Genomic DNA, 57,671 nt, shown 5'->3' with positions numbered 1-57,671 from the left:
CCGTTGTCATGCCGAAAGATTAGTGGTCCCCGGCGCGTTGTCCCGATCTCTGCACAGGCCCTCCCGATCGGTGATGTCCGCGTGTCCGTCCACATGTCCGTCCGCGTGCCGGCGGGACGATGACGGCCGGTCAGCCCGCGTGCCGACGCGCGTACTTCCGGGCCGCCGCCAGCGTCTCCGGGTGCAGCGCCGTACCCGCCGCGAGCAGCCGGGGCAGCAGCGGGCGCTCGGTCGTCATGGCCCGGAACTCCAGGCCCACGGTCACATCGTGGTCCGGACGGTGCACGATCTCGACGGGGTCGCCCGCCCGGATCTCACCGGCTTCGAGCACCCGCAGATACGCGCCCGGCGCCGCCCTGCGCGTGAACCGCTTCACCCACCCCTTCTCACCCAGATGGCCCTGGAAGGTCCGGCAGGGAATCCGTCCGCTGGTGATCTCCAGGAGCACCGAAGGACCGAGCGGCGAGCCGATGCGCCAGCGCTCGCCGATCCGCGCGCCGGTGATGTCCAGGCCGAGCGTGGTGAGGTTCTCGCCGAAGGAGCCGTTGGCCAGCGTCCGGCCCAGCTCGCGCTCCCATTCGTCGAGGTCCTCGCGCGCCACCGCGTACACCGCCTGGTCGTCGCCGCCGTGGTGCCGCGTGTCGCACACCGCGTCCCCGGCCAGCCCGCTCGCGCCGACCCCCTTCGGCCCGGGCGCCGCCACCTCGACCGGCCCGTCCACCGGCCGCTTGCCGATGCCGGTCACGCCTTCCGGCTGGTCGGTGTACGGCACGGCCTCCGGGCGGCCCAGGTTCACTGACAGAAGCTTCATGCGGGCACGGTAGGCGAGGGGTGGTCAAAGTGTCGACGCGATAATCCGCCGCTCGCCCAAGTTTCACTTATGCTCGGTGGTGTGATCGAGGCTCGTCATCTCCGTGTGCTGCGCGCCGTGGCCACCACCGGCTCCTTCTCCGCGGCGGGGCGCGAACTGGGCTGCACCCAGCCCGCCGTCAGCCAGCAGATGAAGGCCCTCGAGGCGGCCGTCGGCACCCCGCTGCTGATCCGGGCCGGCCGCGAGATGCGCCTGACCCAGGCCGGCGAGGCGCTCGTCCGGCACGCCACCGGCATCCTCGCCGGGCTCACCGCGGCCGAGGAGGAGATCGCCGCCATCGCCGGGCTGCGGGCCGGGCGGGTACGGCTCGTCTCCTTCCCCAGCGGAAGTTCCACGCTCGTGCCCACCGCGCTCGCCGCGCTGCGCGCCGCGCACCCCGGCACCCGCGTGTCCCTGGAGGAGGCCGAGCCGCCGAGGTCCGTCGAACTGCTGCGCCAGGGCGACTGCGACGTGGCGCTCGCCTTCCGCTACGAGGGGGCCGCGGGTGCGGGAGAGGGCGCCGGGGAGTGGGAGGACCTGGTCGTACGGCCGCTGCTGACCGACCGGCTCGTGGGGCTGGTGCCCGAGCGGCACCGGCTGGCCCGCGCGGGATCCGTCGCCATCGGCGAACTCGCGGGCGATCCGTGGATCGCGGGCTGCCCGCGCTGCCGCGGCCAGCTGGTCCAGGTGTGCGAGGGCGCCGGCTTCACGCCCCGTATCGACTTCGCGACCGACGACTACCCGGCGGTGGTCGGCCTGGTGGGCGCGGGACTGGGGGTCGCGGTCCTGCCCCAGCTCGCGGTCGAGTCGGTACGGCCGAGGGGCGCGCGCACCGTGGAGCTGGAACCGGCGGTGCGGCGGGAGATCGTCGCCCTCACCCTGCCCGACCTGGCACAGGTACCGGCGGTGGCGGCGACGCTGGAGGAACTGGTGCGGGCCGGGGCCCGCTGACACAAGCTGGCACAAGGGGATTCGGAGATCGCGAGGGCACGCGTGGCGCGTGCCCTGCTGCGGCTCAACGCGACCGGATAAGAAAAAACGTTCCTTCAGTTGTCCGAGGCGGTGTCCCCGCTGGTCGACGACGCCGACACCAGCCGGTTCCGTGCCCGCCCCATGAGCTCTTCGCGCTCGTCCTCGGTCAGGCCTCCCCACACTCCGTACGGCTCGCGCACCGCCAGGGCGTGTGCCGCGCACTCCGCACGGACCGGGCACCTCATGCAGACCTCCTTGGCCGAGTTCTCTCGAGCACTCCGAGCCGCCCCGCGCTCACCCTCGGGATGGAAGAAGAGCGAGCTGTCGACCCCGCGGCAGGCAGCCAGCAACTGCCAGTCCCACAGGTCCGCGTTCGGTCCGGGAAGGCGGGAGAAATCTGCCATTACGTGACCCCTTGTAGCCGTTCGTGGCGGATACGGTGCCAACGACCGTACATCTCCGATCTAAGGAGATGAAAATATGACTCATTGCGAATCTAGCTCCAGACACCTAGAAACGGGAAGAAAAGGGGCTAAATGGGGCATAGCTTGTGATGAAAAGTTGAGGGTCCGACGTTCATGTCTGCTCTGTGTCCGTTCCCTCACGTAGAGTGCCGAAGACGGCGTACAGCCCCGTAACTCTTTCGAGTGACCGTCGTTGAGAGTGCGGAGGCGGTTGAGAACACAAGCGCTCGGGCGGGCGTCCGAGACGGTCGACCGCACAGGTGACGATTCCGTACCAGCCTGGAGGCTCAAGGTGACGCGCATCAGCTGCGGAGGACGGCCATGACATCCGTCCTCGTCTGCGACGACTCCCCGCTTGCTCGAGAGGCGCTGCGCCGCGCGGTCGCGACCGTGCCCGGCGTCGAGCGCGTGACGACGGCGGCCAACGGCGAGGAAGTCCTCCGCCGCTGGGGCGCCGACCGCTCCGACCTCATTCTCATGGACGTGCGCATGCCCGGACTGGGCGGCGTCGAGACCGTCCGCCGCCTGCTGTCCGCGGACCCCGGCGCGCGCATCATCATGCTCACCGTCGCCGAGGACCTCGACGGCGTGGCGCTCGCCGTGGCCGCCGGGGCGCGCGGGTACCTGCACAAGGACGCCTCCCGCGCGGAGCTGCGGGCCACGGTGACGCAGGCTCTCGCCGACCCCACCTGGCGGCTCGCGCCGCGTCGGCTGCGCTCGGCCGAGATGGGCGCCGCGCCCACGCTCACCGCGCGGGAGATCCAGGTCCTGGAGGGCATGAGCCACGGCCGCTCCAACGCGGAGATCGGCCGCGAGCTGTTCCTCTCCGAGGACACGGTCAAGACCCACGCCCGCCGGCTGTTCAAGAAGCTGGGCGCCTCGGACCGCGCGCACGCGGTGGCCCTCGGCTTCCGCTGGGGCCTGGTCCGCTAGGACCCGTGCGGATCCCGGCCGGATCGCCCCGATCCGGCGTACCGGCACGCGACGCCACCCCCACGCACGGCAACGAGCGTGGGGGGCGCCCGGTCTGCCGGTCGTGCGGCCGTGCCGCTCGTACGTCTCCGCACGGGCTCGGCTCCCCGGGCTCCCCGGTTCCGGGCGGCCGGGAGGAGCCCGGCGGCCGTCGCGGTCCGGTGAGATCGTGGGCCCGGATCGCGGATGACGTGCCATACCGCACCGCGGACGCCGGTGGCAAAGCGCCCCGCCGGGCGCCTGCTGCTCGTTTCGCCGCGGATGGCGCATCCTTGAGGGTGTGGAGTTCCTCGGGGACGAGTTGGTCGAGCGGAAGGGGAGGGCGCAGGGGATGAGCTTCGGCGCACCTGCTCATAACGCTTCGGTGCACAACCACGAAGGCGGTGCCACGGATCGAACGACGTCAAGGCACCATGGACCGATGCGCGACGACCAGGCGGCACTTGCCCAAGGGGCGATCGGTGCGCTCGTCCACCGCGCCGTCGACGGCGACGAGCAGGCCACACACGATCTGCTCGCCCGGGTGCATCCGCTGGCGCTGCGCTACTGCCGCACCCGGCTGTCCCGGCTCCCGGGCGACGCCCGGCACTTCGTCGAGGACCTCGCCCAGGAGGTCTGCGTCGCGGTCCTGCTGGCCCTGCCGCGCTACAAGGACACCGGGCGCCCCTTCGAGGCCTTCGTCTTCGCCATCGCCGCCCACAAGGTCGCCGACCTCCAGCGCGCAGCCATGCGGCACCCGGGCTCGACGGCCGTGCCCTCGGACGAGATGCCCGAGCGTCCGGACGACTCCCTCGGTCCTGAGGAGCGCGCCCTGCTCAGCAGCGACGCCGAGTGGGCCAAGAAGCTGCTGGCCAGCCTCCCGGAGAACCAGCGCGAGCTGCTGCTGCTGCGCATCGCGGTGGGGTTGACCGCAGAGGAAACGGGACAGATGTTGGGAATGTCACCAGGCGCGGTCCGGGTGGCCCAGCACAGGGCGCTCAGCCGGCTGCGCGCCCTGGCCGAACAGTAGGCGGCGGCCCCGCCCTTCACGCACGTCTCCGGATGAACGCGCACCCGGGCGGTTCCGTACGAACATACGAACAGCGGAGCCTCCCAGAACCGTGGAATGAGAGAGCCGCGCTTCCCGTTAGCATGGACATCCGCACCGATCAAGGCCATTTGGGGAAGGTGTCATGACTGCCAACGTCGACGGAGTGCCCGAGAAATTCGCGACACTCGGGCTGACCTACGACGACGTGCTGCTGCTGCCGGGCGCGTCGGACATGGCGCCCGACGATATCGACACCGCCTCGTACGTCTCCAGGAACGTGCGGGTCAACATCCCGCTGCTGTCCGCCGCCATGGACAAGGTGACCGAATCGCGCATGGCGATCGCGATGGCCCGCCAGGGCGGCGTCGGCGTGCTGCACCGCAACCTGTCCATCGAGGACCAGGCCAACCAGGTCGACCTCGTCAAGCGCTCCGAGTCCGGCATGGTGGCCAACCCCATCACCATCCACCCGGAGGCCACGCTCGCCGAGGCCGACGCGCTGTGCGCCAAGTTCCGCATCAGCGGCGTCCCCGTCACCGACCCCGCCGGGAAGCTGCTCGGCATCGTCACCAACCGTGACATGGCCTTCGAGCCGGACCGCTCGCGCCGGGTCAGCGAGGTCATGACGCCGATGCCGCTGGTCACCGGCAAGGTGGGCATCTCCCGCGCGGACGCCATGGAGCTGCTGCGCCGCCACAAGATCGAGAAGCTGCCGCTGGTCGACGACACGGGCATCCTCAAGGGCCTGATCACGGTCAAGGACTTCGTCAAGGCGGAGCAGTACCCCAACGCGGCCAAGGACGCCAAGGGACGGCTGCTGGTCGGCGCGGCGGTCGGCGTGGCCGGTGACTCCTTCGAGCGCGCCCAGGCCCTGATCGAGGCGGGCGTCGACTTCATCGTCGTGGACACCGCGCACGGCCACTCCCGGCTGGTCGGCGACATGATCTCCAAGATCAAGTCGAACTCGTCCGGTGTCGACGTCATCGGTGGCAACATCGCCACCCGCGACGGCGCCCAGTCCCTCGTCGACGCGGGCGCCGACGGCATCAAGGTCGGTGTGGGCCCGGGCTCCATCTGCACCACTCGCGTGGTCGCCGGCATCGGCGTCCCGCAGGTCACCGCCATCTACGAGGCCTCGCTGGCGGCCCGGGAGGCCGGCATCCCGGTCATCGGCGACGGCGGCCTCCAGTACTCCGGCGACATCGCCAAGGCCCTGGTCGCGGGCGCCGACACGGTGATGCTGGGCTCGCTGCTGGCCGGCTGCGAGGAGTCCCCGGGCGAGCTGCTGTTCATCAACGGCAAGCAGTTCAAGTCGTATCGCGGCATGGGCTCGCTGGGCGCCATGCAGTCGCGCGGCGACCGCAAGTCCTTCTCCAAGGACCGCTACTTCCAGGAGGGCGTCGCCTCCGACGAGCAGCTGATCCCCGAGGGCATCGAGGGCCAGGTGCCCTACCGCGGCCCGCTGTCCTCCGTCGTCCACCAGCTGGTCGGCGGCCTGCGCCAGTCGATGTTCTACGTCGGTGGCAGGACCGTCCCCGAGCTCCAGGCGAACGGCCGGTTCGTGCGGATCACCTCGGCGGGTCTGAAGGAGTCCCACCCGCACGACATCCAGATGACGGTCGAGGCTCCGAACTACAGCAACAAGAAGTAGCGGCGAGCAGTGACGCACGCGCACGCGTGAGGCGTGTGCAGGGCGGCCCCGGAGCCTCCGGGGCCGCCCTTGTCGTGGGTGTCGGCGATACTGGAAGACGCTGCAACGCATCAGGGAAAGGCCACAGACGTGACTGAGATCGAGATCGGGCGCGGCAAGCGCGGCCGCCGGGCGTACGCCTTCGACGACATCGCCGTCGTCCCCAGCCGCCGTACGCGGGACCCGAAGGAGGTCTCGATCGCCTGGCAGATCGACGCCTACCGCTTCGAGCTGCCCTTCCTGGCCGCCCCCATGGACTCGGTCGTCTCCCCGGCCACGGCCATCCACATCGGCGAGCTGGGCGGCCTGGGGGTGCTCAACCTCGAGGGCCTGTGGACGCGGTACGAGGACCCGCAGCCGCTGCTCGACGAGATCGCCGAGCTGCCCGCCGGGGCCGCGACCCGCCGCCTTCAGGAGATCTACGCCGCTCCCATCAAGGAGGAGCTGATCGGCGCGCGGATCAAGCAGGTGCGTGACTCGGGCGTGGTCACCGCCGCCGCCCTCTCCCCGCAGCGCACCGCCCAGTTCTCCAAGGCCGTCGTCGACGCGGGCGTGGACATCTTCGTCATCCGCGGCACGACGGTCTCGGCGGAGCACGTGTCGTCCTCGCACGAGCCGCTGAACCTCAAGCAGTTCATCTACGAGCTCGACGTCCCGGTGATCGTCGGCGGCTGCGCCACCTACACCGCGGCCCTGCACCTGATGCGCACCGGCGCGGCCGGTGTCCTGGTCGGCTTCGGCGGTGGCGCCGCGCACACCACGCGCAACGTGCTCGGCATCCAGGTCCCGATGGCCACCGCGGTCGCCGACGTGGCCGCCGCCCGCCGCGACTACATGGACGAGTCCGGCGGTCGGTACGTGCACGTGATCGCGGACGGCGGCGTCGGCTGGTCCGGCGACCTGCCCAAGGCGATCGCCTGCGGCGCCGACTCCGTGATGATGGGCTCCCCGCTGGCCCGCGCCACCGACGCGCCCGGCAAGGGCCACCACTGGGGCATGGAGGCCGTCAACGAGGAGCTGCCGCGCGGCAAGAAAGTCGACCTGGGCACGGTGGGCACGATCGAGGAGGTCCTCACGGGCCCCTCGCACACCCCTGACGGCTCCATGAACTTCTTCGGCGCCCTGCGGCGGGCCATGGCCACGACCGGGTACAGCGAGCTGAAGGAGTTCCAGCGGGTCGAGGTGACGGTGGGGGACTCGCAGCACAAGCGGTAGCTCCACCGCGTCCACGGCCCACGCCAGGGGCCCGGTCACCTGCTCCCGCGGGCGCCCGGGCCCCTTCGCACGTGCCGGGCGTCCGCGCAGGTGGGGGCGCGTAGTGCGGGACGGGGGCGCACGGTTGCCTTCGGGCCGAATACGCGGGGAACGGGCCGTGTCGGACCGGTCATGTCCGTGACCGGCGACCCGGTTCTCTGGAGCGCCCCTTCCAAGAACACGGTCCGGACCCCGCCCTCGGGGCCCGGCCCGATTCCGACGGACCGCCTCACCGGGCCAATGGGCGGCATCGCGGAAGGGGGCGCGCCCATGGGCCGTCACCGCAAGCCCACCCGCTGGACCGCATCCGGCTTCGGCTGGTGAAGTTCGGGAGGAGATGGATCTTGCGGATTCACGGCCGCTGAGCGGCCACCCCTACAGAGACTGGGGGTGGACACTCCGCTTGGCGGTCAGGGGCCTGCCGCAGTGGCCTCTGCGGTGGGCTCCACCAGTTTCGTACGGACCGGCGGAAGGCACCGCACGCTACCAGCCGCAGAGGCCCGAAGCGTCCGCGCGCGCCCCTTTCACAACCGATGCGCCGCCCCCGTGGGCGCGGCCCCCCGTGTGTCCAGCAGCAGCTGCGCCTTCACCGACAGGCCCTGGAGGTCGTACGTGCGGTGCTGCTGGAGCAGGATCGTCAGGTCGGCGTCGGCCACCGCCTCGTACAGGCAGTCCGCGCGGGGGACGGGCCGGTCACGGACGCTCCACGCGGGCACGTACGGGTCGTGGTAGCTGACCGAGGCGCCGAGGCCCGTCAGCCGGACGGCGATCTCCTCGGCGGGCGTGCCCTGGAGGTCGGCGAGGTCGGCCTTGTACGTGACGCCGAGCAGCAGGACCCGGGCGCCCCGCGCCGACTTGCCGTGCTCGTTCAGCAGGGCGGCGGCGCGCTGGACGACGTAGCGCGGCATGCGGCCGTTGACCTGCTCGGCGAGTTCCACCATGCGCAGCCCGCAGCCCGCATGGCCCGACAGGTCCTGCGCGAGGCCGTGGCCGCCGACGCCGGGGCCGGGGCGGAAGGCCTGGAAGCCGTACGGCTTGGTCTCCGCGCAGCGCACGACGTCCCACAGATCGACGCCCAGGTCGTGGCAGAGCACGGCCATCTCGTTGACCAGGGCGATGTTGACGTGCCGGTAGTTGGTCTCCAGGAGCTGGACCGTCTCCGCTTCCCTCAACCCTCGTGCGCGCACCACCTTGTCGGTCAGCCGCCCGTAGAAGGCCGCGGCCGACTCGGTGCAGGCCGGGGTGAGGCCGCCGATCACCTTGGGCGTGTTGGCCGGGGTGATCCCGCGGTTGCCGGGGTCGACGCGGCTGGGCGAGTAGGCGAGGTGGAAGTCGCGGCCCGCCCGCAGCCCCGAGCCCTTCTCCAGCAGCGGGAGCAGGAACTCCTCCGTCGTCCCGGGGTGCGCGGGCGACTCCAGGATCACGGTGGTGTGCGGGCGCATCTGCCCGGCGAGCGCGCGGGCGCCGGCATCCACCTGGCTCAGGTCGATCCCGCCGTCCGCGCCCCGCGGGGTCGGCGCGCAGATCACCGCGGTGCGCACCCGGCCCAGTTCGGCCGGGTTGGTGGCGGGCCGGAAGCCCTCCGCGAGCATCCGGCGCAGTTCGGCGGGGCTGAGGGAGCCGGACTCGTTCCCGGTGCGGTACCCGAGGGTGGGGATGCCGGCGGAGACGGCGGCCTGGGCCAGGGGCAGTCCGAGCGGGCCGAGTCCGATGACGGCGAGATCTGCGGGCATGGCGTGGGCGGTCCTTCCCGATAACCGAGGCGTGGCGGGCACGCAAGTCCTGTGGACAAGACGAGCGAGCGCAATGTCAGACTAGGAGTAAATATGACCGTTATGTGGGATTGACCAGCGTGTTTCTCGGTACGCCCGCGGAGTTGTCCACAGGCTGGGGGTGACTGGTGGCTGAAGGCGGGCAACCCGGTCAGAATTTGGGCATGGGCAGGAGGTGGGGGGACACGCTAGAGGCATGGGGGATGGGAACGGGCTTCGCCCGACGGGTGCGGCCGGCGCGACCGACAGCGGGAGGCAGCGGTGAGGACAGCGACACTGGGGCCGGCGCAGCGCGCCGAGGCACTCGCGGGAATGGCCGAGCGGGAGCTGGACATCCTCGTCGTGGGCGGAGGCGTGGTCGGTGCCGGCACCGCTCTGGACGCCGTCACCCGCGGCCTGGCCACCGGCATAGTGGAGGCGCGTGACTGGGCGTCGGGCACGTCGAGCCGCTCCAGCAAGCTGATACACGGCGGACTGCGCTATCTGGAGATGCTCGACTTCGCACTGGTCCGGGAGGCGCTGAAGGAGCGCGGCCTGCTGCTCGAACGCCTCGCCCCCCACCTGGTCCGCCCGGTGCCGTTCCTCTACCCGCTCCAGCACCAGGGCTGGGAGCGCCTGTACGCCGGGTCCGGCGTCGCCCTGTACGACGCCATGTCGATGGCCCGCGGCCACGGCCGGGGACTGCCGCTGCACCGTCACCTGACCCGCCGTCACGCCCTGCGGGTGGCTCCCTGCCTGCGCAAGGACGCCCTGGTCGGCGCCCTTCAGTACTACGACGCCCAGATGGACGACGCCCGCTTCGTCGCCACCCTGGTGCGCACGGCGGTGTCGTACGGCGCGAAGGCCGCCAACCGCGCCCGCGTCACCGGATTCCTGCGCGAGGGCGAGCGGGTCGTCGGCGCGCGGGTACGGGACGTGGAGGGCGGCGGAGAGTACGAGATCCGCGCCAAGCAGATCGTCAACGCCACCGGGGTGTGGACCGACGACACCCAGGCGATGGTGGGGGAGCGCGGTCAGTTCCACGTCCGGGCCTCCAAGGGCATCCACCTCGTCGTGCCCAAGGACCGCATCAACTCCACCACCGGGCTGATCCTGCGCACCGAGAAGTCCGTGCTCTTCGTGATCCCCTGGGGCCGGCACTGGATCGTGGGCACCACCGACACCGACTGGGACCTCGACAAGGCGCATCCGGCCGCCTCCAGCGCCGACATCGACTATCTCCTGGAGCACGTCAACTCGGTGCTCGCGGTGCCGCTCGGCCGCGACGACGTGCAGGGCGTCTACGCGGGTCTCAGGCCGCTGCTGGCCGGTGAGTCCGACGCCACCAGCAAGTTGTCGCGCGAGCACACCGTGGTCCATCCGGTGCCCGGCCTCGTCGTGATCGCGGGCGGCAAGTACACGACCTACCGGGTGATGGCCAAGGACGCCGTCGACGAGGCGGTGCGCGGCCTCGACCTGCGCGTCGCCGACTGCGTCACCGAGGAGATCCCGCTGCTCGGCGCCGAGGGCTACCCGGCCCTGTGGAACGCGCGGGCGCGCATAGCCGCCGAGACCGGCCTCCATGTGGTGCGCGTGGAGCACCTGTTGAGGAGGTTCGGGTCGGCGGCGCGGGAGGTGCTCGCCCTTGTCGCCGAGGACCCGACGCTGGGCGCTCCTCTCAAGGCAGCCGACGACTATCTGCGCGCCGAGATCGTCTACGCCGCCTCCCACGAGGGCGCCCGGCACCTGGACGACGTACTGACCCGGCGTACGCGCATATCCATCGAGACCTTCGACCGGGGCACGCGCAGCGCCCGGGAGGCCGCCGAGCTGATGGCGCCGGTGCTGGGCTGGGACAAGGACCAGATCGAACGCGAGGTCGAGCACTACGAGAAGCGGGTGGAGGCCGAGCGGGAGTCGCAGCGCCAGCCCGACGACCTGACCGCCGACGCGGCCCGGCTGGGAGCACCGGACATCGTGCCGTTGTGAACCGGCCGGGGCCCGGCCGGCCGTCCCGCGCGAGACGCACGACACGTGCCGCGAGGGTCCGGCGCAGATTATGGCCGGAATGGTCCGAAGGGTCGGCACCCATGGCTGCCTTGTTGTCACGGCCCGTCATTCCCGCGCGTACCACGGGCGGTTCGGCCCCGCCCCCGGGGTGTCTTCAGGGGCCCCCTGGGCATCGCGTGCTTGTCGGGTGAGAGACAATGGAGGCTCTGTCAGGGCGGGTTGCATGAGGGGACGCATGTCGGACGCGGAGCGGGCGGGCACACCCCGTCAGGACACTCGTCAGGACTCTCTGCAGGACAGGAGCGAGCGTCTTCTCGCCGGGCGCTACCGGCTGGGGAAGGTGCTCGGCCGTGGCGGCATGGGCACGGTGTGGCGGGCCGAGGACGAGACCCTGGGCCGGACCGTGGCCGTCAAGGAGCTGCGGTTCCCGTCGAACATCGACGAGGACGAGAAGCGGCGGCTGATCACGCGTACGCTGCGCGAGGCCAAGGCGATCGCGCGCATCCGCGACACCAGCGCCGTGACCGTCTTCGACGTGGTCGACGAGGACGACCGCCCGTGGATCGTCATGGAGCTCGTCGAGGGCAAGTCCCTCGCCGAAGTCATCCGCGAGGACGGGCTGCTGGAGCCGCGGCGGGCGGCCGAGGTCGGGCTCGCGGTCCTCGACGTGCTGCGCTCCGCCCACGGCCAGGGCATCCTGCACCGCGACGTGAAGCCGTCCAACGTGCTCATCGCCGACGACGGCCGGGTCGTCCTCACCGACTTCGGCATCGCGCAGGTCGAGGGCGACCCGTCCATCACCTCCACCGGCATGCTCGTCGGCGCCCCCTCCTACATCTCCCCGGAGCGGGCCCGCGGGCACAAGCCCGGACCGGCGGCCGACCTGTGGTCGCTCGGCGGCCTGCTCTACGCGGCGGTGGAGGGCACGCCGCCGTACGACAAGGGCTCGGCGATCGCCACCCTGACCGCGGTGATGACCGAACCGCTGGAGGAGCCCAGGAACGCCGGCCCGCTCAGGGACGTGATCCACGGGCTGCTCAACAAGGATCCGGTCGAGCGGCTCGACGACGCGGGCGCCCGGGCCATGCTCAACGCCGTCGTCAACGCGCCCGAGCAGAAGGACACCGAGCCGGAGCCGCCCGCGGACGCGACCAAGGTCGTCCCGCTGCCCCCGCAGCCGGACGGGCGTTCCCGCAAAGGCGGTTCGGGACGTTCCGGTTCCGGTTCGGGTTCCGGGAGCAAGCGGGGCGAGGAGGCGGGCGATCGGCTGCGCGGGGCGTTGCGCTCGGTGCGCAAGACCGCCGTGGCGGCGGGGCCGAACCCCTCGGCGGCAGCCGGGGCCGGTTCCGACTCGGCATCCGGCGGCACGGGTCCGGCGGGCTCCGGCTCCGCGGGCGGGGCCGGCGCGGAGCCGGCGGAGGCCGGGACGCAGGCCGCGTCCGCCTCGGGCAGTGGTGCCGGTGGTGCGCAGGCGGGGCGGCCCGGTTCGGGGTGGCCCGTGATGACCCCGCCGGACCTGGACCTGCCGCCGCGCCCGGCGCCCAGGGCGTCGCTCACCGACGTGGTGCCGCGGCGGACGCTGGTGATCGTCGCAGTGGTCGTGGTGCTCGCGGTGATCGGCACGGTGCTCGCCTTCATGCTCGGCGGTGACGACAAGGGCGGCGACGACAAGAACGCGGCCGACCGCACGGCCGCCACCGCCGGTTCGTCCGCGGGCGCCTCCACCAGGAAGGACGCGAGCGGCGAGGCCGCCACGGGCGGGGACCGGTCCGGCTCCGGGACGGAGGCCGACGGCTCCGGCGGCACACCGGCCACGGACACCGACGCCGGGAAGTCGGGCGAGGGCTCCGGTGCGGATTCCGGTTCTGGTTCCGATTCCGGTTCCGGTTCCGATTCGGGTTCCGGTTCCGGCGGGGACAGGTCCGGGGACGACGACGGTGCCGCCGTGGCGTCGACGTACAGGGGTGCTCAGGGCTTCTCCATCGGGCTGCCCGAGGGCTGGAAGTACGCGAGCACCGACTCCGCGGGGGTCCGCTTCACCGGCCCCGACGGGCAGCGGCTGCTCGTCGCCTGGACGACCACGCCCAAGGGCGACCCGGTGGCCGACTGGACCAACCAGGAGAAGTACATGGTGCGCTCCCAGTACAAGCGGGTGCGCATAGAGAAGGTGGAGTACCGCGGCTGGAACACCGCCGACTGGGAGTTCACCTACGCCGACGGCGGGACCAAGTACCGGACCATAGACCGCGGGTTCGTGGTGAACGACCACCTCGGGCACGCGCTGATGTACAGCGCGAAGGCCGCGACGTGGAACAGCGACCTGCGCGAGAGCACCTTGAAGACGCTGACGGGGACCTTCCAGCCCAAGAAGTAGTGAGCGGATCGGTCCCGCCGTCCGTCCCCGGGGCTCCCGGTTCGGCGTGCGAGATCTGGCATCCCGACTTTGCGGGTTGCCTCCGGCACGTATCGTGAGTGGTTGCGGACCGTAAGCATCGGGAACGGGACGCGTGGCGAACGGAATTGACCGACCGTGCGGCCGGGGGAGGCAACGTGGACGACTATGCGGGCCGGGTTCTCGCCGACCGCTACCGCCTGCCGCTGCCTCCGTCCGACGAGTACGAACTGACCGAGACCCGGGCCTTCGACACCTACAGCGGGCAGGAAGTCCTCCTCCGGCAGGTGCCGTTGCCGGAGGTGGTCGAGGCGGAGGTGCTCGACGCGGACGGGCTGCCCGACGGTTTCACCGCGCGCGACGGAGCCTCCCGGCGCGGGCCGGCCCGTACCGGGCGTACGGCGGGCGAGGCCCGTGGCGCGCGTGGGGCGACGCGGCGGCCCACCGATCCGGCGGTGCGGCGGGCGGTCGAGGCCGCGCAGGCCGCGGCGCGGATCCCCGACCATCCTCGGCTCGACCAGGTCTTCGACGTGTTCGCGGAGGGGGGCTCGCTGTGGGTCGTCAGTGAACTGGTCGCCGCGCGGCCGCTGGCCGCACTGCTCGCCGAGAAGCCGCTGACGCCGTACCGGGCGGCCGAGGTCGCCTCCGACATCCTCACGGCGCTGCGTGTGCTGCACGCCCACGGCTGGGTGCACCGCAACATCACCGCCCGCACGGTCCTCGTCTGCGACGACGGCCGCGTGATGCTGACCGGCCTCGCGGTCGGCGCGGCGGAGGAGGCCCTGTGCGGGTACGACCCGGTCCCGGTCCAGGACACCGGGGACACCGGGGACGAGGACGATCCTGACGGCCTGTCCGGCACCCCGGGCGGCTCCACGGCCCTCGGGGCCTCGGCCGGGGCGGCGGGCTTCGGCGGATTCACCGAGGTCACGGGCGGCTTCGGCGGTCTCGGGGGCGGCGCGGGTGGTTTCGGGGGCGGCGCCGGCACTCCGTCGGCGGATCCCGAGGCCGCGCGGCGGGCCGCGATCGAGGCGCGGGCGGCCGGGCCGCTGCCGCTGCCGGGACCGGACGCCGGGTCCGGTGCGCCGGGCACGCCCGCCCGACGGACGCCTCAGACCGGCGGGGACATCAGGGCGGCGCGGGCCGGGGCGATCGCTGCCTACCGCGCCGGCGCGCGGGCGGCCGCCCGGGTACAGGAGGCACAGCAGAGCGCACGCGCCGAACTCCCCGGCGCCCGCACCCCCGTCGAGGGCGAGCCCCGAACCGCCGGAACCGCCACCCCTCCGGGCCAGATCGCCGACCCCTACGGCGTCCGGGCCCCCACCCGGAACGGCACCGCCCCGCACCCCGGAGCAAGCACGGCGCTCCCACCCGCGAGCCCCGGCCACCCCACCGACGACGAGCCCGGCCCGCACCCGGCCCGCACCACAGGACCGGGAGCCGCGACCGCCCTCGGACCCGGAACCACCCCCGGCTCGGCACCGGACCACGGCATCGCCGGCTCGGGCCAGGTCGCCGGTCACGGCACTTCGGGCGCCGGGTACGTGGTGCCCGCACAAGGCCGGACCGAGCCCGGCCCGGGCGCGGCGGATGATGCCGGGCGCGTACCGGCCCGTTGGGGCGATCTCGCCGCCGCCGGTCCCGTGCGGAGGGGGCCCGCCACCGCGCTGGCCGCCGAGCGGGCGCGGCAGGCGCGGATGGCCGTGGTGGGCCCGGTGACCGAGCGATGGGCACCGGAGCAGGCCGGGCCCGTGCACGAGAACTGGCAGCTGGCCGCGCCCATCGGCCCGGCGACCGACCTGTGGGCGCTGGGGGCACTGCTCTTCAGAGCCGTGCAGGGCCACGCGCCCTACCCGGAGGAGTCGACCGCCGAGCTGGTGCAGATGGTGTGCGCCGAGCCGCCCGCGTACGCGGAGGAGTGCGGACCGCTGCGCCCGGTCGTGGAGTCGCTGCTGCGTCAGGACCCCACCGAGCGAATCGACTTCGAGGAGCTGCGCGGCTGGCTGCGCTCGCTGGTGCGCTCCGCGCCCGAGCCGGAGGCCGGCGCGCACGTCATCGCCGCCCCGCCCGCCGATCCCAGCAGGCTGCCTGTCGTACGACGCCGCGGCGAGCTGGTGCGCAGGCGGCGCGCCGGGCTGCCCGCCCCGCACGGACGGCACAAGCGGCACACGGGTTCGCCGCGGCGCCTGGGCCGCACGCTGCTCCTGCTCGTCCTGCTTCTGATGGCCGCCGCCGTCGCCTACGCGATGCTGTTCATGCCGAAGGCAGACCGCGACGGCGCGGCGGGCGGCGACCGCACCGGAACCGTCGGCGAGGCGAGCCCCGCCCCGGCGCACTCGGGCGGCGACGGCGGGAGCGGCGCCCCGCAACCCGGCCAGAGTTCCTCCGCGGCGGACAACAGCCCTTCGAATACGGCAGGTTCGGCCGAGGCGCAGACGACCGCGCCGGACGTCGCCGACGGCTTCACGCTGCGCAAGGATCCGGCCGGTTTCCAGGTCGCCGTAGCCAAGGACTGGACCCGTACGCCCGGCAACGGGCTGGGCCAAGTGATCTATTCCCAGGACGCGTTCGAGCTGATCGTGGTGCCCGGACGGGACACCGCGGCCGAGTTCGGCAGCGACCCGATGGCGTACCAGCGGGAGAAGGAGGGCGAGTTGCGGGCCTACCGGGACTCCAGCTGGGCCACCTCCTCGGGCCTGCGGACCACCCAGGTCGGCGGACGGACCATGGCCGAGGGGCAGTTCACCTGGACGGACGCGAGCGGGCGGCAGCTGTACGTGCGCAACCTGGCCACCCTGATCGACGGCAAGTACCACGTGGTGCAGATACGGGGGCCCGAGGCCCAGCGGGACCGGGTGACCGCGCTGTACGAGCAGGCTTCGGCGACGTACCGGTACACCGGCTGAACCGCCGGAACCACCCGAACCGCCTGAACCACACACTCCGGGGAGCGACAACCGTCACAGTGAGGCTCTCCTGGGACCCCGCCGGTTCCCAGCAGGCGTGCTGGTCCATACCCTGAGCCTGTCAAGACCACTGCGGGGAAACGTGAATCAGATGCAGGGCCTGCTCCTCTCGGGCCGCTACCGGCTCGCCGACGCCATCGGCAGCGGAGGCATGGGCCGGGTGTGGCGCGCGCACGACGAGGTGCTGCACCGGGCAGTCGCCATCAAGGAGTTGACCGCCGCGCTCTACGTCGCCGAGAGCGACCAGGAGGTCCTGCTGGCGCGCACCCGGGCGGAGGCGCGCGCGGCGGCACGGATCAACCACTCCGCCGTCGTGACCGTGCACGACGTACTGGAGCACGACGGCCGCCCGTGGATCGTGATGGAGCTGGTCGAGGGCCGCTCGCTGGCGGACGCGCTCAAGGAGCGGGACCGCATGGACCCGGTGGAGGCCGCCCGGATCGGCCTGTGGGTGCTGCGCGCCCTGCGCGCCGCGCACGCCGCCGGAGTGCTGCACCGCGACATCAAGCCCGGCAACGTCCTGCTCGGCCAGGACGGCCGCGTCCTGCTCACCGACTTCGGCATAGCCCAGATAGAGGGCGACACCACCATCACCCGCACCGGCGAGGTCGTCGGCTCGGTCGACTACCTGGCCCCCGAGCGCGTCCGCGGCCACGACCCGGGGCCGGCCTCCGACCTGTGGGCGCTGGGTGCCACGCTCTACACGGCGGTGGAGGGCCTGTCGCCGTTCCGCCGCACCTCGCCGCTGAGCACCATGCAGGCGGTCGTCGACGAGGAGCCGCGCGAGCCGCGGCACGCCGGCCCGCTCGCCCCGGTCATCACCGCCCTGCTGCGCAAGGACCCGGCCGAACGGCCGCAGGCGGCGCAGGCGGAGGAGATGCTCGCCGAGGCCGCCGAGGGCCGCAGGCCGCGCAGCGCGCAGGCGTACGTGCCCACGCAGTCCGCGGCCTTCCCCGCGGAGACCGCCTCGCATCCCGCCGCGGGGTCGTGGCCGCCGGCCACCACTCCGTACCCGGTGCCCCCGCAGGCGGCTGCCGGACCCGTGCAGCAGCACCACCCGGCCCCGGTACCCAGACGCCGCCTGCGCACCCTGATCCTGGTCGTGGCGCTCGCCGCGCTCGTCGGCGGCGGCACCGCCCTGATGCTGCAGAAGTGGGACCAGGACCGGCGGCAGGTCTCCGGCACCTCCCAGTCGACCCCGCCGCCGGAGACCACCACGCTCTCTCCGACCACCGACGGCTCCGGCGGTCTCCCGGACGGCTGGGTGCGCGTCCGCGACCCCTACGGGTTCAGCATCGCCGTGCCCGACAAGAGCTGGCAGCGGCAGGAGTTCGACGAGGCGACCCACCAGGTCGACTACACGCCCGACGGCGGCAAGCACTTCATCCGCGTCGCCGTGGACGACACGCCGGACTTCTCCACCGGCCACGAGCACCAACTCGACCTGGAGGAGCAGCTCCAGAGGCTGGTCGACTATCGCCGGCTGAGTCTGGAGCCGAACACCTACCGCGACCGCCCGGGCTCCCTGTGGGAGTACAGCTGGACGGCCCTGGCGAAGGACACGCCGTTCCCCGGCCCGCGCCACGCCATCGAGGAGACGTACTTCTCCCGCGAGGGCGTCGAGTACGCGATCTACATGTCCGCGCCGGAGGAGGACTGGACGCGGACGCGGAAGCAGTTCCAGACCGTGCTCCAGAGCTGGCAGCCGACCGCCGGCTGATCCCGGCCGGAGGCCGCGTCGTTGGCCGGTCGACGTCCAGGAGGGCGTCCGGACGATGCGGCATGATGGGGCGTATGGGGATCGAGGGGGACGACTTCCGTGTCATCGCGGGCCGTTACCGCCTGGAGGCGAGGCTCGGACGCGGGGGCATGGGCATCGTCTGGCGGGCGACCGACCAACTCCTCGAACGTCGGGTCGCGGTCAAGGAACTCGCGTTCGACGAGGCCCTGTCCGCCGAGGAGGCCGCGCTCCAGCGGGAGCGCACCCTGCGTGAGGCCCGCGCGGTCGCCCAGTTGCGGCACCCGCACATCGTCGTCGTGCACGACGTCGTCGTGGAGGGCGAACGCCCGTACATCGTCATGGAGTTGATCGACGGGGGCTCGCTGGCCGACCGGATCGCCGCACACGGCCCGGTGGACGCCGCCGAGGGCGCACGCATCGGCGTCGCCCTGCTGAGCGCGCTGCGTACGGCGCACGCCGCCGGTGTTCTGCACCGGGACATCAAGCCGGCCAACGTCCTGGTGGAGCCGGGCACCGACCGGATCGTGCTCACCGACTTCGGCATCGCGCGGATGGCCGGCGCGACCACGCTCACCGAGACCGGGTCCTTCGTCGGCTCGCCGGAGTACACCGCGCCGGAGCGGATGTCCGGGGCCAGGACCGGACCGGAGTCCGACCTGTGGTCGCTCGGCGCGCTGCTGTGCACCGCCCTGAGCGGCGAGTCGCCGTTCCGGCGCGATTCGCTGGGCGGCATCCTGCACGCGGTCGTCTTCGACGAGATCCGGCCGCCCGCGCAGGCCGCGCCGATCCTGCCCGTCGTGCGCGGGCTGCTGGAGCGCGATCCGGACCGGCGGCTGGCGGCGGCCGAGGCGGAGCGGATGCTGCGCGCCTTCCTGGAGTCGGGCCGCACACCGGAGCCGGCGGTCCCCGGCACGCCGACGCGGCGCGGCGTGCCCGTCGCGCCCCACGTGCCCGGGCCGGCGCCGACGGCCCTCGCCTCCCCGGCCCCCGCTCGGTACCCCACCCGGAACGTGCTGATCGCCGCGCTGCTGGTGGCCGCTACGGCAGGGGCGGGCGTGTCCGCCGCGGCGCTGCTGACGCAGGGCGGCGGCAACGGCGGCGGTACGCCGACGAGTTCGGCTCCGAACACCTCCGTGGACACCCCGTCCGGCACCGCCTCCCGGTCGACCACGCCGTCAGCGCCGCCCAGCTCGCCGTCCGGTTCGCTCCCCGTTCCGGTCTCCACGGTCACCGTCACCCGTGCCGCCCCGCCCGCCGTCGACGGCACCACCGCGCCCTCGGGTTACCACCTCGTCCACGACGCGGCCGGCTTCTCCGTCGCCGTACCGGACGGCTTCACCCGCAAGCCGCAGGGTGAGCGGATCTTCTACATGTCGCCCGGGGAGGCCTTACGCCTCGGCATCAAGGCCACCGAACCGGGAAGCGGAGGCCCGCTCGCGGCGATGCGCCGCGCGGACGCCGCGGGACCGGACACCAACCCCGGCTACCACGACGGCCGGGTCACCGCCACCACCCACCGCGGACACCCGGCCGCCCTGTGGGAGTTCACCTGGGACGGCTTCAGCGCGGCGGAGGGCCCGCGGCACACCTACGACCTGTGCTGGGAGCAGGACGGGCGGATGTACGACGTATGGGTGTCGGCACCGGTCGGCAGGGTGGGCGAGGCCAAGGAGCAGTTCGACGTCGCGGTCGGCAGTTTCCACGCCCGGTAGGTCACGGGTCGGTGACCGGATACGCCGCCTGCTGGAGTCGGCGGAGGCGGTCGCGATATGGATGGACCCATGAACAACCACGGGGGTGCCCAGCACGGGGCCGACGATCCGACGACTTTCGCCTTGCAACCGCCGGACACACAGGGACGGGTGCCCCATCCGCACAACCGGTACGCCGCGCCCGGAGCGGGCGGCGGGGAAGGGCAGCCGCAGGGCACCGCACCCGGGCAGCCGCACGGCACCGCACCCGGGCAGCCGCACGGCACCGCATCCGCGCAGCCGCAGGATCCCGGCGCCGGTCGGCTGATCGGCGGGCGCTACCGGCTGCTCGCCAAGCTTGGGCACGGCGGCATGGGGACCGTGTGGCGGGCCAAGGACGAGACGATGGACCGCGAGGTCGCCGTCAAGGAGCCCAGCGTCCCCGACCACCTTCCCGAACGGGAACGTGCCAACACCTTCGAGCGCATGCGTCGCGAGGCCCGCGCCGCCGCCCGGCTCGACCACCCCGCGGTCGTCAACGTCCACGACGTGGCCGTCGTCGACGGGCAGCCGTGGATCGTGATGGAGCTGGTGCAGGGCCGCTCGCTCGGCGCCGCGCTCCAGGAAGGCACCCTGGACGCCCGCGAGGCGGCCCGGATGGGTCTGGAGGTGCTCGGCGCGCTCGAGGCCGCGCACGCCGCGGGCATCCTGCACCGGGACGTCAAACCGGACAACATCCTGCTCGGACGGCACGAGAGGATCGTCCTCACCGACTTCGGCATCGCCCAGATCGAGGGCGAGACCAGCCTGACCGACACTGGCGGCTTCGTCGGCTCACCCGAGTACATCGCGCCGGAACGCGTGCTGGGGCAGCGCCCCGGCCCGGCCTCCGACCTGTGGTCGCTCGGCGTGGTCCTGTACGCGGCCACCGAGGGCGTCTCCCCGTTCCGCCGCAGCAACACCCCGGCCACCCTCCAGTCGGTCCTCAACGCCACGCCCGCCCCGCCGGCCGCCGCGCGGGGCCCGCTCGCCGAGGCCGTCACCGGTCTGCTCCACAAGGACCCGGCACACCGGCCGCCCGCCTTCCGGGTCCGTGCCCTGCTGGAGGCGGCCGCCGCGCCGTCCGCCCCGGCAGCCACGCAGGTGGTGCGGTACGCCGAGGGCGCTCCCGGCGGGCCGCGCGGCCTCCGGCTCGGGCGCGGAGCGTGGCTCGGGCTCGGCGCGGCGGTCGTCGCGGCCGCGGTGACGGCGTACGTCCTGATCGCCCACCCGTTCGCGGGCCCGCTGCCCGAGGACTGGGCGACCCACCAGGAGAAGGACGTCGCCGCGACGATCGCCGTGCCGAAGGACTATCAGAGGCAGGTACCGGACCGGAAGAACGACAAGAAGCACTGGGTGACCTACAGCGACTGGAGCGGCAGCATCACGGTCGGGTTGCGCCTGCTGAGGAAGTCCGAGGAACCGGAACGCTCCATCAAGGACTCCGCGGCCGCCCAGATGTACGACGACAACGGCACCTACAAACAGTCCGGCAACTACGAACTCGGCATGCCCGAGAACCCGACGACCCACCCGAAGGATTCGACGTACCAGGACAGGAAGGCCGCCGAGAACACGATCGTCTACACCACCAACGACAGCACGCACCCGATGCCGCGCGAGCTGCGGATGTTCTACTACACGACCGCCGAGGGCGACCTGTACAAGCTCACCGTCGGCTACCCGGGCAAAGGCGACTTCACCGAACGCGGGCGTGAGGTGGCGCGCGCGGCGATCGCCAACCTGGACCTCGATCTCCTGTGACAACGTCCTGATCAGCGCATTCGTTGCCAGTGATCACTGGCGCGCTGTGAGCACTCGGTGAATCCCGTGAATCCCTATTACTGACGGGTACACAAAGCAGCCCGACCGGCATACCCTGCGCGTCATGACGGACGCGCAGGCCCCGGCGAAGACCGGCACCAATCCCCAGGCCCCCGCCCCCGAGGGGGCCCGTACCGCCGCCGACGTGGTGACCCCCGAGCTGGTCGCCCGGCTCACCAAGGGCGTCGCCGGGTCCGACCGGACCGCCAACCACACGCCGTTCACCGGCGACAAGCTCGCCGACCTGCCCGAGTCCACCCCCGAGGACGTGGCCGGCGCCTACGAACGGGCCCGCGCCGCACAGGCGGTGTGGGCACGGGTCCCGGTACGGCAGCGCGCGGCCGTCCTGCTCCGCTTCCACGACCTGGTGCTCGCCCGCCAGGCCGAGGTCCTTGACCTGATCCAGCTGGAGACCGGCAAGGCCCGCCTGCACGCGCACGAGGAGGTCCAGGCCGTCGCCGTCGCCGCCCGGCACTACGGCCGCCGCGCCGCCGCCTACCTGAGGCCCAAGCGGCACACGGGCGCCATCCCCACCCTCACGCGCGTCACCGAACTGCGCCACCCGCGCGGGGTGGTGGGCCAGATCGCCCCGTGGAACTACCCCCTGGAGCTGTCCGTCGGCGACGCGCTGCCCGCCTTCGTCGCGGGCAACGCGGTGGTGATGAAGCCCGACACCGAGACCTGCCTGACCGCGCTGTGGGCCCGCGACCTGCTCGTCGAGGCAGGGCTGCCCGCCGAGGTGTTCCAGGTCGTCATCGGCGAGGGCCCGGTCGTCGGCCCCGAGGTCGTCAAGCACGCCGACTACGTCTCCTTCACCGGCTCCACCCGCACCGGACGCGAGGTCGCCCGGAGCGCCGCCGCCCGCCTGGTCGGCGTCTCCCTCGAACTCGGCGGCAAGAACGCCATGCTGGTGCTCCAGGACGCCGACATCGAGAAGGCGGCGGCCGGAGCGGTCCGCGCCTGCTTCTCCTCCGCCGGCCAACTGTGCATCTCCATCGAGCGGTTGTACGTCCACGAGGCGGTCGCGGACCCGTTCCTCGAGCGGTTCGCGGCCCGTACGCGGGCGATGCGGCTCGGCACGTCCCTGGCGTACGGCGCCGACATGGGCTCGCTGGTCGGGGAGCGGCAACTGGAGACCGTCACCCGGCATGTGGAGGAGGCCGTCGCCAAGGGCGCCAAGGTGGTGGCCGGGGGCGTCGCCCGCCCGGACATCGGCCCGTACTTCTTCGAGCCCACCATCCTCGACGGCGTCGAGGCCCCGATGGCCGTGTGCACGGAGGAGACCTTCGGCCCGGTCGTCGCCGTCTACCGCTTCACGAGCGACGACGAGGCGATCGAGCGCGCCAACTCCACGCCGTACGGCCTGAACTCGTCCGTCTGGACGAAGGACGCCCGCCGCGGCCGCGAGGTCGCCGCGCGGCTGCGTACCGGCACGGTCAACATCAACGAGGGCTACGCCCCCGCCTACGGCAGCGTCCAGTCGCCGATGGGCGGCATGAAGGACTCGGGGCTCGGCCGCCGGCACGGCTCCGAGGGCATCCTCAAGTACACCGAGGCCCAGACCCTGGCCCACCAGCGGCTGCTGCCCATGGCCCCGTCGCTCGGCATGGACGACGAGAGGTACGCGGCGTTCATGAGTCGCAGCCTGAGGCTGATGAAGGCGTGCCGTTTCCGCTAGTGCCTGTCGGGGCACTGGCCAACACCCCGTTCCCGACAAGGAGAGCACGTGTCTCAAGACGGTTACGACTACGACGTCATCGTCGTGGGGTCGGGGTTCGGCGGATCGGTCTCCGCGCTCCGCCTGACCGAGAAGGGCTACCGCGTCGGCGTCCTGGAGGCGGGCCGCCGCTTCACCCGCGAGACCCTGCCCAAGAACTCCTGGGACCTGAAGAACTACCTGTGGGCCCCGAAGCTCGGCATGTACGGGATCCAGCGCATCCACCTGCTCGGCAACGTCATGGTGCTGGCCGGCGCGGGCGTCGGCGGCGGCTCCCTGAACTACGCCAACACCCTCTACATACCGCCGAAACCCTTCTTCGACGACCCCCAGTGGCGGGACATCACCGACTGGCACGACGAGTTGACGCCGTACTACGACCAGGCGCGGCGCATGCTCGGCGTGCGGCTCAACCCGACGACGACCCCCTCCGACGTCCATCTGAAGGCGGCCGCACAGCGGATGGGCGTCGGCGACACCTTCCACATGGCGCCGGTCGGAGTGTTCTTCGGCGACGGCGAGGACGCCGACGGCACGACGACGGCGAAGGCGGGCGAGCGGGTCGCGGACCCCTACTTCGGCGGGGCCGGACCGGACCGCAGGGCCTGCACCGAGTGCGGCGAGTGCATGACGGGCTGCCGGCACGGCGCCAAGAACACCCTGAACGAGAACTACCTGTACCTCGCCGAGAAGGCGGGCGCGGTGGTCCACCCCATGACGACGGTCGTGTCGGTCACGGACGACTCGCGCGGCGGCTACGCGGTCGCCACGCTCCCCACCGACGACAGGAAGAAGGGCGCGGGCCGCCTGTTCACGGCACGCAGGGTGGTCCTGGCGGCCGGCACCTACGGCACCCAGACGCTGCTGCACCGCATGAGGGAGAGCGGTCGGCTGCCCTTCCTCTCGCCCCGGCTGGGCGAGCTGACCCGCACCAACTCCGAGGCTCTGGTGGGCGCCCAGACCGACGACCGGCGCTACCGGAAGGCGACCGGGGAGCCGAAGGCGGACTTCACCCGCGGAGTCGCCATCACGTCCTCCATCCACCCGGACGAGAACACCCACATCGAGCCGGTCCGCTACGGCAAGGGCTCCAATTCGATGGGCGGCCTGTCGATCCTCCAGGTCCCGTATGCCGAGGGCTCGTCCAGAGCGGCGGCCTGGCTGGCCAACGCCGCCCGCCACCCCCTGCTGGTCCTGCGCTCCCTGTCCAACCGCCGCTGGTCGGAGCGGACCATCATCGGCCTGGTGATGCAGTCCCTGGACAACTCCCTGACCACGTACCTGAAACCGGACGGCGTGGGCAAGGGACTGCTCACGGCCCGCCAGGGGCACGGCGCGCCCAACCCCAAGCAGATCAGGGCCGCCACGGAGGGCGCCACCGCGCTCGCCGCCGAGATCAACGGCTTCGCCGGGTCCAACGTGGGCGAGCTGATGGGCACCCCGCTCACCGCGCACTTCCTCGGCGGCTGCCCGATCGGCGCCTCGCGCGAGACCGGCGTCATCGACCCGTACCACCGCCTCTACGGTCACCCCGGCATCTCGGTCGTCGACGGCGCCGCGGTCTCGGCGAACCTGGGGGTGAACCCTTCGCTGACCATCACCGCCCAGGCCGAGCGGGCGATGTCGTACTGGCCCAACAAGGGCGAGACCGACCCACGCCCGCCGCAGAGTGCGGCCTACGAGCGTCTGCGGGCGGTGGAGCCACAGCATCCGGCGGTCCCGGCGGACGCCTTCGGCGCGCTGCGGCTGCCGTTCCTGGGGATGCCGTCGGTGCCGCCGAGGAAGCAGGAACGGCGCCGGTGAAACGGGCCTGGAAAGAGAGAGGACCTGCACCCCCCTCCTGGCACAGGTCCTCCTCCGTCTGCTGATGTGACCCGGGGGGACTGTGAAAGGTTGCGCCCTGGTCGGCAGGATTCTCGTGTGTCCTGCGTCACATTCCCGGAGGTTCGTGTCCGCGAGCGCGCACGCGAAGGGCCCCGCGGCCTTGGGCCACGGGGCCCTTCTCTCGTCAGCACCGACGTCAGGGCAGTACCGGTGCCTGGGGGAGCGGCGCCGGGGGATTGCGCCGCCTGCCGCTGCCGTGTGCCCTCCGCGCATCGTGATGCGTCGTCGTGCGCCCCGGCGCACGGGGAGCGCGCACCTGGTCTCGACCTCTGGCGGTCGGGTGGCGCACCACGGCGCTGCCGTCCGCGCGGGAGTTCGGAGCCGGGAGCTGTGTGGGCGTCGTGCTGGACGAACCTGGCGTCCGCAACCCTTTGGTCCGGCCTTGTGTGTTTTTGGTTCCGCCGGCCGGCCCCGGGCGTCCCCGGAGCCGGCCGTTTATCTGGGTGACCGGGCTGCTGTCCCCTGCCGTCCGGTCACTTCCCTGGAGCGAGGTCCCACGACGCGCGGCACGATCCGCACGCCTCATCGCTCCGGAGATCCACGCGTGGTTCTTTCGGGCCCGCCCCTGGCTGGCGCGGACACCGGGACAACGAGGCGGGCCGCGCGGCGGTCACGCGCCGTACGGGTGAGAGCGGTGGGACGCGGGGGCGAGGGCGGCGGTGAGGGGGTCAGATCCTGCCCCGGCACAGCTCCAGCAAGGTCATCGCCAGGGTCGTGCCCGGCTTGCCCAGGGCGTCCCTGTAATGGCCCAGGATCTCCATCTCGCGGGAGAGGTTCACCCGCCGGCCCCCGGAGGCGATCCGGGTCTCCTGGATCACGGCGGAGACGGCCATCCGTTCCTGGATCAGGCCGATGATCCGGTCGTCCAGGGCGTCGATGCGGTCCCGGGCACCGGTGATCACGTTCGCGGCCTCGTCGGTACGGGCGCCGCTCGCGGCGGTGGCTGCCGGGGTCTGGGGCTGTGCTGCGGTGGCGGTCATGGCGGGGGCTCCTCGCTGGTCGGGTGCGGTGCCCCGGATGACAAGGACCACAACGCCAGGCGCCCCGGACCTTGTCGGCCCGGGGCGCCTGGGAAGTCGCTTGTCAGTTGCTCAAGCAGCACGACCATGGCAGCCGGTGGGCCGGGTGCCATAGGTAAACACGAAGGTCGTCTGCGCGAGCATGAGGCCAGTATGCCTCGCCTGCCCGCGACGTCCAACACGGTTCACCTGATGAGACGGACGGTTGGACGGGCCCTGGACGGGACGCCCCGGGCGGTAGTCGCCGAGGCGGCGGGGGGGAGGCACCCGCGACCACGTCGGTAGAATCGACAAACACAAGGACCCCCCGACCGCCGGAAGGCACCCCGTGTCATCAGCGACCCCCGCTGCCGCCGCCCCCGACACCGTCCTGGTCGTCGACTTCGGCGCGCAGTACGCCCAGCTCATCGCCCGTCGCGTCCGCGAGGCGCGGGTCTACAGCGAGATCGTGCCGAGTTCCATGCCGGTTCAGGAGATGCTCGCCAAGAACCCGGCGGCGATCATCCTCTCCGGCGGCCCCTCCTCGGTGTACGAAGAGGGCGCCCCGCGCCTCGACCGCGAGATCTTCGAGTCCGGCGTCCCCGTCTTCGGCATGTGCTACGGCTTCCAGCTGATGGCGCAGGTCCTCGGCGGCACCGTGGACAACTCCGGAGCCCGTGAGTACGGCCGTACCGGACTGTCCGTCTCGAAGCCCTCCTCCACCCTCTTCGAGGGCACCCCGGCCGACCAGGACGTGTGGATGTCGCACGGCGACGCCTGCTCCGCCGCCCCCGAGGGTTTCTCGGTCACGGCCTCCACGGACGTCGTCCCGGTCGCCGCGTTCGAGAACGACGAGAAGAAGCTGTACGGGGTCCAGTACCACCCGGAGGTCATGCACTCCACGCACGGCCAGCAGGTCCTGGAGCACTTCCTCTACCGCGGTGCCGGCCTCAAGCCGAACTGGACCACCGGCAACGTGATCGACGAGCAGGTCGCCGCCATCCGCGAGCTGGTCGGCGACAAGCGGGCGATCTGCGGACTGTCCGGGGGCGTGGACTCCGCGGTCGCCGCCGCACTCGTGCAGAAGGCCATCGGCTCCCAGCTGACCTGCGTCTACGTCGACCACGGCCTGATGCGCAAGGGCGAGACCGAGCAGGTCGAGAAGGACTTCGTGGCCGCGACCGGCGTGCAGCTGAAGGTCGTGGACGCCGAGGAGCGCTTCCTCACCGCCCTCAAGGGGGTCAACGACCCCGAGGAGAAGCGGAAGATCATCGGCCGCGAGTTCATCCGCGTCTTCGAGCAGGCCCAGGCGGAGATCATCGCGGACGAGGGCCCGGCGGTGGAGTTCCTCGTACAGGGCACCCTCTACCCGGACGTCGTCGAGTCCGGCGGCGGCACCGGCACCGCGAACATCAAGTCGCACCACAACGTCGGCGGCCTGCCCGAGGACCTCGAGTTCAAGCTGATCGAGCCGCTGCGCCAGCTGTTCAAGGACGAGGTCCGCATGGTCGGCCAGGAGCTCGGCCTGCCGGACGAGATCGTCCAGCGCCAGCCCTTCCCGGGCCCCGGCCTCGGCATCCGGATCGTCGGCGAGGTCACCAAGGAGCGCCTGGACCTGCTGCGCGAGGCCGACGCCATCGCCCGCGAGGAGCTGACGGCGGCCGGCCTCGACCGTGACATCTGGCAGTGCCCGGTGGTCCTGCTCGCGGATGTCCGCAGCGTCGGAGTCCAGGGCGACGGCCGCACCTACGGCCACCCGATCGTGCTGCGCCCGGTCTCCAGCGAGGACGCCATGACCGCCGACTGGTCGCGGCTGCCCTACGACGTCCTGTCGAAGATCTCGACCCGCATCACCAACGAGGTCCGGGACGTCAACCGCGTGGTCCTCGACGTGACCTCGAAGCCGCCGGGCACCATCGAGTGGGAGTGACCCGGCGCTGGGCCGTCTTTCGTTCGGATCAGCCCGGCATGATCCAAACGAGAGGCCCTAGGTCCGCCTGAGAGTCCGCACCGGCTCTCCGGGCTTCCAGACCTGGACGACCAGGAACGTGTCGTCCTCGACGAAGGTCCGTACGACCTCCGTCAACTCGGTGCGGAAGAGGTGGAACGGCTGCGGCGGTTCCACCTCTTTCACGTACGCGCCCTTCACCTCGGGATCCACCACCTCGACCGCCCGCCCGGCGATCCGCGCGTCACCGCCGGCCATCGCGGTGTCCGGCCCCGGGTTCGCCTGAAGCGCGAACCTCGGATCCCGGCGCAGATCGAGCGCCTTGAGCGAGCCCGGCATCATGCCGAGCCACAGCTCGCCGTTCAGGAAGCGCACCTCCAGTCCCGTGGTGCGCGGGGAGCCGTCCCCGCGCAGGGTCACCAGGACGTGGTGCGGGAACGCTCTGAACCGCTGCTCGACGGTCGTGGCCAGGTCGGGTTCCGCCGCGGCAAAGGCCGCCCAGTTGGTCGCCATGCCCCGAGTGTGGCGGCGATACCCGACATCCTCTGTCGGGATTCGGAGACCCTCAGCGGCGTTCGGCGGCATTCGGCGGCGGAGCCGGTGTGCTGCCGGGCATCTTCACCTCACCGCGCTCGTATCCTGACCCGTTCGGCGGTAGCTTCCGGCCCGTACGTCGTCGATCCAGCGACGGAGGTCCCATGCACGGCCCCACCCCCACTCCGCCACCGCCCCTGCCCACCGAGAAGCTGCTGTTCGCGATGCCACCGATGCACGAGTCGGTGGACGACGAACGCCGGTACCGCAAGGAGCGGCTCGCGGGCGCCCTGCGGATCTTCGGCCGGTCCGGTCTCGAGGACGGCGTCTCCGGCCACATCACCGCGCGCGACCCGGAGTTCAGCGACTGCTTCTGGGTCAATCCCTTCGGGATGCCGTTCAAGCACGTCACCGTGAGCGACCTGGTGCTCGCCAACCAGGACGGGCAGGTGCTCGAGGGCCGCCACCACGTCAACCAGGCCGCGTTCACCGTGCACGCCCAGGTCCACGCCGCCCGCCCGGACGTCGTCGCCGTCGCCCATTGCCACTCGGTGCACGGCCGCGCCCTGGCGGCGCTCGGTGACCTCCTGGACCCGATCACCCAGGAGAGCTGCGCCTTCTACGAGGACCACGCCGTCTACGGCTCCTACACCGGTGTCGCCGTCGACGCGGAGGAGGGCCGCCGGATCGCGGCCGCGCTGGGCTCGCGCAAGGCGCTGGTGCTGCGCAACCATGGCCTGCTGACGGTCGGTGACTCGGTGGACGCCGCCGCCTGGTGGTTCCTGGCCATGGAACGCTCCTGCCAGGTGCAGCTGACCGCCCGGGCGGCGGGCCGGCCGGTCCTGATCGACCACGAACTGGCGGTCGCGACCCGGGAACAGCTCGGCGGCGACCTGGTGGCGTGGATCAACTACCAGCCCCTGTGGCAGGACATCAGCCGCAGCGAACCCGACCTGCTGACCTGAGCCCTTCGGCACGCCGGACATCTCGCCCATACGGGGGCTCCCGCGGCCGGGTCAACACAGCGTTCCCGGCTTCACCCACGCTGACCGGACCTGGCGAACGCGGGCGGGGCGGTATAGGGCACAATTCGCCTTCTGTGTAGGGGTGTTGTTGCCGCGGCCGGGCCGCGGGATCCGGGGAAGGCGGGCGTCGGGCGTGGCGGTGCAGGAGGCGAGAGGCGGCGTGGGCGCCCACGGGGGCGGCTGCACCTGCGGGGACTGCCCGCACGGGGCGCGTGCGGGACACCGGCAGGCCGTTGCCGCGTTCCTTCTCAAGCGGGACGAGTTCGCCGCGGGCCAGGGCCTGCCGGCGGCCGTGGCGCACTCGGCGTCGGCCTCCCGACAGTGGGTCTCGGAGGAACTGACGCAGTCCGCTGAACTCGTCGCCGAACGGGGGCGGGCCGAGGGCCTGGCCTGGCTGGCACGGCTGTGGCGCTGGACGGCGTACACGGTGTGGGCGGCGGTCGTACTGCTGCTTCTGGTGCAGGCGTTGACAGCGGTCGGCGCGGGCTGGAGTTCCGCCCGGACGGCGGGACTGCTGGCGGCCGTCCTGGTGGCCGGGGCGCTGACGGCCGCGTCCTGGCTCCACCGGGGGCGCGGCGGGGCGCTCGCTCCGGTCATCGGCGAAGACAACCGGCTGTCCACCTCCCGCGCGGTGGCCGCGGGATGGGTGCTGTTCGTGGCGTACGCGGTGCTGGTGCTGGCCGGCCGGCTCGCCGCCGCCTCGGACCACACCGAGCGCGACGCCCTGATCTCCGGGCTGGACCTGGCCCGGGGCGCCGGTGTGGTCACCGTGCTCGCCGTGGTGTGCGGGATCGCGGTCCTCGTACGGCGGGTGGTCGGACTGCGGGTGCTGGGGCAGCGGCTCCAGAAGGTGCGCGCGGACCGGCCGCGGGCGGCCGACCTGCTGACCGACGACTCGGGACGGGGCGCCTTCACGGACATCCAGTACGTGGTGATCAGCGCCGTCGCGCTGACGTTCGCGGCGGTGCGACTGGCCCGGCGCCCGGACCAACTGCCCGACCTGCCGTGGGGGCTGGCGGTGGTGGTGCTGGTGTCTGCGGCGACCTACCTGGCGGGCAAGTACGCCGACGGCGGCCGTCCGGTCGTCCTGTCGGTGGTCCGGGCCCGGGAGGCCGGTGACCTGGACGCGCCGATCCGGACGGGCGACGACATCGAGATCCGGGGCGCCGGGTTCGTCCCGCCGGGTGCGCAGGGAGCCGACCGGCTGGCCCGTATGAGGGTCCGCATCGGCGCGGTCAACGTGCACGTGCCCCTCGTCCCGGTCACGGGCGGCTTCAGCAATCCCACGGACACGGCACTGACCGTGCCCGTCCCGGCGGACGTGGAGCCGGGCCGGGTCGACGTGCAGGTGGTGACGGCGGCGGGCGTGGAGACGAACCGGTACATGATCGACGTGACGGAGTAACAGGCGCCGGAGTGCCGGAATGACGGCGGATGACACCTCCGGCGGATCGGGTGCGGATGGATTTGTGGAGGGCCGTCAGCACCCCGATGCCTTGGGACGCATGAGCCGAAGTCACGCGGAAACCGGAAAAACTTCCCCGCGGGGTTGAGCGGGTCCCGTCCCACATACGTATGGTCGATTGAGGGGCACACATACGACGGCGGTGAGAGGCGGCTCGCAGCGATGACCCAGGTTCGTACGGACACCCAGCCCATGCATGCCGATCTGAGTCCAAGCCGGCGGGACACGGCGGGCCGATACGCCCTCCTGCCCCTCCGCATCTTCCTGGGCGTCACCTTCATCTACGCCGGTCTCGACAAACTCACCTCCAGCGGCTTCATGCAGGACACCGGCCCCGGGTCGATCGGCGAGACGATGCGCGCGGTCCGCGACTCCTCCGCCATCCCGGCCCTGGTCGACCTGGCCCTGAAGAACCCGGTCGGCTTCGGCTACGGCATCGCCTTCGCCGAACTGGCCGTCGGCCTCGGCACCCTCATCGGTCTGCTGGGCCGCCTGGCCGCGGTCGGCGGCGCGCTGATCTCCCTCAGCCTGTGGCTCACGGTCAGCTGGGCCACCACCCCCTACTACTACGGCAACGACCTCATCTATCTGATGGCCTGGCTGCCCCTGGTCCTCGCCGGCGCCCCGATGCTCTCCGCCGACGTCGCACTGCGGGTACGGCGACGGCGACGGGCGGGGGAGTACCGATAGCTCGGCAGGGGGAGTGCCGACAGCTCGGCACGGGGGAGTACCGGCAGCTCAGCCCGTTCCTCCCCCCGTACTTGTCCCGCCGAGGGCCGCGCGGGCGTCCCGGCGCCTGCGCACGGCCCTGTTCACCACCGCCGCCGCGCCTCCCAGGCACAGGCCGCCGACGACCATCGGGGCCAGCAGGAACCACGGGGCCTGCCAGGCACCGGCCGCGTCCCCCGCATAGACCACTCCCGCGCCGGTGAGAAAGACGCCGGACACCAGCTTCCCCGGCTGGAACTCATGGCGCAGCACGGCTCACCTCCGCCTGTCCCACGCCGACCTGGAGCTTGATGTCCAGGGTCCCGGCGTCCTTGCCGCCCGCGGTCGCGGGCAGCGTGATCTTCTGGTGCCGACCGGGCGCCACGTCCACGTCCTGTGAGGTGTCGCCCGGCAGCCGGATGTCGCCGATCCCCACCTCGATGTTCGCCCGGACGGTCACGCCCGCCGGCACGATCACTCGCAGCCGGCCCACGCCCACCTGAGCCTTCGTCGTCACCGTCGCTCCCTTGCCGAGGCGTATCCCGGTCAGGTCCAAAGTGCCCTCCCCGGTGCCGAGGTGGTACTCGGGCCGGACGCCCGCCGTCGCGGCGGGCTGCCAGGTCTGCTGCCCCCACTGCGTGGTGATGTCCTTCGGAAGCGCGGCGGAAGTGCCGAGCAGGACCGCGGTGACCAGCGCCAGCAGTATCGAGCCGAAGCCCGTCCGGCCCAGGAACGCGCTCACCACCATGCCCAGGCCGAAGACCGCGAGCGCGCAGGCAAGACCGGCCTGGAGGCTGGTGCCCAGGGCGTCGTCGTCCCAGGTCAGGCGGGTGCCCAGCGCGCCGGCGAGCAGGGCCAGCAGGAAGACCCAGCCGCCGATCCCGCGCGGGCCGCGGGGGCGGGGCGGCTCGGTGCGCACCGGACGTGTGTACTCGCCGGCGTGCGCGCCGAGACCGATGTTGACGGCCGCGGCGACGTCCCGGCCGCGCGAGTCGCGGGGACCCCACAGATAGCCCGTGCCGCCGACGTGGGTGCCGTCCTTGACGATCGGGTCGCGCCACCAGGAGGGGTAGATCGCGGGCACCGGCGGTGCCTGGGCCTCCGGCGGTGCGTCGGCTGCGGCCTGGGCGGCCAGCGGGTCGGGGCCGGGGGCGCCGCGGTGCTGCGACCAGTACCCGGCGCCGGCGAGGAGCAGGGACAGGACGACGCCGAAGGACAGCACGCTGCCGTTGCCCAGCATGGACAGAAAGACCCCGCAGCCGACCAGCGCGAACAGCACGGCCGCGAGAGCCGGTCCGTCCACCCGGCCGGTGAGGAGCTTGCGCACCTCGTTCTCCTCCTCGTCGTCGTACGGCACGAAGAGCCAGGCGAAGCCGTAGAAGATGAGGCCCATGCCGCCGGTCGCGGCCAGCACGGCCAGCGTGATCCGGAAGATCACCGGATCCATGTCGCACTGCCGCCCCAGACCGGCGCAGACGCCGCCGATCACCCTGTGCCCCCGGTCCCGCCGGAACTTCGGCACACCGTCGGTGCCGCCCGCTCCGGTATCGGCCTCGGCGCGCGCCCCGGCAGCGGTGCCGGCTCCCGCCGTCCCGCTCTCCGGCCCGGCGGCCGGGTCCCGGTGTTCGGCCGCCCCCGTCGTGCCCGTCACGCTCTCCCCTCCCATCCCGTCGGCCGAGCCCGGCCGTTCGTCCGCGTGCGGCGCGCCCGGCTGCCCGGGTGCCCGCGGCTGTTCACCCGCACCCGCACCCGCGCCGGGCACGGCGTCCCGTGGCCCGGTGCCCGGGGACGGGCCCGGGCCGGAGCCGGGTTCCGGACCCCTCGCGGCGTGCTGGTGATTCGTCATGCGTCCATGGTGACGGGCGTGCGGTCGTGGCGGGAGCCGGGACGACCCTGGGCGAACCCTGATTCGCCCCTGAGCCGTGGCCGGGGATGCGTTCGACAGACCGTCGGGCCGCGACCCGGGGGCTTTTCGAAGAGCCTTTTCGAAGAGCGGATTCGAAGATCAGGGGAGTCTAGGGGGCGGACCCTGATGTCCCCGCACTACCGGGCGTGTGACCATCAGTGGCATGCCGGAAGCCGCAGCAGTGCCCCTCGACGACCCGCGGCCGCCGCGCAAGCTCTACCGCAGCAGCGACGGACGCTGGCTCGGCGGAGTGGCGCGGGGCCTGGCCGGTCACCTCGGGCTGCCCGTGGTCTGGGTGCGGCTCGTCTTCGTCGGCCTGTTCATGGCCGACGGGCTCGGCGCGCTGGTGTACGCGGCCTTCTGGTTCTTCGTGCCCCTCGGAGTCGGCGGCGTCGGCGACCAGAAGCCGCCGTCCCTCGTCACCACCGAGACCTCGCCGGACGGCCGCCGCAGAATCGTCGCCCGCAAACCGGACAAGGGCCAGATCGTCGCCCTGCTCCTCATGGTCGTCGTGGCGATGGTCTTCGTCGGCAGCGTCAATCCGGGCAACGGCGCCAAGGCCTACCTCCTGCCGGCCGTCCTCGTCGCCGCGGGCGTCGCCCTGGTCTGGCGCCAGGCGGACAACGCCCGCCGGGCCCGCTGGGTCGAGGTCGGCCGCCGACGCCGTACGCTCACCCTGGCCCGCGCCGGAGCGGGCGTCCTGCTGGTCACGGCCGGCGTCTCCGCCATCTTCGTGATGCAGGGGTCCGCCGCCCATCTCGGCTCGGTCCTCCAGGCAGCCCTCGCCGTCCTGGTCGGCATAACCCTGCTCGCCGGCCCCTACCTCGTGCGCATGACCCAGGACCTCTCCGAGGAGCGTCTGATGCGCATCCGCGCCCAGGAGCGGGCCGAGGTCGCCGCCCACGTCCACGACTCGGTGCTGCACACCCTGACCCTGATCCAGCGCAACGCGGAGAACGCGGGCGAGGTGCGCCGCCTGGCCCGGGCCCAGGAGCGCGACCTGCGCGCCTGGCTCTACAAGCCGGAGGGCAACGGCAAGGACGAGGCCGACGAGCCGGCCACCCTCGCCGAGGCGGTCCGGCGCAACGCCGCCGAGGTCGAGGACAAGCACGGCGTCCCCATAGAGGTGGTCGTGGTCGGCGACTGCCCGCTCGACGACCGGATCGGCGCACAGATGCAGGCCGCGAGGGAAGCCATGGTGAACGCCGCCAAGTACGGTGGCGAGGGCGGCGCCGTCCAGGTCTACGCCGAGGTCGAGGGCAGGACGGTCTTCGTGTCCGTCCGGGACCGCGGACCCGGCTTCGACCTCGACGCGATACCCGCCGACCGGATGGGCGTCAGAGAATCGATCATCGGCCGTATGGAGCGCAACGGGGGGACGGCCCGGCTGCGGGCCGTGCCGGACGGCGGCACGGAGGTCGAGCTGGAGATGGAGAGGGCGGAGAACACGTGATGAGCGACCCGACCGAGACGAACGGTACGGCGGGAGCGGAGACGACGGGGGCGGGCGGGCGGCACGTGCGCGTGGTACTCGTCGACGACCACCGCATGTTCCGCACCGGGGTCCAGGCCGAGATCGGCCAGACCGAGCAGACGGGCGTCGAGGTCGTCGGCGAGGCCGCGGACGTCGACCAGGCGGTCACGGTCATCACCGCGACCCGGCCCGAGGTGGTTCTGCTGGACGTCCATCTGCCCGGCGGCGGCGGAGTGGAGGTGCTGCGGCGCTGTGCCGCGCTGACCACCGACTCCGAGCGGCCCGTGCGCTTCCTCGCGCTGTCCGTGTCGGACGCGGCGGAGGACGTGATCGGCGTGATCCGCGGTGGAGCACGCGGCTATGTGACGAAGACGATCACGGGCACCGACCTCGTCGACTCGATCTTCCGGGTCCAGGAGGGCGACGCCGTCTTCTCCCCGCGCCTGGCCGGCTTCGTGCTGGACGCCTTCGCCTCCACCGACGCCCCGCCGGTCGACGAGGACCTCGACCGCCTCACCCAGCGCGAGCGGGAGGTGCTGCGCCTCATCGCCCGCGGCTACGCGTACAAGGAGATCGCCAAGCAGCTCTTCATCTCCGTCAAGACGGTGGAGTCCCACGTCTCCGCGGTGCTGAGGAAGCTCCAGCTCTCCAACCGCCACGAGCTGACCCGCTGGGCGACGGCACGCCGGCTGGTGTGACCTGCTTGTGGGCACGCCTGCGCGATCACAGCATCCGGCAACGGCACGTCACCGCGCGGGCGGTGCCGACCGCCGGTGCGCATCCCGGTCCGGACTCCCTCACGCCACCCGTGTCGCCCCAGCGAAGGGCATCTGGTCGACCGGGGCCAGGCGGACCGGAGCCGAGGGGTTCGGGGCGTGGATCATCCGGCCGTTGCCGACGTAGAGGCCGACGTGGCTGATACCGGAGTAGAAGAACACCAGGTCGCCGGGGCGCAGTGCGGAGCGTGGGACACGCCGGCCCGCGCTGATCTGGGCGTAGGTGGTGCGGGGCAGCGAGACACCGGCGGAGCGGTAGGCGGCCTGGATCAGGCCCGAGCAGTCGAAGGCGTCGGGCCCGGTCGCGCCCCACACATAGGGGCTGCCGAGTTTCCGGTAGGCGTAGGCGACGGCCGCGGCAGCGCGGGAACCGGGGGCGGTGACCGAAGCCGGGTCGCCGAGCTGGTCCCGGGTGTCGGAGCCGTGGCGGGCCGCGGGCCCGGTGTCCCCGCCCGCGCCGATCGCCGTGCGCTGCTGCGGGGACAGCCCCGCCAGCAGCCGCCGGGCTTCGTCCAGTTTGGTGGTGACCGTCTTCTTCTGCCGGCGCAGTTCCGCCTGCCGTGACCGGAACGAGGTCAGCTCGACGCGCGCGTCCCCACGCAGCCGGCCGATCTCCCGGAGCTGCCGGCGCACATCGGCCACGGCGGCCGTCTGCCGGGCGCCCGCGCGCTCGGCGAACTCGGCCCCGTCCAGGTATCGCCGGGGGTCGTCGGACAGCATCAGCCGCACCACGGGGTCGATCCCGCCGTCCCGGTACTGCGCCGCGGCGATCGAGCCCAGCGCGTCGCGGGCGGAGTTCAGCTTCTCCTGCCTGCGGGCGGCCTCGTCGCCCAGTGCCTTCAGCCGCTTCTCGGCCGTGTCCGTCTTCTCCTTCGCACCGTCGTACTTCTCGGTGGCGGTCTCCGCCTCCTGGTAGAGCCTGTCCACCGTGGCCTTGATCTGCTCCGGCGCCGGCCGCGGAGCGGCGTGCACGGTGCCGTCGAAGCCGGTCGCCGTCGCGGCGCCCGCGAGGGCGATCGTGGCGGCCGTACGGACGGTGCTTCCGCCGAGCGAGCGCTGTCGGAGCTTGCGGTGCGCTGCCACGTGGAGCGTCACGTCCCTTCTGCCGGCCGCGGAGGCGGGGTCCTGGTCCGGCGACGGCCCGCACAGGGGGAGCAGCCCGCCGCCGGACATCTCGGCGGTGGTGTCCGGCTGCCGCCCCTGGCCCGGGCGGCGGTGAAGCCGGTCACCTGGGGGAGGAGCTAAGCCGCTCGGTGAGTGCCGGGTGAGGTCATGTACGGAAGTGGCGGCAGGGGATCGCCGAGTGACCGTATGTGACCGCGGTCTCGTTCCGGGGATGCTGCCTTCATGCGCTGCGATGACCGATGCGCGGATTTCCGGGGCATTCGGGCTGGGTGAGGTGCTATGGGTCGCATATATGCGGCGAGCGGCAGGCGTCCGCTTGTGCCCACCTGAGTCCTGTGCCCGCCCGCGTCCGGCGTCGGCGCGCGCTCGGGTTCCTGTGTCCGCCCGCGTCCGGCGTCGGCGTGCGCGCGTCGGCGGGCGGTCGCCTGGGACGGGCCGGTGCCGGGAGCGGAGAGGCCGCTGGTTAGGCTCCGGACTCATGGACGTACTCATCCATCTCTTCGTAGGTCTGCACATCGTCGGTATCGCCGCGCTGCTCGGCGGCTTCCTCACCCAGATGAAGGCGATGGGCCGCGGCACGGCCCGGTTCGTGCCGGCGATGCTGCACGGCGCGCTGACGATGCTGGTCACCGGCGTGGTCCTGGTCGGCCTCAACCAGGCCCAGGGCCACCACGTCGACAACATCAAGATCGGCGTGAAGCTGGCGCTGCTGATCGTGATCCTCGGCCTGGTCTACGTCAAGCGGGACGACGAGAAGGTGGACAAGGGCCTGTTCGGCCTGGTGGGCCTGCTCACCACGGCGAACATCTTCATCGCCGTGCTGTGGACGTGACGGTCGGCGCAGCGCCCTGAGCTCCGCGCGCGCGTCCAGGACCGCGCCCGCGGCGACGGCCAGCCACGCCGCCACCGCGACCCACGGCAGCACCTTCCCGAGCCCCCGCGACGGGACGTCCGCGGCGGCCGCGACGGACACGCTCGCCGCCGCCGTCATGCCCGTCGGGAACACGGTCGGACCAGCGGCGCACGTCGTAGCGCAGCCGGGGCCGTACCAGCTCCGCGACGACCAGAACGGCGTACCAGCACAGGTCGAGCACGAAGAGCGCCAGGGTCACCGTTCGCAGTACACCGCTGTCGTCGGCGTCCCACAGGTACGTGCCTCCGCCGCCGACCGCGATCAGCCGTGCGCCGGCGAGAGCGGAGATCGCCAGGGCCCCGACCGCGATCCAGTGGTCCCCGTGCCCCTGGAGCAGCTGCCGCAGGTCGAAGCAGCACAGCGCGAAGACGTACAGCACGAGCCCGAGCCAGAACAGCACCAGCGCGGCGTACGCCGGCCAGGCCACGGCCTGCGTCTTGGCCGGAGTGGCGGCGAGCACGGCCAAGCCCTCGGTCGCCACGCAGCTCAGGAACACCGCCCCGGGCATCGGCCGACGGTAGTTGCGGACCACCAGCACCAGCAGCCCCGCCCACAGCCCCGCCCACAGTACGAAGGCCAGCGCGAGCAGCGCCTCCGCGAGGCGGGTTCGGGCCGCGGCCCGGCTGGGGACGGCACGGCCGCGGCGGCGCCGGACCGGAGCCGGGCGTAGCGCTCGGCGTCCAGGAACCGCGCCCCGCCCGCCGCGCGGGCGAACGGGCGCCGGCCGGCCAGGAAGTCGACCCGCAACGGGTCCCGAGCACGGTCGTCGCCGCGACGGCGGTGAGGGCGCCCGGTGTCCCCGCCTCCCTGATCCACCGCGCCCGGTCGCCCAGCAGTCGTAGGACGAAGTCCGCCGCCAGCGTCAGCCACGCGAAGCAAGCCACCGCGAGGATCACGCGGGACAGCAGTTCGTAGCCCGTCAGATGCAGGGCGACCGACACGATGCCGGTGGCCATCACGGCGGCCCCGGCCGCCGGCGGGCACTGCGCCAACCAGGAGCGGAAGGGTGAGGTGCCGGGCATGGCCCCGATGCCAAGGAGCTTCGCGCACCCATGCGCGGGGCACGCGCGCGGGCGCGTTGCCGGACGGGACGCGCCGTCCTCAGTCCGGCCGCACCACGCGGTGCACCGCCGATTCGCCGTCGTGGTGGACGGACTCCTCGCGGACACGGTCGCCGGGCCTCGGTGCGTGGATCATCACGCCGTCACCGGCGTAGAGACCGACGTGGTCCGCGTCGCCGAAGAAGGCGAAGAAGACGAGGTCGCCGGGCCGGGCCTCGGAGAGCGGGACCGCCGTACCGGCATGGGCCTGGTCGAGGGCGGCGCGGGGCAGCGTGACCCCGGCGGCCTTCCAGGCGGCCTGGGTGAGGCCGGAGCAGTCGTACGACCCCGGGCCTGCCGCACCCCACACGTACGGCTTGCCGATCTGCTCGCGGGCGAAGGCGAGGGCCTGGTCGGCCCTGGTCGCCTGCGCGGCGCCGGACGCCCGCCCGAGGAACACACCGGACGAGACCCCGGCCGCGCCGGCGCCCTGACGAGGGGAAGGGGCGGCGTTCGCTGCGTGCTCTATGCTCTCGGTGATCTCCGCGTGCTCCGCCGCCTGCGTCAGCGGCGTGGGCTCGGTCGCGGGCACGGCCTCACGCGCCTGGGGCGCCGACAGCAGCAGTACGCGCGCGTGGGCCAGCTTCCGCTGGACGGCCGCCTTGGCCGCCGCGATGTCGTGCTGAGGCTCGGCCGGCGGCCCGGGGAGGTCAGGGGCCGGGACCGGGACGGTGTCCGGGGCCGTGTCCGTGACCGTGGTCTCGGGCGCCGGCGGCCGCGCGGTGTGGCCGTCGACCAGGCTTTCGCGGCGTGTGTTCAGCCGGCTGATCAGCTGGGCCTGGTCGAAGTAGCCCTGCGGGGTCTCGGTGAGCAGCAGGGCGGCGGTCTCGGGGGCGGTGTCACCGTTGCGGTACGGGGCTGCCGCGAAGGATCCGAGCATCTCCCGCGCCTTGCCGAGCATGTCGGCGCGCTTGGCGACGTCGTCGAGGAGCGCGGCGACCAGCCCGCGCTGCCGCGCCCCCTTCTTCTGGGCGGTGTCCTTCTGGGCGGCGTCGTTCCGCGTGGTCGACGAGCCCGCCCGGCCGTACAGGTAGTCGAGCTTCCTCTCGACCTCCTCCGGGCTCGGCCCGTCGCCGTCCGCCCCGTGCGTGCCTGGTCCGGGCGCACCTGATCCGGGTGTTGCGGCGGGCCGCGTGCTGCTGTGCGACGCCAAGGGAGGCGACTCCTTCCATCGTCCGCCTGCCGGTTGGCCGTCGGGTTCGGGTGGTCAGCGTGGGGGCCGCGTCGTCCGGCGAGTCCCCCGGTGACGATCATGCGGTCAGACCGCACGCTAACCAACTTGTGTGGCTCATGTGAAGGTTGGTGCGAGGTATGTCCGATACGTTTTCGTGACCTTGGTCTCGGCCTCGTCGAACCGGCCATTTCCCGGGGCGGCCACGGGATGTCGGTGGGGCGCCCTAGACTCGTAGAGCGATGAGCAGCCTCTTTGACGACAGCTTCCTGGCGGATCTCCAGGCCCCCCGCGGCCATGAGGAAGAGCCCCCGCCGCCGCCCGAGGACGATCACGCTCCGGAGCCGGTTCCGGACGATCTGTTCGGCGGGAAGTTCGACGTGCCCCCGGACCGGGACGCCTACTACCGCGACGGCGCCCACCGGCCGGTCGTGGACCCGGCCGCGCTCCTGGAGGGGCTGAACGACAACCAGCGTGCCGCCGTCATGCACTCCGGCTCCCCACTGCTCATCGTGGCCGGCGCCGGCTCCGGCAAGACCCGTGTGCTCACGCACCGGATCGCGTACCTGCTGGCCGAGCGGGGCGCCCACCCCGGCCAGATCCTGGCGATCACCTTCACCAACAAGGCCGCCGGCGAGATGAAGGAGCGCGTCGAGCAGCTTGTCGGACCGCGCGCCAACGCGATGTGGGTGATGACCTTCCACAGCGCGTGCGTGCGCATCCTGCGCCGGGAGAGCAAGAAGCTCGGCTTCACTTCCTCCTTCTCGATCTACGACGCCGCCGACTCCAAGCGCCTGATGGCCCTGGTCTGCCGCGACCTGGACCTCGACCCCAAGCGCTACCCGCCCAAGTCGTTCAGCGCCAAGATCAGCAACCTCAAGAACGAGTTGATCGACGAGGAGGACTTCGCCGCCCGGGCCACCGACGGCTTCGAGAAGACCCTCGCCCAGGCCTACGCCCTCTACCAGTCGCGGCTGCGCGAGGCCAACGCCCTCGACTTCGACGACCTGATCATGACGACGGTCAACCTGCTGCGCGCCTTCCCGGACGTCGCCGAGCACTACCGCCGCCGCTTCCGGCACGTCCTGGTCGACGAGTACCAGGACACCAACCACGCGCAGTACGCCCTGGTGCGGGAACTGGTGGGCACCGCCGAGCACCCCGTGGACGTACCGCCCGACGAGGACGACCTGCGACCGGCCGAGCTGTGCGTGGTCGGTGACGCCGACCAGTCGATCTACGCCTTCCGCGGCGCGACCATCCGCAACATCCTCCAGTTCGAGGAGGACTACCCGGACGCGACGACGATCCTGCTGGAGCAGAACTACCGCTCCACGCAGACGATCCTGTCCGCCGCCAACGCGGTCATCGAGCGCAATGAGTCCCGCCGTCCCAAGAACCTGTGGACCAACGCCGGCGCGGGTGCCCGCATCACGGGTTACGTCGCCGACACCGAGCACGACGAGGCGCAGTTCGTCGCCGACGAGATAGACCGCCTCACGGACGCGGGCGAGGCCAAGGCCGGCGACGTCGCCGTCTTCTACCGCACCAACGCCCAGTCCCGTGTCTTCGAAGAGGTCTTCATCCGCGTCGGCCTGCCCTACAAGGTCGTCGGCGGCGTCCGCTTCTACGAGCGCAAGGAGGTCCGGGACGTCCTGGCCTACCTGCGGGTCCTGGCCAACCCCGAGGACTCCGTCCCGCTGCGCCGCATCCTCAACGTGCCCAAGCGGGGCATCGGCGAGCGCGCCGAGGCGATGATCGACGCCCTCGCCCAGCGGGAGAGGGTCAGCTTCCCGCAGGCGCTGCGCCGCGTCGACGAGGCGTACGGCATGGCCGCGCGTTCCACGAACGCGGTCAAGCGGTTCAACACGCTGATGGAGGACCTCCGCACGATCGTCGAGTCGGGCGCCGGACCGGCCACGATCCTGGAGGCCGTCCTGGAACGCACGGGCTACCTGGCCGAGTTGCAGGCCTCCACCGACCCGCAGGACGAGACCCGTATCGAGAACCTCCAGGAGCTCGCCGCGGTCGCCCTGGAGTTCGAGCAGGAGCGCGGGGAGGGGGAGCCGGTCGCGCTCTCCGACTTCCTGGAGCAGGTCGCCCTGGTCGCCGACTCCGACCAGATCCCGGACGAGGAGGACGGCGACGGCGTCATCACGCTGATGACCCTGCACACCGCCAAGGGCCTGGAGTTCCCGGTGGTCTTCCTGACCGGCATGGAGGACGGCGTCTTCCCGCACATGCGCGCCCTCGGCCAGACCAAGGAGCTGGAGGAGGAGCGGCGCCTGGCCTACGTGGGCATCACGCGCGCGCGGGAGCGGCTGTACCTGACCCGTTCGTCGATGCGCAGCGCCTGGGGCCAGCCGTCGTACAACCCGCCCTCCCGGTTCCTGGAGGAGATCCCGCCGGCACACGTGGACTGGAAGCGGACGGGGGGTTCGGCCTACGCGCCCTCCGGTCCGGCCTCCTCGGTGGCGGCCTCGCTGTCCTCGTCCCGGTCCCGCTCGTCGGCGTCCGGCGCCTCGGGCTTCGCCACCCGCCGCACCACGGAGAAGCCGGTGGCGGCGCTCGCCGTCGGAGACCGGGTCACGCACGACCAGTTCGGCCTGGGATCGGTGGTCGCCGTCGCGGGCACGGGCGACAAGGCCCAGGCGACGATCGACTTCGGCGACGGCAAGCCCAAGCGGCTGCTGCTGCGGTACGCGCCGGTGGAGAAGCTGTAGCGGGAGGGGCTACGTCGGGTCGAGGCCGTGGCTGCGCAGCCACGACAGCGGGTCGATGGGCGCCCCGCCCGCAGGCCTGACCTCGAAGTGCAGGTGCGGGCCGGTGGAGTTGCCGGAGTTCCCGGAGTAGGCGATCGGCTCTCCGGCCTTCACCGTCGTCCCGGAGGGGACCCGGTAGCTGGAGAGGTGGCAGTACCACGTCTCCGTGCCGTCCATCGCGGTCACGATCATCATGTTGCCGTAGGCGCTGTTCCACTGCGTGCGGACCGTGCCGTCGGTCGCGGCCAGCACCGTCGTCCCGTACGAGACGGGGAAGTCGATGCCGGTGTGCACGGACATCCAGTTCACGCCGGCCTGGCCGAAGTAGGCGCTGAGGCCCCTCTCGTAGACCGGGACGGCGAACTTGGGGCGCAGTCGCTCCTTGCGGGCCGCCTCCTCCGCCGCCTTCTTCTTCTCGGCCTCCTGCTCCGCTTTGAGGTCGATGCGCTCCTGGTACCGGCTGGCCCGGTCGGCGAAGTCGTTCGCCCCCGCGGACAGGCCCTGCAGCTGGGTGTCCAGCTTGTTGTTGGCGGTGGACGCCTTGACGGGGTGCGCATCGGGCGTGGCCGCCGCGCTCTCCTTGCCGTCCTCGGTCAGACCACCCACGGAGGCGGCGGCGATCCCGGCGACCCCCATCACGCAGACCGAGGGCACCGCCACCGTGAGCAGTGCGGAGCGCTTGGCCGGGGGACGGCGCCGGGAGCGGCCCGCTGCGCGGGAGGCCGCTCGCGAGGCCGGGGCGGGGGTGACTTCTTCCTCGTCGTCGAGCAGCGGCGGGGCCGGATCCGGCTCGACCGTGGCGACCGGTTCCTCTTCCGCCGAGTCGACCTGCGGCTCGTGCGGTTCGGGCCCCTCGAAGTTCTCGCCGACCGTGGTGCCGCCGTCGCCGTTCCACTGCATGGCGTCGTACGCGCCGGTGTCGAAGGCCTGCGTGCCCCAGTCCCACTGCTGGGTGGCGTCGGCGGCGGCCGTCTGGTCCGGCTGGAGCCAGGTCTGCGCGTCCCACTGGCCGCTGGTGTCGACCGGCGTGGACTGCGGTGGGACGGAGGCCAGTTGCTGCTGGTAGCCGGTGGCCCAGGCGGTGGTGTCGTACGCGCCGGTGTCGTAGGCGGTGTGGTGCTGGGCCGCGTACGGGTCGTGGTTCAGGCTCTGGTGGCCGTTCGTGGACCAGTCGGTGGTGTCGTACGAACCCGTGGTGTGCGTCTCGCCGGTCGTGAGACCGCCGTAGAGCGGGTCGGCGGTGTAGTCCGCCGTGGTGTACGTGCCGGTGTGGTAACCGGTGGCGTTGTAGTCGCTGTACGTGGTGAAGTCGCCGTACGCAGCTTCCTGCCCGTCGTACGACGCGTAGGGCGTCGAGGCGGCATCGGAGGCCGGAGCCGGGGCGGCCATGGTCCCCGACGGGTGACGGTCGTTCACCAACTTCTCTTTCGCCTCGACAACAGGGGCTGGCAGAGCAGTGCGGCGACTGTACCCGGCGGTATGAGGGCGCGACAATCTTCCACAGGTTTCCCCGAGGCGGGAAACGGGCATTCAGCCGTGTTTCGCCGGGGTGTGGAGACGGCTTTAACTTTGTGTTCGAGTTGCGTTCGACCCAGAGAGGTCGGCCGTCAGGCGACGGTCACTCCGCCGGCGCGGTCGGCGGTCGGGTCTCCGGGGCGCGCGGTGTCGAGGATCTCCCGTATCCCGGTCGCCACGGCGGGGTGGAGCGGCAGGGCGAGATGTCCGATTCCGCTGACCTGGATGTTCTCCACCTTCAGGTCGGGGTGCTCGATGCAGGCCGACTCCAGCGGGTCCATCAGGTGGTCGAGGTCGCTCCAGAAGCTGACGAAGTGCGTACGGCAGCCCGGCGCGGGGCGCGACAGTTCCTCGATCAGCTCGGAACCGGGGCGCATCTGCCGCACGATCGGATGGGCGTTGGCCAGCGGCGCGACCCGGGTGCCGGAGTGCGGGGTGCCGAGGGTGACGAGGGTGCGGACCCGCAGATCGCCACCGAGCCGCTGCACGTAGTAGCGGGCGATCAGTCCGCCGAGGCTGTGCCCGACGACGTCGATCTGCCTGCTGCCGGTGCGCTCGCAGATCTCCTCGATGTGACGGCCGAGCAGTTCGGCCGCGGTGCGGATGTCGCAGGTCAGCGGTGAGTAGTTCAGGGACTCCACGCGCTGCCTGCCGTGCTGGGCGAGGCTGCGGCGCAGCAGGACGAACACCGAGCGGTTGTCGATGAACCCGTGCAGCAGCACGACCGGTGGCTTGGCCTCGGTCGGCAACTGGGCGGTGCCGTCGGGCGCCGGGATCGCGCGGGAGGCGCCGCGGCGTTCCTGGACGATGCCCGAGGGGTAGAGCAGGAGGTGTCCCGCGAGGATCGCGAGTTCCAGAGCGGTCGCCTTCAGCAGAGCCAGTGAGAGCCCCGCGAGTCTGCACGGCAGCAGGCACCGGCAGAGCGGGAGAATGGGGTCCGCGACCCTGGTGACCTTCATGGCCGACCTCCTGTCGGCACGCGGGAGGACGGCCCTGTCCCCCGTGTGCCCTCGTGGGCAGTCGCGGCGGGGGCGGTCGGCCGGGCAGGCTTCGCGCCGCCGTGCCCCACCGGCCCCGGGTGCCCTTCGTGCCCTCGCCGATACGGCGCACCACCGCGGCGCGCGGTCTGCGGCGCGGTGGTGCGACGACCTCGTTGCGGCTCCCGTCGTGCTTGCTCCCGCAGTGGTCCGCGCGCCGCGGCAAAGGCGTACGGCGCGTGGGCCGCGCGGACGGGGAACGATGCGCGGCCTGCGGGTCCCCCCTGCCCGGTGAACTCGGGGGAGTGTCCCTCCATGTGATTTCCCCCTCCCTCTGCTCCGTGAAACTGCCGGTTGCGGGATGCTGGAGATAACGTTCGTTCACTTCCCCGGACGGTGTGGTGCGGGGCGTCCGTGCCACATGTGAGGTACTTGTCGGTACGGATGGATGTAGTCGCTTCATGGAGGCAGTGATGGGTGTGGCAGCCGGTCCGATCCGCGTGGTGGTGGCCAAGCCGGGGCTCGACGGCCACGATCGGGGCGCCAAGGTGATCGCGCGGGCCCTGCGCGACGCCGGTATGGAGGTCATCTACACCGGGCTCCACCAGACCCCGGAGCAGATCGTGGACACGGCGATCCAGGAGGACGCCGACGCGATCGGCCTGTCCATCCTCTCGGGCGCGCACAACACGCTGTTCGCCGCGGTGATCGAACTGCTCAGGGAGCGCGACGCGGAGGACATCGTCGTCTTCGGCGGCGGCATCATCCCGGAGGCGGACATCCCCCCGCTCAAGGAGAAGGGTGTCGCGGAGATCTTCACCCCGGGCGCGACCACCCAGTCGATCGTCGACTGGGTCAGGGCCAACGTCCGCCAGCCCGCCGAGGCATAGGGGCGCCGGCGGCTCCCGCAGCATCTCCCGGCGCCGGCCGGGTGCGAGCGGCCCGTCCTGGGGGTACGGCCCCCAGGGAGACCCGCCTTCGCCCGGGGCGGGACTCAGCCGGTCCGCGCCGCCTGCAGTTCCCCGGCCATGGCGGAGCGCAGCCGCAGGGTCGTGACCAGTCGCTGGAAAGCCTCCGCCCAGTACCCTCCGGCTCCCGGCGACGCGTCCTCCGCCTCGTCCGGAACCGCCAGCAGTCCGTCGAGCCGACTCGCCTCCGCGGGATCCAGGCACCGCTCGGCAAGCCCCATCACTCCACTGAAACTCCATGGGTAACTCCCTGCGTCCCGCGCGATGTTGAGCGCGTCGACCACCGCCCGCCCGAGCGGTGCCGCCCACGGCACCGCGCACACCCCGAGCAGCTGAAACGCCTCGGGCAGTCCGTGTGCCGCGATGAATCCGGCCACCCAGTCGGCCCGTTCGGCGGCGTCCAGCGTGCCGAGCAGCTTGGCGCGCTCGGCCAGGGACACCGCGCCGGGGCCGCCGGCTTCGGGGGCCGCGGGCGGCCCGAGCAGCGCCCGCGCCCACTGTGCGTCCCGCTGCCTCACCGCCGCCCGGCACCAGGCGGCGTGCAGTTCGCCCTGCCATCCGTCCGCGACCGGCAGGGCCACGATCTCCCGCGGTGTGCGCCCGCCCAGCCGTCCGGGCCAGGTCCCGAGCGGCGCCGCCTCCACCAACTGGCCCAGCCACCAAGATCGTTCGCCCCGTCCTGCCGGAGCCTTGGGGACGATCCCGTCGCGCTCCATGGCCGAGTCGCACTCGTGCGGCGCCTCGACGACGAGCGTGGGTGTCCCGCGCGTGTGGTCGACGGCCACGCAGGAGCGGGCCCGGGCCGCCATCCGTGCGGCGAACGCCGATCGGGGCAGCGCCGAGAGCAACTCCGCGGCCGTGGACCGTACATTGCGGCTGCGGTCGGACAGGGCCCGCTCCAGGAACTCCTCGTCGTCCGGGCCGAGACCCGTCCGCAGGGAGTCGACGAACATCAGCCGGTCCTCGGCCCGCTCGGTGGGCCATGAGCCGGCGAGCAGTTCGCGTGCGGCCGCGGGTGTGCGCGCACGTATCGACGCCAGCAGCGCGACCCGCTCCGCGAACAGACCTTCCTCCCACAGCTTGCGGACACGGTCGGCATCCTCGGAGCCGCTCGGGGCGGCACCGGCGCCCGGGGCCGCCCGCAGGGCGAACCGCCAGTCCGGGTTCAGCCCCGCCAGCCACAGCGCGCGTGGGCCGCCGAAGGCCAGTGCGGCCGGACGCAGGTCCGTACGGGCCCGCGCGGCGTCCAGCAGGGCGGGTAGTGCCTCCGGGGGCGGGGCGTACCCGTGGGCGTTCGCCGCCGCGAGCCACTGGGGCAGCAGTTCCATCAGGTCCGGTGCCGTTCCCCGGCGGCCGGCCGCCGCACCGGGCCGGTCGGCCAGCAGCATGGCGAGCCTGCGGGCCGCGGCCGCGGGCAGGGGCGGACGCGGATCCTCCGGTGCGGGCTCCGGGCGCCGGGCCGCGGGCGCGGGGCGCAGTCCGGCACGCCGCCGTACGGTCTGCACGGCCGCCGCGTCGAGCAGTGCCATCGGCGCGGTCCGTCCGGGTGTGCCGCCCGGAGGCGTGCGCCGGTCCGTGCCGAGCAGGGCGGTGGTGACCAACTCCTCCCAGGCGCCCGTGGCGGGCGCCTCCGGCGGGGTGGAGGTCCTGATCATGAGCTTCCTTTCCGTAGCCGGCTGCCCGGGAGTGGTTGAAGGGTCACATGGACCGGGTTTCCCCTGGGGTGGAACAAATTCGTGGTGCAGAAGGGAAAACGTATTCAGATGGGACGCTATCTGACATTTTGCGCCTTTTGGGTGAGAGGTTCCCGCTGTGCCGACCGCGCCCCGCGTATCGCGGTGACGTCACTCCTTTGCCGGACATTCCGAGCCCACTGCCAGGGGCGATGTCACGGACGGTTGGTTATGCATCAGCACAGAGTCACCATTTCTCCCTCTTCCCGCGACCATGCGGTCAACGGAGTGAAGCCCCGGTGGCCGCACTCGCCGAAGACCGCGACCGGCGCGCCACCCGACAGGGCGACCAGCCGCCACAGGCCTGGACGCGTCCGGGCCGCGCGAGTGACGGGCAGCGCGGAGTCGGAGGCGGCGTCGGCCAGCTGCCAGGACTCGCCGTCCGGGACCGGTACGACCTCCCGCAGCGTCACCGGAACAGACTCCAGCCACGGGTCGTCCCGCAGCGCCGCGCCGTAGCGGGCGGCCGCCTGCGCCGTCGTCACCCCGCGCGGGCGGATCCGGACGGGCGCCGGGGGAGCGAACCGCTCGCCCAGGGCCGCGCGCAGCTGTCCCGTGCCCGGATAGGAGGACACCTCCGCCTCCAGGGCCAGGCCCACCGGCAGCGCGAGCTCCGGGGCGCGGCCCGCCGCGCCGTAGGAGAGCAGCAGAGCCGTACGGCCCGAGTCCGCGCCGTGCAGCCATATCCTGCGTGTGGTCAGCTTCGCGTCCGCGGTGTCGTACTGCGCGAGGACGAGCCAGCGGTCCCGTACCGGAGGTCCGTCCGCGGAGACGGGCAGGCCCACCCGGGAACGGACCGTCGCCGACACCCCTTCCGGCAGCCGCTCGCGGCCCAGCCAGCCCTGGCCCAGCAGATGCAGCAGCGCGCATTCCTCCAGCAGCCGCACCGGCCAGCCCGGCCCCGACGACGGTACGGCCCCCAGCTCCCGCACCCGTCCCGCCAGCCCGGGAGCCTGCGCGTCGACCATGCGGGCCGCCGTCTCCTCCCACAGCCCGTACCCCGCCTGCTCGGCCGGGGCCAGACCGCCGCGCAGCAGGTCGGCCAGGCGCTGCTCCAGCTCCGTCACCCCCGCGGTGATCCGCTGCGCCCGGCGCTCCGCCCGGCGCAGCGCCGCCCGCGGATCAGCGGCACCGGAGGCCGGACCCGCCGCCCCCTCCGACCGCTTCCGCGCCGTCCGCTCCCCGCGGGCCGCCATCCACTGCTCGGCCCAGCCGGGCGCCTGCCCGGACGACACCGCGCCGTCGTCGCTCGCCCACAGCAGCAGCAGCCCGAGCGCGTGCTTGCACGGGAACTTGCGGCTCGGACAACTGCACTTGTACGCCGGCCCGGCACCGCCCGCGACGTCGACGACCGTCTGATACGGCCTGCTGCCACTGCCCTTGCACAGTCCCCACACCGCCCCCTCGTCGGAACACCCCGCCTCGGACCACGGCCCGGCCGCGCCGAGTTTGCTTCCCGCTTTGCGCGACGCGGCGTCAGGTGCCAGTGCCAGCACCTGGTCCGCGCTCCAGCGCACCCCCTGCTGAGTCATGCCATCGAAGGTAGGACCTGCCACTGACAATCGAGCGAGCAAGGACGTTTGCGCAGGTCAGAATGCGTTGTCAGTGCCGTGGTGCACGGTTGGTGACAGATCCGAACCGGCCGAGCTGGAGGGGGCCTCAGCCATGTCTGTGTCCGTCGAACCGACACCCGTCGAACCGCGCCAGAACCACTCCGCGCCCGCGAACACGCCGGAGGCGCAGGTGCTGCGCCCGCACGCCGAGCACGCCTTCGCGGCCGAGCTGGCGGCGCTCGCCGCACACGACGACCGTCCGCGCCCGGCCCGCTGGAAGCTGTCGCCGTGGGCCGTCGCGACCTACCTCCTCGGCGGCACGCTGCCGGACGGCACGGTGATCACACCGAAGTACGTGGGCCCCCGCCGTATCGTCGAGGTCGCGGTCACCACCCTCGCCACCGACCGCGCCCTGCTCCTGCTCGGCGTGCCGGGCACGGCGAAGACCTGGGTGTCCGAGCACCTGGCCGCCGCGGTCAGCGGCGACTCGACGCTCCTGGTGCAGGGCACGGCCGGCACCCCGGAGGAGGCGATCCGCTACGGCTGGAACTACGCGCAGCTGCTGGCGCACGGCCCGAGCCGCGACGCCCTCGTGCCCAGCCCGGTCATGCGGGCCATGGCGCACGGCATGACCGCCCGGGTCGAGGAGCTGACCCGCATCCCGGCCGACGTGCAGGACACGCTGATCACGATCCTGTCCGAGAAGACCCTGCCGATACCGGAACTGGGCGAGGAGGTGCAGGCGGTCCGCGGCTTCAACCTGATCGCCACCGCCAACGACCGCGACCGCGGGGTCAACGACCTGTCCAGCGCCCTGCGCCGCCGGTTCAACACGGTGGTCCTGCCGCTGCCGGAGAGCCCCGAGGCCGAGGTCGACATCGTGGCGCGCCGTGTCGATCAGATCGGCCGCGCCCTCGACCTGCCGGGCGTCCCGGACGGGGCCGACGAGATCCGCCGTGTCGTGACCGTCTTCCGTGAGCTACGCGACGGCGTCACCACCGACGGCCGTACCAAGCTGAAGTCGCCCAGCGGCACCCTGTCCACCGCCGAGGCGATCTCGGTGGTCACCGGCGGCCTCGCGCTGGCGGCCCACTTCGGCGACGGCGTGCTGCGGGCCGGTGACGTGGCCGCCGGCATCCTCGGCGCCGTCGTCCGCGACCCGGCGGCCGACCGCGCCGTCTGGCAGGAGTACCTGGAGACCGTCGTCCGCGAGCGCGACGGCTGGAAGGACTTCTACCGGGCCTGCCGGGAGGCGAGCGCGTGAGCGGCACCGGACGACCGACCGGCGGTGGATGCCTGCCGGCCGGCACGGCGCGGGCCCGCGTCGACGACGAGCCCAGCTGGACCGCGGGACGAGGACGAGGGAGGACGAGGAGGGGGACGACGTGAGGGGAGCCGAGGGATCCGGGAGCCGGTGGCCCGGCGCGGGGCCGCTGCTGCTCGGGGTCCGGCACCACGGGCCCGGATCCGCCCGCGCGGTGCGGGCCGCGCTGGAGGCGGCGCGACCGCGGGCGGTGCTGATCGAGGGCCCGCCGGAGGCGGACGCGCTGATCCCGCTCGCCGCCGACCACGACATGCGGCCGCCCGTCGCGCTCCTCGCCCACGCCGTGGACGAACCCGGCCGCTCGGCGTTCTGGCCGCTGGCCGGTTTCTCGCCCGAGTGGGTCGCCGTCCGCTGGGCACTGGAGCACGACGTCCCGGCCCGCTTCATCGACCTGCCGGCCACGCACACGCTCGCGTGGGGCCACACGTGGGGCAGGGAAGACGCCGGCACACCCGCGGACGGCGGCGCCGACACGGAGGGCTCCGCGGTGGAGGGGACCGCGGAGCCCCCGGCGGGGGCGTGCCCGCCCGAGGCCGCGGTGCGCGTCGACCCGCTCGCCGCGCTCGCCGAGGCCGGGGGGTACGACGACCCCGAGCGGTGGTGGGAGGACGTGGTCGAGCACCGGGGCGCCGGCGAGGGTGACGCGTTCACCCCGTTCCTGGTGCTGGAGGAGGCCATGGGCGCGCTGCGGGAGGCGTACGGCAGCGGGGAGGAGCACCGGGATCTTGTGCGCGAGGCCCACATGCGCCTCCAAGTGCGTGCCGCACGGCGCGAGTTCGGGGACGGCGTCGCCGTGGTGTGCGGGGCCTGGCACGTGCCCGCGCTGCGGCGGAAGGCGACCGTCGCCGTCGACCGCGCCCTGCTGAAGGGACTGCCCAAGGTCAAGGCGGACATGACCTGGGTGCCGTGGACCCACCGCCGGCTGTCCCGGGCCTCCGGCTACGGCGCGGGCATCGACTCGCCCGGCTGGTACGCCCACCTGTTCGACGTGCCGGACCGGCCCGTCGAGCGGTGGCTGACCAAGGTGGCGGGACTGCTGCGGGAGGAGGACCGGATCGTCTCCTCCGCGCACGTCATCGAGGCGGTGCGGCTGGCGGGGACGCTCGCCGCGATGCGCGGCCGCCCGCTGCCGGGGCTGAGCGAGACGACGGACGCCGTGCGCGCGGTGATGTGCGACGGCTCCGACGTGCCGCTGGCACTGGTGCACGACCGGCTCGTGGTCGGCGACGTGCTGGGCGCTGTGCCGGAGGCGGCGCCCGCGGTGCCGTTGCAGCGCGACCTGGCCCGGCTGCAACGGCGGTTGCGGCTCAAGCCGGAGGCGCTGGAGCGGGAGCTGGAGCTCGACCTGCGCAAGGAGACCGATGCCGGGCGCAGCCGGCTGCTGCACCGGCTGCGGCTGCTGGGCGTGGGCTGGGGCGAGCCCACGGCGTCGCGGGGGAGCACCGGTACGTTCCGGGAGACCTGGCGGCTGCGCTGGGAGCCCGAGCTGTCGGTGCGCGTCGCCGAGGCCGGGGTGTGGGGGACGACCGTGCTCGCCGCCGCGACCGCCAGGGCGGAGGCGGACGCCGTGGCCGCGCAGGCCCTCGCCGACGTCACCGCGCTCGCGGAGCACTGCCTGCTCGCCGAACTGCCCGAAGCGCTGCCCGTGGTCATGCGCGTGCTCGCCGACCGGGCGGCGCTCGACGCGGACGTCGGGCACCTCGCCCAGGCGCTGCCGGCCCTGGTCCGCTCCCTGCGCTACGGAGACGTGCGCGGCACGGACACCGAGGCGCTCGCCGGGGTGGCGGCCGGCCTGGCCGAGCGGATCTTCGTCGGCCTGCCCCCGGCCTGCGTCGCACTGGACGCGGACGCGGCCGAGGAGATGCGACGGCATGTGGACGCGGTGCACGGCGCGGTGGCCCTGCTCGGCGACACCCCCAAGGCCGGGCACAGTGAGCTGCGCGCCCGCTGGCACACCGTGCTCCGGACCCTTTCCGGACGGGACACGGTCCCCGGGGTGCTGCGGGGACGCGCGGTGCGGCTGCTGCTGGACGACGGGGAGGTCGAGCAGGAGCAGGCGGCGCGGCTCATGGGCCTCGCGCTGTCGCCGGGCACGCCGCCGGCCGACGCGGCCGCGTGGATCGAGGGCTTCGTCGGCGGTGGCGGCGGGATGCTGCTCGTGCACGACGAGCGGCTGCTCGGGCTGCTCGACGCCTGGCTGACCGGCGTGCCGGCGCAGGCGTTCACGGACGTACTGCCGCTGCTGCGGCGCACGTTCTCGGCGTACGAGCCGGGGGTGCGCAGAACGCTCGGCGAGCTGGTCCGGCGCGGTCCGGGGCAGGGCGGCGGTGGGGCCGGGGGCTCGACGGGCGGCGTGCCCGGGTTCGCCGAGGAGCTCGACCAGGAGCGCGCGGACGCCGTACTGCCCGTGCTGCGGCTGCTGTTGGGGCTGGACGACCCCGGTCCCGGCGGGGGGAAGCCGGGCAACCAGCTTGCGGGGGTGGCGGGATGACCGTGGGAGAGGGGTACGACGTGACGGACGCGGTCCAGGAGCGGCTGCGGCGCTGGCGGCTCGTGCTCGGCGGCGGCCCGGCCGACGGCACCGGATGCGCGCTGTCGGGACGGGACACGGGGATGGACGCGGCGCTCGCCGCGCTCTACGGAAAGGGGGACAAGCCGCTTACGGGACGGACGGGACGCGACCGTTCGCCGGGACTGGGAGGCTCGGCGCCCTCGGTGGCGCGGTGGCTCGGGGACATACGGACGTACTTCCCCTCCTCCGTGGTACAGGTCATGCAGCGGGACGCCATCGACCGGCTCGGGCTGGCCGCGTTGCTGCTGGAGCCGGAGATGCTGGAGGCGGTGGAGGCGGACGTCCACCTCGTCGGCACCCTGCTCTCGCTCAACAAGGCGATGCCGGAGACGACCAAGGAGACGGCCCGGGCCGTGGTGCGCAAGGTCGTCGAGGACCTGGAGAAGCGGCTGGCCACCCGCACCCGGGCCACGCTCACCGGCGCCCTCGACCGCAGTGCGCGCGTCAGCCGGCCGCGCCACCACGACATCGACTGGAACCGCACGATCGCGGCCAACCTCAAGAACTACCTGCCGGAGTACCGGACGGTCGTGCCCGAGCGGCTGATCGGCTACGGCCGGGCGTCGCAGTCCGTGAAGAAGGAGGTCGTCCTCTGCGTCGACCAGTCTGGGTCGATGGCGGCGTCCGTCGTGTACGCCTCCGTGTTCGGGGCGGTGCTCGCGTCCATGCGGTCCGTCAGTACGCGGCTGGTCGTCTTCGACACGGCGGTCGTCGACCTCACCGACCAGCTCGACGACCCGGTGGACGTGCTCTTCGGCACCCAGCTCGGTGGCGGCACGGACATCAACCGGGCGCTGGCGTACTGCCAGTCGCGGATCACCAGGCCCGCGGAGACGGTGGTCGTGCTGATCAGCGATTTGTACGAGGGAGGCATACGCGACGAGATGCTGAAGCGGGTCGCCGCGATGAAGGCGTCCGGAGTGCAGTTCGTGACGCTGCTCGCGCTCTCCGACGAGGGCGCGCCCGCCTACGACCGGGAGCACGCGGCGGCTCTCGCGGCGCTCGGGGCACCGTCGTTCGCCTGCACGCCCGACCTGTTCCCGGAGGTGATGGCGGCGGCGATCGAGAAGCGGCCGCTTCCGATACCCGACGCCGTGTGACATTGGCCGCCCAGCGGTGGGAGAAGGCTTGCGCCCCCTTGGGAACCCCGTGCGAGGATCGACGCTCCAACACCCTTGTCGCCGCACGGGAGGAACCGCCCTCTCTTGACCTGGCCAGCAGCGCTGCCCGGTGCCGCCCTACGCGCGACGCGTACGGCGGCCGGACGGCGTGTGCTGCAACTGGGGCTGCTGGTGGGGGCGTTGTCCGCCCTCGGGTTCCTGTGCGGGCAGCAGGCGCGGGCGGCAGAAGGCGGACCGACGGCACCCTTGTCCGAGACGGTGGCCGCTTCGGTTCCGGGGTTCGCGTCCTCGTCCTCATCTTCGTCTTCATCTTCGCCCTCGTCCGGCAGCCTCGTGGCCGTGACCGACCGGGTCGCGAAGCCTGTCGTCGAGCCGATCACCGAGCCTGTGGAGAAGCCCCTCGCCGAGCCGATCACCCGGCCCGTCAAGAAGCCGGGCGTCCGGGCGGTCGCCGAGCGCGTTGTGCGGCCAGTTGTCGAGTCCGCGGTTGAGCCGATTGCCCAACCGGTCGTCCAGTCCGTCGCCACGCCCGTCGTGCAGCCGGTCGCCGAGCCGGGAGCCGGGCCCGTTGTGAAGCTGGGCGTCCGGTCGGTCGCCGAGCCGGCAGTCGGACCCGTCGTGAGGCTGGGCGTCCGGTCGGTCGCCGAGCCTGTCGGCGTACCGGTCGTTGAGTCCGTTGCCCAGCCGGTTGTTGAGCGCGTCATGAGGCCGGTCGGTGAATCCGTTGCGCGGCCGGTTGTCGAGCCCGCCACCGAGCACGTTGTGCGGCCGGTCGTCGAGCCGGTCGTAGAGCGTGTCGTGAAGCCGGTTGCCGAGCCGGTTGCCGAGCCGGTTGTCCGGCCCGTCGCCGAGCGCGTCGTGACACCGGTAGCCGTGCCGGTCGTCGAGGCCGTGGTCCAGCCTGTTGTGAACCCGGTTGTCGAGGCTGTCGTCCAGCCCGTCTTGAAGCCGGTCGTCGAGCCTGTCGTGACGGTGGTCGTCGAGGCCGTCGTCCGGCCGGTCGTGAAGCCGGTTGGGGATGTGGTCGGCGCCGAGGCGGGCGCGGCGGTCGAGGTGTGGCCCGAGGTGCCGTCGCCGCCCGTCGTGCCCGACCTCCCGGCGCCGCCCGTCGTGCCCCCGGCGCCGTTGCAGCCGCAGCCGCAGCCGCAGACGGGGCCCGCTGCCTCGGCTGCGCAGGCCCGGCCGCAGCAGCGTCCGGGCGGCGCGAACCTGCCCACGTCCGGTGGGCACACCAGCACCCCCAAGGCCCTCACGGCGCAAGGCGTCACCGCTTCCTCCGCTGCCGTCTGCGGTCCGCGATACACCGGCGCGACCTCCGGGACCGGCGGCGCCGTGCACGTCCAGCTCCACCGCGTGCCTCGTGCCGGTCTCGTCGCCCCCCTCGCCCCGATCTCCGCGCACCAGCCCCCCGTCGGTGGTCCGGACGGCGTGTTCAGAGATCACGCGGCGGCCGACTCCGGCGCCTCGCGGCACGGTGACGGGCACGCCGTCACGGTGCCCGAGCGGGCCCCGCTGCGGCTGGTGCCCGGCGCCGCCGCCCGGGCCGCCGCAGTCGGTGCCCGGGACCGGCACCAGACCGTCCCCGTCTTCCCCGGCTAACCGGACAGGTCCACCGCTCCGTCGTCATGGAGAGCCCACCCGACTCCGCGGGCCCGGTGGACCCGGACGGCTGAAAGCCGTCGGTCCGTCCGGCCGTGCCGCCCGGGATCTCGCGGAAAGGGCGGCTGGTCCCCATTGGGGTGGGGATCAACCGCCCGGAGCCCCTTCGGGGCTGTACGAGGGGGCCTCACCCGGTCAACCCCAGCCTGGTGAGGCCCCCGCTTCAGCGGCACGCCGTGCCAGAGAGTGCGGCATCATGTGACAGGTATCACCGCTCAGGTGTGACCCTCGATTTAGGGCACTCCCGTAAGCGGGGATAACCTGCGAGACGGACATGCCGCGCGCTCGGACACCGTGTGCGCCTTCCCTGTGACCCAGAGCGGACGTCACGTTGCCCTTCGCGGCACGCCCACGCATCCAACGAACCGCGAGATCACTGATAGGGACGGAAGCGCGTGGACCTGTTCGAGTACCAGGCGAGGGACCTCTTCGCCAAGCACGGTGTACCGGTGCTGGCCGGTGAAGTCATCGACACGCCTGAGGCGGCGCGCGAGATCACCGAGCGGCTGGGCGGCAAGTCGGTCGTCAAGGCTCAGGTGAAGGTCGGTGGCCGCGGCAAGGCCGGTGGTGTCAAGCTGGCCGCCACCCCGGACGAGGCCGTCGCCCGCGCGACGGACATCCTCGGTATGGACATCAAGGGCCACACGGTCCACAAGGTCATGCTCGCCGAGACCGCTCCGGAGATCCTCGAGGAGTACTACGTCTCCTTCCTCCTCGACCGCGCCAACCGCACCTTCCTCTCCATCGCCTCGGTCGAGGGCGGCATGGAGATCGAGGAGGTCGCGGCCACCCGCCCCGAGGCCGTCGCCAAGATCGCGATCGACGCCATCGACGGCGTGGACCGGGCGAAGGCCGAGGAGATCGTCGCCGCGGCCAAGTTCCCGGCCGAGGTCGCCGACAAGGTCGCCGACGTCCTCGTCAGCCTCTGGGAGGTCTTCATCAAGGAGGACGCCCTCCTGGTGGAGGTCAACCCTCTCGCCAAGGTCGCCTCCGGTGACGTCATCGCCCTCGACGGGAAGGTGTCGCTGGACGACAACGCCGAGTTCCGTCACCCCGAGTTCGAGGAGCTCCACGACAAGGCCGCCGCCAACCCGCTG

43 protein-coding genes and 1 pseudogene (1 of these 44 running past the window's edge) are annotated in these 57,671 nt (G+C 72.6%); 27 read left to right on the top strand and 17 right to left on the bottom strand.

The window, feature by feature from the left end; all coding sequences use genetic code 11:
- Nucleotides 1-10, bottom strand: partial view of an SDR family NAD(P)-dependent oxidoreductase gene (locus tag ACFY3J_RS31460; protein ID WP_384175816.1) — the beginning only. It extends 764 nt beyond the left edge of the window; 10 of the gene's 774 nt are visible here — the first part of the coding sequence; its start codon is at nt 8-10; its stop codon lies off the left edge, out of view.
- 120 nt (nt 11-130) lie between these two features.
- Nucleotides 131-811, bottom strand: coding sequence for an MOSC domain-containing protein (locus ACFY3J_RS31455; protein ID WP_384175814.1), 681 nt, complete (start codon nt 809-811; stop codon nt 131-133).
- A gap of 81 nt (nt 812-892) precedes the next feature.
- On the opposite strand from ACFY3J_RS31455, the gene ACFY3J_RS31450 reads away from it, so the two are divergent.
- Complete coding sequence (locus tag ACFY3J_RS31450) at nt 893-1,801, top strand: LysR family transcriptional regulator (RefSeq protein WP_281155840.1); 909 nt, start codon at nt 893-895, stop codon at nt 1,799-1,801.
- Between the two features lie 95 nt (nt 1,802-1,896).
- Here the strand turns inward: ACFY3J_RS31450 and ACFY3J_RS31445 are convergent, their stop codons facing one another.
- Entirely contained in the window at nt 1,897-2,226 is a 330-nt protein-coding gene (locus ACFY3J_RS31445; protein WP_358733963.1) for a WhiB family transcriptional regulator, read from the bottom strand.
- A gap of 381 nt (nt 2,227-2,607) precedes the next feature.
- Here ACFY3J_RS31445 and ACFY3J_RS31440 point away from each other — a divergent pair, with 381 nt between their 5' ends.
- The 4 genes from ACFY3J_RS31440 to ACFY3J_RS31425 all read left to right on the top strand — a co-directional run bounded on the left by ACFY3J_RS31440 (nt 2,608) and on the right by ACFY3J_RS31425 (nt 7,193).
- A complete protein-coding gene (locus tag ACFY3J_RS31440) occupies nt 2,608-3,219 on the top strand; it encodes a response regulator transcription factor (RefSeq protein WP_003948568.1) in 612 nt (203 codons plus the stop codon).
- Nucleotides 3,220-3,679: 460 nt separating this feature from the next.
- On the top strand, nt 3,680-4,267 hold the full coding sequence (locus ACFY3J_RS31435) for a sigma-70 family RNA polymerase sigma factor (protein ID WP_100569800.1): 588 nt from the start codon (nt 3,680-3,682) through the stop codon (nt 4,265-4,267).
- 163 nt (nt 4,268-4,430) lie between these two features.
- On the top strand, nt 4,431-5,939 hold the full coding sequence (gene guaB / locus ACFY3J_RS31430) for an IMP dehydrogenase (RefSeq protein WP_384175811.1): 1,509 nt from the start codon (nt 4,431-4,433) through the stop codon (nt 5,937-5,939).
- Nucleotides 5,940-6,068: 129 nt separating this feature from the next.
- On the top strand, nt 6,069-7,193 hold the full coding sequence (locus tag ACFY3J_RS31425) for a GuaB3 family IMP dehydrogenase-related protein (protein WP_225077949.1): 1,125 nt from the start codon (nt 6,069-6,071) through the stop codon (nt 7,191-7,193).
- Nucleotides 7,194-7,756: 563 nt separating this feature from the next.
- On the opposite strand, the gene ACFY3J_RS31420 is transcribed toward ACFY3J_RS31425, so the two are convergent.
- On the bottom strand, nt 7,757-8,965 hold the full coding sequence (locus ACFY3J_RS31420; RefSeq protein ID WP_390842258.1) for a nucleotide sugar dehydrogenase: 1,209 nt from the start codon (nt 8,963-8,965) through the stop codon (nt 7,757-7,759).
- A 300-nt stretch (nt 8,966-9,265) separates the two neighbouring features.
- Here ACFY3J_RS31420 and ACFY3J_RS31415 point away from each other — a divergent pair, with 300 nt between their 5' ends.
- From ACFY3J_RS31415 to ACFY3J_RS31380, 8 genes are all read left to right on the top strand, one after another.
- Entirely contained in the window at nt 9,266-10,972 is a 1,707-nt protein-coding gene (locus tag ACFY3J_RS31415; protein WP_384175806.1) for a glycerol-3-phosphate dehydrogenase/oxidase, read from the top strand.
- Nucleotides 10,973-11,228: 256 nt separating this feature from the next.
- Nucleotides 11,229-13,367, top strand: a complete 2,139-nt coding sequence (locus tag ACFY3J_RS31410) for a serine/threonine-protein kinase (protein ID WP_390842257.1) — start codon at nt 11,229-11,231, stop codon at nt 13,365-13,367.
- Between the two features lie 176 nt (nt 13,368-13,543).
- Complete coding sequence (locus tag ACFY3J_RS31405) at nt 13,544-16,291, top strand: protein kinase (RefSeq protein ID WP_390842256.1); 2,748 nt, start codon at nt 13,544-13,546, stop codon at nt 16,289-16,291.
- 151 nt (nt 16,292-16,442) lie between these two features.
- Nucleotides 16,443-18,071 carry a protein kinase gene (locus ACFY3J_RS31400; protein WP_384176320.1) on the top strand — a complete coding sequence of 543 codons (1,629 nt, stop codon included), beginning with the start codon at nt 16,443-16,445 and terminating at the stop codon, nt 18,069-18,071.
- A 74-nt stretch (nt 18,072-18,145) separates the two neighbouring features.
- A complete protein-coding gene (locus tag ACFY3J_RS31395; protein WP_390842255.1) occupies nt 18,146-19,804 on the top strand; it encodes a protein kinase in 1,659 nt (552 codons plus the stop codon).
- 69 nt (nt 19,805-19,873) lie between these two features.
- Nucleotides 19,874-21,586, top strand: coding sequence for a serine/threonine-protein kinase (locus ACFY3J_RS31390; RefSeq protein WP_390842254.1), 1,713 nt, complete (start codon nt 19,874-19,876; stop codon nt 21,584-21,586).
- Nucleotides 21,587-21,710: 124 nt separating this feature from the next.
- A complete protein-coding gene (locus ACFY3J_RS31385; protein WP_390842252.1) occupies nt 21,711-23,324 on the top strand; it encodes a succinic semialdehyde dehydrogenase in 1,614 nt (537 codons plus the stop codon).
- Nucleotides 23,325-23,372: 48 nt separating this feature from the next.
- A complete protein-coding gene (locus tag ACFY3J_RS31380) occupies nt 23,373-25,166 on the top strand; it encodes a GMC oxidoreductase (RefSeq protein WP_390842251.1) in 1,794 nt (597 codons plus the stop codon).
- Between the two features lie 749 nt (nt 25,167-25,915).
- Here ACFY3J_RS31380 and ACFY3J_RS31375 read toward each other — a convergent pair.
- A complete protein-coding gene (locus tag ACFY3J_RS31375) occupies nt 25,916-26,227 on the bottom strand; it encodes a chorismate mutase (protein WP_384175791.1) in 312 nt (103 codons plus the stop codon).
- A 367-nt stretch (nt 26,228-26,594) separates the two neighbouring features.
- On the opposite strand from ACFY3J_RS31375, the gene guaA reads away from it, so the two are divergent.
- Complete coding sequence (gene guaA, locus ACFY3J_RS31370) at nt 26,595-28,175, top strand: glutamine-hydrolyzing GMP synthase (protein ID WP_384175789.1); 1,581 nt, start codon at nt 26,595-26,597, stop codon at nt 28,173-28,175.
- A gap of 57 nt (nt 28,176-28,232) precedes the next feature.
- On the opposite strand, the gene ACFY3J_RS31365 is transcribed toward guaA, so the two are convergent.
- On the bottom strand, nt 28,233-28,706 hold the full coding sequence (locus ACFY3J_RS31365) for a pyridoxamine 5'-phosphate oxidase family protein (RefSeq protein WP_384175786.1): 474 nt from the start codon (nt 28,704-28,706) through the stop codon (nt 28,233-28,235).
- A gap of 185 nt (nt 28,707-28,891) precedes the next feature.
- Here ACFY3J_RS31365 and ACFY3J_RS31360 point away from each other — a divergent pair, with 185 nt between their 5' ends.
- The 3 genes from ACFY3J_RS31360 to ACFY3J_RS31350 all read left to right on the top strand — a co-directional run bounded on the left by ACFY3J_RS31360 (nt 28,892) and on the right by ACFY3J_RS31350 (nt 31,907).
- Nucleotides 28,892-29,692 carry a class II aldolase/adducin family protein gene (locus tag ACFY3J_RS31360; RefSeq protein ID WP_384175784.1) on the top strand — a complete coding sequence of 267 codons (801 nt, stop codon included), beginning with the start codon at nt 28,892-28,894 and terminating at the stop codon, nt 29,690-29,692.
- Nucleotides 29,693-29,885: 193 nt separating this feature from the next.
- The gene (locus ACFY3J_RS31355) at nt 29,886-31,157 is read left to right on the top strand and encodes a hypothetical protein (RefSeq protein ID WP_384175782.1); all 1,272 of its coding nucleotides are present in this window, start codon (nt 29,886-29,888) and stop codon (nt 31,155-31,157) included.
- A 222-nt stretch (nt 31,158-31,379) separates the two neighbouring features.
- Nucleotides 31,380-31,907, top strand: coding sequence for a DoxX family membrane protein (locus ACFY3J_RS31350; RefSeq protein WP_384175779.1), 528 nt, complete (start codon nt 31,380-31,382; stop codon nt 31,905-31,907).
- A gap of 48 nt (nt 31,908-31,955) precedes the next feature.
- On the opposite strand, the gene ACFY3J_RS31345 is transcribed toward ACFY3J_RS31350, so the two are convergent.
- Both ACFY3J_RS31345 and ACFY3J_RS31340 read right to left on the bottom strand, forming a co-directional pair.
- Nucleotides 31,956-32,198: a hypothetical protein gene (locus ACFY3J_RS31345; protein WP_384175777.1), complete on the bottom strand. Its 243-nt coding sequence runs from the start codon at nt 32,196-32,198 to the stop codon at nt 31,956-31,958.
- On the bottom strand, nt 32,185-33,771 hold the full coding sequence (locus ACFY3J_RS31340) for a PspC domain-containing protein (protein WP_390842250.1): 1,587 nt from the start codon (nt 33,769-33,771) through the stop codon (nt 32,185-32,187). Before ACFY3J_RS31340 ends, ACFY3J_RS31345 begins: the two co-directional genes overlap by 14 nt.
- A 223-nt stretch (nt 33,772-33,994) precedes the next feature.
- Between ACFY3J_RS31340 and ACFY3J_RS31335 the strand changes: the two genes are divergently transcribed.
- Nucleotides 33,995-35,284 (top strand): ATP-binding protein, encoded by a 1,290-nt coding sequence (locus ACFY3J_RS31335; RefSeq protein WP_141359250.1) that lies wholly within the window; start codon nt 33,995-33,997, stop codon nt 35,282-35,284.
- Nucleotides 35,284-36,003, top strand: coding sequence for a LuxR C-terminal-related transcriptional regulator (locus ACFY3J_RS31330; protein ID WP_384175773.1), 720 nt, complete (start codon nt 35,284-35,286; stop codon nt 36,001-36,003). Before ACFY3J_RS31335 ends, ACFY3J_RS31330 begins: the two co-directional genes overlap by 1 nt.
- Before the next feature lie 99 nt (nt 36,004-36,102).
- On the opposite strand, the gene ACFY3J_RS31325 is transcribed toward ACFY3J_RS31330, so the two are convergent.
- Nucleotides 36,103-37,164 (bottom strand): NlpC/P60 family protein, encoded by a 1,062-nt coding sequence (locus ACFY3J_RS31325; protein WP_384176318.1) that lies wholly within the window; start codon nt 37,162-37,164, stop codon nt 36,103-36,105.
- A gap of 520 nt (nt 37,165-37,684) precedes the next feature.
- Between ACFY3J_RS31325 and ACFY3J_RS31320 the strand changes: the two genes are divergently transcribed.
- The gene (locus ACFY3J_RS31320) at nt 37,685-38,038 is read left to right on the top strand and encodes a hypothetical protein (RefSeq protein WP_225077931.1); all 354 of its coding nucleotides are present in this window, start codon (nt 37,685-37,687) and stop codon (nt 38,036-38,038) included.
- Here ACFY3J_RS31320 and ACFY3J_RS31315 read toward each other — a convergent pair.
- From ACFY3J_RS31315 to ACFY3J_RS31305, 3 genes and pseudogenes are all read right to left on the bottom strand, one after another.
- Nucleotides 38,016-38,657 (bottom strand): hypothetical protein, encoded by a 642-nt coding sequence (locus ACFY3J_RS31315; protein WP_390842249.1) that lies wholly within the window; start codon nt 38,655-38,657, stop codon nt 38,016-38,018. The two genes, ACFY3J_RS31320 and ACFY3J_RS31315, sit on opposite strands and share 23 nt — an antisense overlap.
- Nucleotides 38,658-38,847: 190 nt before the next feature.
- Nucleotides 38,848-39,141: pseudogene (locus ACFY3J_RS31310) on the bottom strand (hypothetical protein); the annotation flags it as partial.
- A 79-nt stretch (nt 39,142-39,220) separates the two neighbouring features.
- Nucleotides 39,221-40,372 (bottom strand): C40 family peptidase, encoded by a 1,152-nt coding sequence (locus tag ACFY3J_RS31305; RefSeq protein WP_390842248.1) that lies wholly within the window; start codon nt 40,370-40,372, stop codon nt 39,221-39,223.
- Between the two features lie 260 nt (nt 40,373-40,632).
- On the opposite strand from ACFY3J_RS31305, the gene pcrA reads away from it, so the two are divergent.
- Nucleotides 40,633-43,113: a DNA helicase PcrA gene (gene pcrA, locus ACFY3J_RS31300; protein WP_390842247.1), complete on the top strand. Its 2,481-nt coding sequence runs from the start codon at nt 40,633-40,635 to the stop codon at nt 43,111-43,113.
- A 9-nt stretch (nt 43,114-43,122) separates the two neighbouring features.
- Here the strand turns inward: pcrA and ACFY3J_RS31295 are convergent, their stop codons facing one another.
- Both ACFY3J_RS31295 and ACFY3J_RS31290 read right to left on the bottom strand, forming a co-directional pair.
- Entirely contained in the window at nt 43,123-44,568 is a 1,446-nt protein-coding gene (locus ACFY3J_RS31295) for a M23 family metallopeptidase (RefSeq protein WP_384175766.1), read from the bottom strand.
- 191 nt (nt 44,569-44,759) lie between these two features.
- Complete coding sequence (locus ACFY3J_RS31290) at nt 44,760-45,626, bottom strand: esterase/lipase family protein (protein WP_384175764.1); 867 nt, start codon at nt 45,624-45,626, stop codon at nt 44,760-44,762.
- A 491-nt stretch (nt 45,627-46,117) separates the two neighbouring features.
- Between ACFY3J_RS31290 and ACFY3J_RS31285 the strand changes: the two genes are divergently transcribed.
- On the top strand, nt 46,118-46,534 hold the full coding sequence (locus tag ACFY3J_RS31285; protein ID WP_141359236.1) for a cobalamin B12-binding domain-containing protein: 417 nt from the start codon (nt 46,118-46,120) through the stop codon (nt 46,532-46,534).
- Between the two features lie 104 nt (nt 46,535-46,638).
- On the opposite strand, the gene ACFY3J_RS31280 is transcribed toward ACFY3J_RS31285, so the two are convergent.
- Nucleotides 46,639-48,267 (bottom strand): DUF5691 domain-containing protein, encoded by a 1,629-nt coding sequence (locus ACFY3J_RS31280; protein ID WP_390842246.1) that lies wholly within the window; start codon nt 48,265-48,267, stop codon nt 46,639-46,641.
- 254 nt (nt 48,268-48,521) lie between these two features.
- Entirely contained in the window at nt 48,522-49,877 is a 1,356-nt protein-coding gene (locus tag ACFY3J_RS31275) for an SWIM zinc finger family protein (RefSeq protein ID WP_390842245.1), read from the bottom strand.
- Nucleotides 49,878-50,010: 133 nt separating this feature from the next.
- Here ACFY3J_RS31275 and ACFY3J_RS31270 point away from each other — a divergent pair, with 133 nt between their 5' ends.
- From ACFY3J_RS31270 to ACFY3J_RS31260, 3 genes are all read left to right on the top strand, one after another.
- Nucleotides 50,011-51,162 (top strand): AAA family ATPase, encoded by a 1,152-nt coding sequence (locus ACFY3J_RS31270; RefSeq protein WP_384175757.1) that lies wholly within the window; start codon nt 50,011-50,013, stop codon nt 51,160-51,162.
- Nucleotides 51,163-51,283: 121 nt separating this feature from the next.
- Nucleotides 51,284-53,713, top strand: a complete 2,430-nt coding sequence (locus ACFY3J_RS31265; RefSeq protein ID WP_390842244.1) for a DUF5682 family protein — start codon at nt 51,284-51,286, stop codon at nt 53,711-53,713.
- Complete coding sequence (locus ACFY3J_RS31260) at nt 53,710-54,894, top strand: vWA domain-containing protein (RefSeq protein ID WP_384175753.1); 1,185 nt, start codon at nt 53,710-53,712, stop codon at nt 54,892-54,894. Before ACFY3J_RS31265 ends, ACFY3J_RS31260 begins: the two co-directional genes overlap by 4 nt.
- 327 nt (nt 54,895-55,221) lie before the next feature.
- Here the strand turns inward: ACFY3J_RS31260 and ACFY3J_RS31255 are convergent, their stop codons facing one another.
- Nucleotides 55,222-56,145, bottom strand: coding sequence for a hypothetical protein (locus ACFY3J_RS31255; RefSeq protein WP_390842242.1), 924 nt, complete (start codon nt 56,143-56,145; stop codon nt 55,222-55,224).
- A 123-nt stretch (nt 56,146-56,268) separates the two neighbouring features.
- Here ACFY3J_RS31255 and ACFY3J_RS31250 point away from each other — a divergent pair, with 123 nt between their 5' ends.
- Together ACFY3J_RS31250 and ACFY3J_RS31245 are read left to right on the top strand one after the other, a co-directional pair.
- Nucleotides 56,269-56,514 (top strand): hypothetical protein, encoded by a 246-nt coding sequence (locus ACFY3J_RS31250; protein WP_390842241.1) that lies wholly within the window; start codon nt 56,269-56,271, stop codon nt 56,512-56,514.
- A gap of 455 nt (nt 56,515-56,969) precedes the next feature.
- Nucleotides 56,970-57,671 (top strand): ATP-grasp domain-containing protein (locus ACFY3J_RS31245; RefSeq protein WP_376506131.1); only part of this gene is annotated, 702 nt, incomplete at its 3' end.

The organism is Streptomyces sp. NPDC001231, from assembly GCF_042896885.1.
GTDB lineage: Bacteria > Actinomycetota > Actinomycetes > Streptomycetales > Streptomycetaceae > Streptomyces.
Note: the sequence above shows the minus strand (reverse complement) of the source record. Positions and strands in the feature narration are given on the sequence as shown.

What these genes read in the sequence shown, in the direction of transcription:
- ACFY3J_RS31445 (WP_358733963.1), bottom strand. Translation starts at nt 2,226, where the DNA reads ATGGCAGATTTCTCCCGCCTTCCCGGACCGAACGCGGACCTGTGGGAC.
- pcrA (WP_390842247.1), top strand. Translation starts at nt 40,633, where the DNA reads ATGAGCAGCCTCTTTGACGACAGCTTCCTGGCGGATCTCCAGGCCCCC.
- guaB (WP_384175811.1), top strand. Translation starts at nt 4,431, where the DNA reads ATGACTGCCAACGTCGACGGAGTGCCCGAGAAATTCGCGACACTCGGG.
- ACFY3J_RS31435 (WP_100569800.1), top strand. Translation starts at nt 3,680, where the DNA reads ATGCGCGACGACCAGGCGGCACTTGCCCAAGGGGCGATCGGTGCGCTC.
- ACFY3J_RS31290 (WP_384175764.1), bottom strand. Translation starts at nt 45,626, where the DNA reads ATGAAGGTCACCAGGGTCGCGGACCCCATTCTCCCGCTCTGCCGGTGC.
- ACFY3J_RS31270 (WP_384175757.1), top strand. Translation starts at nt 50,011, where the DNA reads ATGTCTGTGTCCGTCGAACCGACACCCGTCGAACCGCGCCAGAACCAC.
- ACFY3J_RS31275 (WP_390842245.1), bottom strand. Translation starts at nt 49,877, where the DNA reads ATGACTCAGCAGGGGGTGCGCTGGAGCGCGGACCAGGTGCTGGCACTG.
- ACFY3J_RS31375 (WP_384175791.1), bottom strand. Translation starts at nt 26,227, where the DNA reads ATGACCGCCACCGCAGCACAGCCCCAGACCCCGGCAGCCACCGCCGCG.
- ACFY3J_RS31395 (WP_390842255.1), top strand. Translation starts at nt 18,146, where the DNA reads ATGGGGATCGAGGGGGACGACTTCCGTGTCATCGCGGGCCGTTACCGC.
- ACFY3J_RS31330 (WP_384175773.1), top strand. Translation starts at nt 35,284, where the DNA reads ATGAGCGACCCGACCGAGACGAACGGTACGGCGGGAGCGGAGACGACG.
- ACFY3J_RS31390 (WP_390842254.1), top strand. Translation starts at nt 19,874, where the DNA reads ATGAACAACCACGGGGGTGCCCAGCACGGGGCCGACGATCCGACGACT.
- ACFY3J_RS31320 (WP_225077931.1), top strand. Translation starts at nt 37,685, where the DNA reads ATGGACGTACTCATCCATCTCTTCGTAGGTCTGCACATCGTCGGTATC.
- ACFY3J_RS31365 (WP_384175786.1), bottom strand. Translation starts at nt 28,706, where the DNA reads ATGGCGACCAACTGGGCGGCCTTTGCCGCGGCGGAACCCGACCTGGCC.
- ACFY3J_RS31280 (WP_390842246.1), bottom strand. Translation starts at nt 48,267, where the DNA reads ATGATCAGGACCTCCACCCCGCCGGAGGCGCCCGCCACGGGCGCCTGG.
- ACFY3J_RS31410 (WP_390842257.1), top strand. Translation starts at nt 11,229, where the DNA reads ATGTCGGACGCGGAGCGGGCGGGCACACCCCGTCAGGACACTCGTCAG.
- ACFY3J_RS31335 (WP_141359250.1), top strand. Translation starts at nt 33,995, where the DNA reads ATGCCGGAAGCCGCAGCAGTGCCCCTCGACGACCCGCGGCCGCCGCGC.
- ACFY3J_RS31350 (WP_384175779.1), top strand. Translation starts at nt 31,380, where the DNA reads ATGACCCAGGTTCGTACGGACACCCAGCCCATGCATGCCGATCTGAGT.
- ACFY3J_RS31340 (WP_390842250.1), bottom strand. Translation starts at nt 33,771, where the DNA reads ATGACGAATCACCAGCACGCCGCGAGGGGTCCGGAACCCGGCTCCGGC.
- ACFY3J_RS31440 (WP_003948568.1), top strand. Translation starts at nt 2,608, where the DNA reads ATGACATCCGTCCTCGTCTGCGACGACTCCCCGCTTGCTCGAGAGGCG.
- ACFY3J_RS31360 (WP_384175784.1), top strand. Translation starts at nt 28,892, where the DNA reads ATGCACGGCCCCACCCCCACTCCGCCACCGCCCCTGCCCACCGAGAAG.
- ACFY3J_RS31455 (WP_384175814.1), bottom strand. Translation starts at nt 811, where the DNA reads ATGAAGCTTCTGTCAGTGAACCTGGGCCGCCCGGAGGCCGTGCCGTAC.
- ACFY3J_RS31285 (WP_141359236.1), top strand. Translation starts at nt 46,118, where the DNA reads ATGGGTGTGGCAGCCGGTCCGATCCGCGTGGTGGTGGCCAAGCCGGGG.
- ACFY3J_RS31385 (WP_390842252.1), top strand. Translation starts at nt 21,711, where the DNA reads ATGACGGACGCGCAGGCCCCGGCGAAGACCGGCACCAATCCCCAGGCC.
- ACFY3J_RS31420 (WP_390842258.1), bottom strand. Translation starts at nt 8,965, where the DNA reads ATGCCCGCAGATCTCGCCGTCATCGGACTCGGCCCGCTCGGACTGCCC.
- ACFY3J_RS31400 (WP_384176320.1), top strand. Translation starts at nt 16,443, where the DNA reads ATGCAGGGCCTGCTCCTCTCGGGCCGCTACCGGCTCGCCGACGCCATC.
- ACFY3J_RS31260 (WP_384175753.1), top strand. Translation starts at nt 53,710, where the DNA reads ATGACCGTGGGAGAGGGGTACGACGTGACGGACGCGGTCCAGGAGCGG.